The sequence below is a fragment of the Chryseobacterium echinoideorum genome (assembly GCF_007474535.1).
Classification (GTDB): Bacteria; Bacteroidota; Bacteroidia; order Flavobacteriales; family Weeksellaceae; genus Chryseobacterium; species Chryseobacterium echinoideorum.
In genome coordinates this window covers 57,672-115,342 of sequence record NZ_VKNW01000010.1, presented here as the reverse complement: position 1 = coordinate 115,342, position 57,671 = coordinate 57,672, and the positions used below count along the sequence as shown (strand labels likewise).

At 34.0% G+C, this 57,671-nt stretch carries 57 protein-coding genes and 1 tRNA gene (2 of these 58 cut by a window edge); 30 read left to right on the top strand and 28 right to left on the bottom strand.

The annotated features are described in order from the left end of the window. From FOL89_RS13825 to serS, 9 genes are all read left to right on the top strand, one after another. Window positions 1–798, top strand: partial view of an MlaD family protein gene (locus FOL89_RS13825; RefSeq protein WP_144283389.1) — the 3' portion only. Its footprint begins 153 nt before the window's first position; the window shows 798 of its 951 coding nt (coding positions 154–951); the start codon falls outside the window, past its left edge; the stop codon is at window positions 796–798. A gap of 14 nt (window positions 799–812) precedes the next feature. Further along, window positions 813–2,144 carry a (Fe-S)-binding protein gene (locus tag FOL89_RS13820; RefSeq protein WP_144283388.1) on the top strand — a complete coding sequence of 444 codons (1,332 nt, stop codon included), beginning with the start codon at window positions 813–815 and terminating at the stop codon, window positions 2,142–2,144. A 440-nt stretch (window positions 2,145–2,584) separates the two neighbouring features. Further along, the gene (locus FOL89_RS13815) at window positions 2,585–3,370 is read left to right on the top strand and encodes a (Fe-S)-binding protein (RefSeq protein ID WP_144283387.1); all 786 of its coding nucleotides are present in this window, start codon (window positions 2,585–2,587) and stop codon (window positions 3,368–3,370) included. A gap of 91 nt (window positions 3,371–3,461) precedes the next feature. Further along, window positions 3,462–4,286 (top strand): FkbM family methyltransferase, encoded by an 825-nt coding sequence (locus FOL89_RS13810; protein ID WP_144283386.1) that lies wholly within the window; start codon window positions 3,462–3,464, stop codon window positions 4,284–4,286. 119 nt (window positions 4,287–4,405) lie between these two features. Continuing rightward, window positions 4,406–4,894, top strand: coding sequence for a hypothetical protein (locus tag FOL89_RS13805; protein WP_144283385.1), 489 nt, complete (start codon window positions 4,406–4,408; stop codon window positions 4,892–4,894). Window positions 4,895–4,900: 6 nt separating this feature from the next. Beyond that, a complete protein-coding gene (locus FOL89_RS13800) occupies window positions 4,901–6,022 on the top strand; it encodes a glycosyltransferase family 4 protein (RefSeq protein WP_144283384.1) in 1,122 nt (373 codons plus the stop codon). A gap of 21 nt (window positions 6,023–6,043) precedes the next feature. Further along, window positions 6,044–7,291, top strand: a complete 1,248-nt coding sequence (locus FOL89_RS13795) for an oligosaccharide flippase family protein (protein WP_144283383.1) — start codon at window positions 6,044–6,046, stop codon at window positions 7,289–7,291. Between the two features lie 14 nt (window positions 7,292–7,305). Beyond that, window positions 7,306–7,812 carry a hypothetical protein gene (locus tag FOL89_RS13790; protein WP_144283382.1) on the top strand — a complete coding sequence of 169 codons (507 nt, stop codon included), beginning with the start codon at window positions 7,306–7,308 and terminating at the stop codon, window positions 7,810–7,812. 89 nt (window positions 7,813–7,901) lie between these two features. Continuing rightward, window positions 7,902–9,170: a serine--tRNA ligase gene (gene serS, locus FOL89_RS13785; protein ID WP_144283381.1), complete on the top strand. Its 1,269-nt coding sequence runs from the start codon at window positions 7,902–7,904 to the stop codon at window positions 9,168–9,170. A 93-nt stretch (window positions 9,171–9,263) separates the two neighbouring features. Here serS and FOL89_RS13780 read toward each other — a convergent pair whose 3' ends face one another. Continuing rightward, window positions 9,264–9,641: a helix-turn-helix domain-containing protein gene (locus tag FOL89_RS13780; protein WP_144283380.1), complete on the bottom strand. Its 378-nt coding sequence runs from the start codon at window positions 9,639–9,641 to the stop codon at window positions 9,264–9,266. A 194-nt stretch (window positions 9,642–9,835) separates the two neighbouring features. On the opposite strand from FOL89_RS13780, the gene FOL89_RS13775 reads away from it, so the two are divergent. The 4 genes from FOL89_RS13775 (at window position 9,836) to FOL89_RS13760 (ending at window position 12,574) form a co-directional block, all read left to right on the top strand. Further along, entirely contained in the window at window positions 9,836–10,285 is a 450-nt protein-coding gene (locus FOL89_RS13775; RefSeq protein ID WP_144283379.1) for a hypothetical protein, read from the top strand. A gap of 1 nt (window position 10,286) precedes the next feature. Beyond that, entirely contained in the window at window positions 10,287–11,114 is an 828-nt protein-coding gene (locus FOL89_RS13770) for a GLPGLI family protein (protein WP_144283378.1), read from the top strand. A gap of 14 nt (window positions 11,115–11,128) precedes the next feature. Further along, window positions 11,129–11,608, top strand: a complete 480-nt coding sequence (locus tag FOL89_RS13765; protein ID WP_144283377.1) for a hypothetical protein — start codon at window positions 11,129–11,131, stop codon at window positions 11,606–11,608. A gap of 93 nt (window positions 11,609–11,701) precedes the next feature. Further along, window positions 11,702–12,574, top strand: a complete 873-nt coding sequence (locus FOL89_RS13760; RefSeq protein ID WP_228444923.1) for a hypothetical protein — start codon at window positions 11,702–11,704, stop codon at window positions 12,572–12,574. A gap of 305 nt (window positions 12,575–12,879) precedes the next feature. Here FOL89_RS13760 and FOL89_RS13750 read toward each other — a convergent pair whose 3' ends face one another. The 5 genes from FOL89_RS13750 to FOL89_RS13730 all read right to left on the bottom strand — a co-directional run bounded on the left by FOL89_RS13750 (window position 12,880) and on the right by FOL89_RS13730 (window position 16,466). Continuing rightward, complete coding sequence (locus FOL89_RS13750) at window positions 12,880–13,350, bottom strand: DUF6702 family protein (RefSeq protein WP_144283375.1); 471 nt, start codon at window positions 13,348–13,350, stop codon at window positions 12,880–12,882. Window positions 13,351–13,409: 59 nt separating this feature from the next. After that, on the bottom strand, window positions 13,410–14,162 hold the full coding sequence (locus FOL89_RS13745; RefSeq protein ID WP_144283374.1) for an LOG family protein: 753 nt from the start codon (window positions 14,160–14,162) through the stop codon (window positions 13,410–13,412). Window positions 14,163–14,169: 7 nt separating this feature from the next. Then, window positions 14,170–14,883, bottom strand: a complete 714-nt coding sequence (locus FOL89_RS13740) for a nucleotidyltransferase family protein (RefSeq protein ID WP_144283373.1) — start codon at window positions 14,881–14,883, stop codon at window positions 14,170–14,172. Window positions 14,884–14,953: 70 nt separating this feature from the next. Further along, window positions 14,954–15,364: a RapZ C-terminal domain-containing protein gene (locus tag FOL89_RS13735; RefSeq protein ID WP_144283372.1), complete on the bottom strand. Its 411-nt coding sequence runs from the start codon at window positions 15,362–15,364 to the stop codon at window positions 14,954–14,956. A gap of 82 nt (window positions 15,365–15,446) precedes the next feature. After that, complete coding sequence (locus FOL89_RS13730) at window positions 15,447–16,466, bottom strand: aminoglycoside phosphotransferase family protein (RefSeq protein WP_144283371.1); 1,020 nt, start codon at window positions 16,464–16,466, stop codon at window positions 15,447–15,449. A gap of 50 nt (window positions 16,467–16,516) precedes the next feature. Here FOL89_RS13730 and xrtF point away from each other — a divergent pair, with 50 nt between their 5' ends. After that, window positions 16,517–17,047: an exosortase family protein XrtF gene (xrtF, locus tag FOL89_RS13725; RefSeq protein WP_144283370.1), complete on the top strand. Its 531-nt coding sequence runs from the start codon at window positions 16,517–16,519 to the stop codon at window positions 17,045–17,047. Further along, window positions 17,034–17,480, top strand: a complete 447-nt coding sequence (locus tag FOL89_RS13720; protein WP_144283369.1) for an exosortase F system-associated membrane protein — start codon at window positions 17,034–17,036, stop codon at window positions 17,478–17,480. Before xrtF ends, FOL89_RS13720 begins: the two co-directional genes overlap by 14 nt. An 18-nt stretch (window positions 17,481–17,498) precedes the next feature. Here FOL89_RS13720 and FOL89_RS17595 read toward each other — a convergent pair whose 3' ends face one another. The 4 genes from FOL89_RS17595 to FOL89_RS13705 form a co-directional block, all read right to left on the bottom strand. Next, entirely contained in the window at window positions 17,499–17,642 is a 144-nt protein-coding gene (locus tag FOL89_RS17595; protein ID WP_185146983.1) for a hypothetical protein, read from the bottom strand. A gap of 145 nt (window positions 17,643–17,787) precedes the next feature. Then, window positions 17,788–18,135, bottom strand: a complete 348-nt coding sequence (locus FOL89_RS13715) for a DUF1801 domain-containing protein (protein ID WP_144283368.1) — start codon at window positions 18,133–18,135, stop codon at window positions 17,788–17,790. Window positions 18,136–18,150: 15 nt separating this feature from the next. Then, on the bottom strand, window positions 18,151–19,989 hold the full coding sequence (locus FOL89_RS13710; RefSeq protein ID WP_144283367.1) for an ABC transporter ATP-binding protein: 1,839 nt from the start codon (window positions 19,987–19,989) through the stop codon (window positions 18,151–18,153). Between the two features lie 270 nt (window positions 19,990–20,259). Continuing rightward, window positions 20,260–20,649, bottom strand: a complete 390-nt coding sequence (locus tag FOL89_RS13705; protein ID WP_144283366.1) for a DUF4293 domain-containing protein — start codon at window positions 20,647–20,649, stop codon at window positions 20,260–20,262. 145 nt (window positions 20,650–20,794) lie between these two features. Here FOL89_RS13705 and rho point away from each other — a divergent pair, with 145 nt between their 5' ends. Further along, complete coding sequence (gene rho / locus FOL89_RS13700; RefSeq protein ID WP_144283365.1) at window positions 20,795–22,624, top strand: transcription termination factor Rho; 1,830 nt, start codon at window positions 20,795–20,797, stop codon at window positions 22,622–22,624. Window positions 22,625–22,775: 151 nt separating this feature from the next. Further along, window positions 22,776–23,372: a superoxide dismutase gene (locus tag FOL89_RS13695; protein ID WP_144283364.1), complete on the top strand. Its 597-nt coding sequence runs from the start codon at window positions 22,776–22,778 to the stop codon at window positions 23,370–23,372. Window positions 23,373–23,425: 53 nt separating this feature from the next. Here FOL89_RS13695 and FOL89_RS13690 read toward each other — a convergent pair whose 3' ends face one another. Together FOL89_RS13690 and FOL89_RS17725 are read right to left on the bottom strand one after the other, a co-directional pair. Continuing rightward, a complete protein-coding gene (locus FOL89_RS13690) occupies window positions 23,426–25,081 on the bottom strand; it encodes a 3-coathanger stack domain-containing protein (RefSeq protein ID WP_185146982.1) in 1,656 nt (551 codons plus the stop codon). Window positions 25,082–25,133: 52 nt separating this feature from the next. Continuing rightward, the gene (locus FOL89_RS17725) at window positions 25,134–26,105 is read right to left on the bottom strand and encodes a hypothetical protein (protein WP_228444922.1); all 972 of its coding nucleotides are present in this window, start codon (window positions 26,103–26,105) and stop codon (window positions 25,134–25,136) included. A 540-nt stretch (window positions 26,106–26,645) separates the two neighbouring features. On the opposite strand from FOL89_RS17725, the gene FOL89_RS13680 reads away from it, so the two are divergent. The 3 genes from FOL89_RS13680 to FOL89_RS13670 all read left to right on the top strand — a co-directional run bounded on the left by FOL89_RS13680 (window position 26,646) and on the right by FOL89_RS13670 (window position 29,023). After that, window positions 26,646–26,719: transfer RNA gene (locus tag FOL89_RS13680), tRNA-Asn, on the top strand. A gap of 308 nt (window positions 26,720–27,027) precedes the next feature. Next, window positions 27,028–27,906 carry an IS982 family transposase gene (locus tag FOL89_RS13675; protein WP_144283362.1) on the top strand — a complete coding sequence of 293 codons (879 nt, stop codon included), beginning with the start codon at window positions 27,028–27,030 and terminating at the stop codon, window positions 27,904–27,906. A 214-nt stretch (window positions 27,907–28,120) separates the two neighbouring features. Then, window positions 28,121–29,023, top strand: a complete 903-nt coding sequence (locus tag FOL89_RS13670) for a tetratricopeptide repeat protein (protein WP_144283361.1) — start codon at window positions 28,121–28,123, stop codon at window positions 29,021–29,023. Window positions 29,024–29,687: 664 nt separating this feature from the next. Here the strand turns inward: FOL89_RS13670 and FOL89_RS13665 are convergent. Further along, a complete protein-coding gene (locus FOL89_RS13665; RefSeq protein WP_144283360.1) occupies window positions 29,688–30,449 on the bottom strand; it encodes a DDE-type integrase/transposase/recombinase in 762 nt (253 codons plus the stop codon). 209 nt (window positions 30,450–30,658) lie between these two features. Continuing rightward, the gene (locus tag FOL89_RS13660) at window positions 30,659–31,609 is read right to left on the bottom strand and encodes an isopenicillin N synthase family dioxygenase (protein WP_144283359.1); all 951 of its coding nucleotides are present in this window, start codon (window positions 31,607–31,609) and stop codon (window positions 30,659–30,661) included. Window positions 31,610–31,696: 87 nt separating this feature from the next. Between FOL89_RS13660 and menD the strand changes: the two genes are divergently transcribed. Further along, window positions 31,697–33,373 (top strand): 2-succinyl-5-enolpyruvyl-6-hydroxy-3-cyclohexene-1-carboxylic-acid synthase, encoded by a 1,677-nt coding sequence (gene menD / locus FOL89_RS13655; RefSeq protein WP_144283358.1) that lies wholly within the window; start codon window positions 31,697–31,699, stop codon window positions 33,371–33,373. On the opposite strand, the gene FOL89_RS13650 is transcribed toward menD, so the two are convergent. From FOL89_RS13650 to ileS, 9 genes are all read right to left on the bottom strand, one after another. Then, window positions 33,374–34,894 carry a GH3 auxin-responsive promoter family protein gene (locus tag FOL89_RS13650; protein WP_144283357.1) on the bottom strand — a complete coding sequence of 507 codons (1,521 nt, stop codon included), beginning with the start codon at window positions 34,892–34,894 and terminating at the stop codon, window positions 33,374–33,376. Between the two features lie 98 nt (window positions 34,895–34,992). Then, window positions 34,993–35,403, bottom strand: a complete 411-nt coding sequence (locus FOL89_RS13645; RefSeq protein WP_144283356.1) for a BrxA/BrxB family bacilliredoxin — start codon at window positions 35,401–35,403, stop codon at window positions 34,993–34,995. 381 nt (window positions 35,404–35,784) lie between these two features. Beyond that, entirely contained in the window at window positions 35,785–36,669 is an 885-nt protein-coding gene (locus FOL89_RS13640; protein WP_144283355.1) for a cupin-like domain-containing protein, read from the bottom strand. Window positions 36,670–36,872: 203 nt separating this feature from the next. Next, a complete protein-coding gene (locus FOL89_RS13635) occupies window positions 36,873–37,517 on the bottom strand; it encodes a SanA/YdcF family protein (RefSeq protein WP_144283354.1) in 645 nt (214 codons plus the stop codon). Between the two features lie 14 nt (window positions 37,518–37,531). After that, window positions 37,532–38,173: a lipoprotein signal peptidase gene (locus tag FOL89_RS13630; RefSeq protein ID WP_144283353.1), complete on the bottom strand. Its 642-nt coding sequence runs from the start codon at window positions 38,171–38,173 to the stop codon at window positions 37,532–37,534. Further along, window positions 38,173–38,364 carry a hypothetical protein gene (locus FOL89_RS13625; protein ID WP_144283352.1) on the bottom strand — a complete coding sequence of 64 codons (192 nt, stop codon included), beginning with the start codon at window positions 38,362–38,364 and terminating at the stop codon, window positions 38,173–38,175. Before FOL89_RS13625 ends, FOL89_RS13630 begins: the two co-directional genes overlap by 1 nt. 15 nt (window positions 38,365–38,379) lie before the next feature. Then, complete coding sequence (locus tag FOL89_RS13620) at window positions 38,380–38,625, bottom strand: DUF6576 domain-containing protein (protein WP_144283351.1); 246 nt, start codon at window positions 38,623–38,625, stop codon at window positions 38,380–38,382. Between the two features lie 86 nt (window positions 38,626–38,711). Further along, complete coding sequence (locus FOL89_RS13615) at window positions 38,712–39,092, bottom strand: TraR/DksA family transcriptional regulator (RefSeq protein WP_089741706.1); 381 nt, start codon at window positions 39,090–39,092, stop codon at window positions 38,712–38,714. A gap of 59 nt (window positions 39,093–39,151) precedes the next feature. Next, a complete protein-coding gene (gene ileS / locus FOL89_RS13610; protein ID WP_144283350.1) occupies window positions 39,152–42,541 on the bottom strand; it encodes an isoleucine--tRNA ligase in 3,390 nt (1,129 codons plus the stop codon). Window positions 42,542–42,805: 264 nt separating this feature from the next. Between ileS and FOL89_RS13605 the strand changes: the two genes are divergently transcribed. Then, window positions 42,806–44,098, top strand: a complete 1,293-nt coding sequence (locus FOL89_RS13605; protein ID WP_144283349.1) for a phenylacetate--CoA ligase family protein — start codon at window positions 42,806–42,808, stop codon at window positions 44,096–44,098. Window positions 44,099–44,123: 25 nt separating this feature from the next. Here the strand turns inward: FOL89_RS13605 and FOL89_RS13600 are convergent, their stop codons facing one another. Next, window positions 44,124–45,368 (bottom strand): NAD(P)/FAD-dependent oxidoreductase, encoded by a 1,245-nt coding sequence (locus tag FOL89_RS13600; RefSeq protein WP_144283348.1) that lies wholly within the window; start codon window positions 45,366–45,368, stop codon window positions 44,124–44,126. A gap of 97 nt (window positions 45,369–45,465) precedes the next feature. On the opposite strand from FOL89_RS13600, the gene FOL89_RS13595 reads away from it, so the two are divergent. The 8 genes from FOL89_RS13595 to trpS all read left to right on the top strand — a co-directional run bounded on the left by FOL89_RS13595 (window position 45,466) and on the right by trpS (window position 54,940). Further along, window positions 45,466–46,986: an HAL/PAL/TAL family ammonia-lyase gene (locus tag FOL89_RS13595; protein ID WP_144283347.1), complete on the top strand. Its 1,521-nt coding sequence runs from the start codon at window positions 45,466–45,468 to the stop codon at window positions 46,984–46,986. 42 nt (window positions 46,987–47,028) lie between these two features. Beyond that, complete coding sequence (gene fabG / locus FOL89_RS13590) at window positions 47,029–47,760, top strand: 3-oxoacyl-ACP reductase FabG (protein WP_144283346.1); 732 nt, start codon at window positions 47,029–47,031, stop codon at window positions 47,758–47,760. An 80-nt stretch (window positions 47,761–47,840) separates the two neighbouring features. Next, the gene (locus FOL89_RS13585) at window positions 47,841–49,061 is read left to right on the top strand and encodes a beta-ketoacyl-[acyl-carrier-protein] synthase family protein (RefSeq protein ID WP_144283345.1); all 1,221 of its coding nucleotides are present in this window, start codon (window positions 47,841–47,843) and stop codon (window positions 49,059–49,061) included. Between the two features lie 4 nt (window positions 49,062–49,065). Next, window positions 49,066–49,317, top strand: coding sequence for an acyl carrier protein (locus FOL89_RS13580; RefSeq protein WP_144283344.1), 252 nt, complete (start codon window positions 49,066–49,068; stop codon window positions 49,315–49,317). Between the two features lie 70 nt (window positions 49,318–49,387). Next, on the top strand, window positions 49,388–50,272 hold the full coding sequence (locus FOL89_RS13575; protein WP_144283343.1) for an LpxL/LpxP family acyltransferase: 885 nt from the start codon (window positions 49,388–49,390) through the stop codon (window positions 50,270–50,272). 381 nt (window positions 50,273–50,653) lie between these two features. Beyond that, window positions 50,654–52,183, top strand: coding sequence for a phytoene desaturase family protein (locus FOL89_RS13570; protein WP_144283342.1), 1,530 nt, complete (start codon window positions 50,654–50,656; stop codon window positions 52,181–52,183). Further along, a complete protein-coding gene (locus FOL89_RS13565; protein ID WP_144283341.1) occupies window positions 52,183–53,844 on the top strand; it encodes a C45 family autoproteolytic acyltransferase/hydolase in 1,662 nt (553 codons plus the stop codon). The genes FOL89_RS13570 and FOL89_RS13565 overlap by 1 nt, the downstream gene beginning before the upstream one ends. 127 nt (window positions 53,845–53,971) lie before the next feature. Further along, the gene (gene trpS / locus FOL89_RS13560; protein WP_144283340.1) at window positions 53,972–54,940 is read left to right on the top strand and encodes a tryptophan--tRNA ligase; all 969 of its coding nucleotides are present in this window, start codon (window positions 53,972–53,974) and stop codon (window positions 54,938–54,940) included. A 69-nt stretch (window positions 54,941–55,009) separates the two neighbouring features. Here the strand turns inward: trpS and FOL89_RS13555 are convergent, their stop codons facing one another. The 4 genes from FOL89_RS13555 to metK all read right to left on the bottom strand — a co-directional run. Beyond that, window positions 55,010–55,705 carry a YjjG family noncanonical pyrimidine nucleotidase gene (locus tag FOL89_RS13555; protein ID WP_144283339.1) on the bottom strand — a complete coding sequence of 232 codons (696 nt, stop codon included), beginning with the start codon at window positions 55,703–55,705 and terminating at the stop codon, window positions 55,010–55,012. A gap of 202 nt (window positions 55,706–55,907) precedes the next feature. Next, complete coding sequence (locus tag FOL89_RS13550) at window positions 55,908–56,495, bottom strand: RNA polymerase sigma factor (RefSeq protein WP_144283338.1); 588 nt, start codon at window positions 56,493–56,495, stop codon at window positions 55,908–55,910. Window positions 56,496–56,685: 190 nt separating this feature from the next. Beyond that, a complete protein-coding gene (locus FOL89_RS13545) occupies window positions 56,686–57,174 on the bottom strand; it encodes a hypothetical protein (RefSeq protein ID WP_144283337.1) in 489 nt (162 codons plus the stop codon). Between the two features lie 162 nt (window positions 57,175–57,336). After that, on the bottom strand, window positions 57,337–57,671 hold the end of the coding sequence (gene metK, locus FOL89_RS13540; RefSeq protein WP_144283336.1) for a methionine adenosyltransferase. It continues 946 nt past the right edge of the window; 335 of the gene's 1,281 nt are visible here — the last part of the coding sequence; the start codon falls outside the window, past its right edge; its stop codon occupies window positions 57,337–57,339.

The following is a 57,671-nucleotide window of genomic DNA, read 5'->3' as shown; positions in this document are numbered from 1 at the left end:
TCTTCACCAGTGTCAATCAACGGTCTTAAAGTAGGGCAGGTTGATAAAATTATTCCACAGACAGGTGCAGATGGCAGATTATATTTCATTGTTAAAATAACGGTAGATGATAATTTCGAGTTTTCAAAAAATTCAAATCTTGAAATATTTGAACCTGGACTCATGTCTGGAAAAGAAATGAGGGTGAATCTCGTCTATGGAGGTCCTATTGCAAAAGATGGGGATACTCTGAAAGGTGCTTTCAAATTAGGAATGATGAATAGCCTTTCTTCGCAGGTAGGTCCTGTAAAAGATCAGTTGCAAACAGTACTTCACAGGGTAGATTCTTTGATGGCAAATGCCAATCAAATCATGAACGCACAAAACAGGGAAGAAATAAAGATTTTGCTTCATAATCTTAACCGAACAGTTGGAGCTTTAGAAAATACTGCAGGAAGTGTAAACAGATTGGTAGGAAATAATGATCCTAAACTTCAAAGAGTATTGGATGAAGCAAGCATGACCATGAAGAGCGGAAAGGTAACCTTGGATAAGTATGGGAATCTTGCAGAAAGTATTGACACTAAACAACTGAATCAAACCATTGCCAATTTGGATCAAACGGTTGGTCAATTGAATAAAGTGGTTGCAGGAATTGATAGAGGAGAAGGGAGCTTAGGTAAAATTATGAAAGACGATCAATTGTATAACAATCTGAATTCTGCCTCCACCAATCTGAATTCTTTGATCGAAGATATGAAGGCAAATCCGAAAAGATACATCAATTTCTCAGTTTTCGGAAAAAACAATAAGGACTAATAGCTATTATATTTATGCAGTATCTTGATAATATTTTATTTCTGATATTACTTATTGCAGGTTTCGGTCTTTTTGCCAAAAGTCTGCAAAAAATTTACAGAAACATCAGATTAGGAAGAGAGATCGACCGGAGTGACAGAAAATCTGAACGATGGGCGACTATGACAAGAGTGGCTTTGGGACAAAGCAGAATGGTGAAAAGACCTGTTGCAGGTATTCTTCACCTTTTCGTTTATGTAGGTTTTGTAATCATCAATATCGAATTGATTGAAATTATTGTAGACGGTATTTTCGGAACTCACCGTTTTCTGGCTCAGGTTTTCGGACATGGATTTTACAGCTTTTTCACCGCCACATTAGAAGTGTTAGCACTTTTGGTAATTATCGGGGTTGTTATATTTTTTATCCGGAGAAACTTCTATGGAGTGAAAAGATTAACAATGAAAGAACTTTTCGGATGGCCAAAAGATGATGCCAACTGGATTTTAATTATTGAATTTGCTTTAATGGTTGCATTCTTCACTATGAATTCTTCCGATCTTATTCTACAGCAGAGAGGAGCTTTAGCAGAACATGGCAGCTTTCCGGTGAGCGAGATGACTTTTGTTCCGTTGTTAGAAGTTTTCAGTTTTGATAATGGTTTCCTAATGGTTGTAGAAAGAGCAGCTTGGTGGTTTCATTTTGTGGGGATTCTTTTCTTTATGAATTACCTTTACTATTCTAAACATTTACATATTATTTTAGCGTTTCCGAGTACTTGGTATGCAAATCTTGATTTGTACGGCAAATTCAACAATTTAGATTCTGTTACGAAAGAAATTAAACTGATGATGGATCCCAATGCAGATCCTTATGCTGCTCCGGCTGAAGGATCAGAAGAAGCTCCGTCAAAGTTTGGAGCTGAAGATGTATTTGATTTGAATCAGGTGCAGCTGTTGAATGCTTATTCCTGTACAGAATGCGGGAGATGCACGTCAGTTTGCCCCGCAAATATTACGGGCAAGAAACTTTCTCCAAGGTTAATTTTAATGAAAACCAGAGACCGTCTGGAAGAAGTTGGAAGAAACATTGATAAAAACGGAAAGTTTGAAGATGATGGTAAAAAATTGCTCAACGATTATATTACGAAAGAAGAACTTTGGGCTTGTACAACCTGTAATGCCTGTACAGAAGCTTGTCCTGTTTTATTAGATCCGCTTTCTATTATTTTTGAAATGAGAAGATTTTTGGTAATGGAACAATCTGCAGCGCCACAGGAATTGAATCTGATGATGACCAATGTTGAAAATAATGCTGCACCTTGGCAATACAATCAGGCAGACCGTCTGAATTGGTCAAAAGATTAATTTAAATGCTGAAAATAATTAATTTTTTAAAGAAGAATAAAATTGAATTAATTTTGTGTTTTTGGTTAATTGCTATAAACTCGTTATGGTATTTGGTTATTAGTATTTTTTTTGTTAAAACGTATTATTCAGAAAGCACATTTAATTATGTAATGCTATTGCCGACTTTTATTGCGATAATATATTTAATTTTAAAGAAAGTTAATTCTTCAGAATTTTTACTTTTTCTGCCATTGAGATTTTTGATAATTAATTTTGCTTTACATATCTTAATTCTGAATTTAACTACAAATACTTTTGTTTCAATTTTAAACAGACAAAAATATATTGATTTAGAAGGGTTTTTAATCGAAACATATCAAGATCAGTTTTTAGAAAGTAAAGTTACTTTTATAGAAAAGATTTATAATAAATTATTTAATAAAAATTCGTAGCCAATTATGGATTTCACTATAAAAACAATGGCAGATTATGCTGCCGAAGGTAAATCTCCCGAAGTTCTGTTTTGGGTAGGATGTGCGGGAAGTTTTGACGACCGTGCTAAAAAAATCACAAAAGCTTTTTGCAAAATATTAAACAAAATCGGGGTAGAATTTGCTGTCCTCGGTCAGGAAGAAGGCTGTACAGGTGACCCTGCAAAACGAGCAGGAAACGAATTTGTTTTTCAGATGATGGCAATGACGAATATTGAAATTCTGAATGCCTACGAAGTAAAAAAAATAGTTACCGCTTGTCCGCACTGCTTCAATACACTTAAAAATGAATATCCAAGTTTGGGCGGAAACTATGAAGTTATTCATCACACCCAGTTTCTGAGACAACTGATGGAGGAGGGAAGATTGAAGATTGAAGGTGGAGCTTTTAAAGGAAAAAGAATTACTTTTCATGATCCTTGTTATTTGGGAAGAGCCAATAACGAGTACGAAGCACCAAGAGAATTGCTGGAAAAACTTGATGCCGAACTGGTAGAAATGAAGCGCTGTAAAACCAATGGACTTTGCTGTGGAGCAGGTGGAGCGCAAATGTTTAAAGAACCTGAAAAAGGTAAAAAAGATATCAATATTGAAAGAACAGAAGAGGCTTTGTCGTTTGAGCCTAAAGTGATTGCAACAGGGTGTCCTTTCTGCAATACGATGCTTACCGATGGAGTGAAACATTTTAATAAAAATACAGAAGTCGAGGTGAAAGATATTGTAGAACTTCTGGCTGAAGCTGAAGACTTATAATCTATTAACTTTACAAAATAGAGCAACTCAGGATCATTCTTGAGTTGTTTTGTTTTAATAATTTGTACTAACTTTCCCATTTATTAAAAAGATGAGAAGTATTTTAGCTTTAATTTTCAGATCTATTTTCAAAATTGATTTCTTCAGGAAAAAATACTTCACCTTTCATAAGTATTTGTTTAGCCGTTACCCTCTTTTTAAAGGAGTAAAAAAGGATGTGGTTTATCGAAATCAATTTAAAATGAATCTGAATCTTGATGACTGGATCCAGCAGCAGATTTATTTTCTGGGAGATTACGAAAAGTCTGAGATTGATTATTTATACAAGACATTAAAGGAAGGAGACTGTTTTATTGATGTCGGTGGAAATATAGGCGTGTTCTCTCTTAATGCATCAAAATTGGTAGGTAAAACCGGTAATGTATACGCATTTGAGGCTTTTAAACCTAATTATCAAATTTTTAATACCCATCTGAAAGCAAACAATATTCATAATGTTAGACTTGAACATCTTGCTGTTTCTTCAGAATCCGGATTTTTAGAAATCTTTTATAATGAGGCTTATGATAATGTAGGAATGGCTTCTTCTTATCTGTCAAATTATACAGCAAGAGAACTCGTTCAAAGTATGGATCTTGATACTTATGTAAAAAACAAAAACATTTCTAAAATTGATTTAATCAAAATAGACATTGAAGGAGGAGAGTATTCTGAGTTATTAGGAATGAGCGAAGTTTTAAATAATTTTAAACCGAAAATTATCATCGAAATCAATAAGATAGCTTTAAAAAACTCGGGTTACAGCGAAGATCAAATCAAAAGATTATTTTCCGAAAAAGAATATCAAGTGATAAAAATTCTCAGCGAAAATGATAACTCTTATAACGCGGTCTTTGAATTTATGGGATCGAAATAACTTTAATGTATCAATAAAAAACCGTAATTTTATCTAAATTTTACGGCAACGAAATCGCTACACTTATGAAAAACAAAACGTATGAAATAAGCGATTTCATTTAACAAATAAAATCTGATATGAAAATAGAAGAATCAAACATTGTAGAAACCAACGACTACAGAGTCATCATATATCCGGCTTCAAGACCTTTCACCACAAAAGAAGCAAAAACAATCACTGAAAAGCTGTATGATTTTCTCGCAGGTTGGGCAGCTCACGGAAAGCCACTTTCTTCATCTTTTAAAATTGAAAAAAATCAGTTTATTGTAGTTTGTGTGGACGAAGAAAAAGAAGCAGCTTCAGGCTGCAGTATTGATGCTTTAGGAAAAGTAATGCGGGAAATTGATGAAGAATATCAGCTTGGGCTGTTTGACAGAATGAAAGCCAGCTTTGTAGAAAATGGCGAAGTAAAAACACTGAAACTTCAGGATTTTAAAGCCAAACTGAGAAATAACGAGCTTTCACCAGATATTCAGGTTTTTGACTTTTCAAAAAATACTTATCTTGATTTCATCAGCCATTTTCTTCTGCCTCTGGAAAGAAGTTGGGCGGCTTCGATCAAGTAACGGTAAATGAAAATACTTTTTATCTCATCATGGTTTCCTAATAAGTTGGAATCTACCAACGGAAATTTTGTACAAAGACATGCAGAATCTGTTGCGCTGTTGCATGAGGTAGAAATTCTTCATGCAATTGGTGATCCTTCACAAAATGAGAAACTAATATTTGACGATCAATTCATCAACGGAATCAGAACGCTTGTGGTGTATTACAGAAATTCGTCAAATCCTGCGCTTAATTTTATACGAAGGATGGAAGCGTATCTTAAAGGATTCAGAATGATGCAGAAGCCGGATTTGGTTCACGCCAATATTCTGCAAAAAACTATGCTGTTTGCAGTGTTTCTAAAGAAAAAGTATCAGATTCCGTTTGTTATCTCGGAGCATTGGTCGGGTTTCCTTCCGGTTAATCGTTCCCAATTATCATTTGGCGAAAAGTTTTTAGCAAAAACAATTGCAAAACATGCAGATTTTGTATTGCCTGTAAGCGATATTCTAAAAAATAGTCTAAAGCAGATGGACATTGGAAGTCAATTTGCGGTAGTTGGAAATGTCATCAATACTCAGATCTTCTATCCGGAAAAAAAAGAAAAATCAACATTTAGATTTTTTCATCTTTCCAATTTAATTCCGTTAAAAAATCCTGATTCGATCATTAATGCAGCTTTAAGGTTGAGAAAAGATTCCGATAATTTTGAGCTTCATATTGGCGGTGACGGAGATTATCAAAGATTGAATGATATAGTTAAAAAAAACAATGCCGAAAATTTCATTAAAGTCTTTGGAGAAATTTCTCACACTGAAGCTGCACAAAAAATGAGAGAAAGTGATTGTTTTGTCTTATTCAGCGATTATGAGAGTTTTTCCTGTGTTTTGCTGGAGTCTCTTTCTTCGGGTGTTCCGGTGATTGCGACAAAAGTGGGAGCTATTCCTGAGATCATTAAAGAAAATCAGGGTATTCTGATTAATCAGTCTGATGATGATTTGTACGGAGCAATGCTTACCATTTTAAAAGGGAATTACAGGCTTGATTCTGCAGAAGAACTTCACCAGTATGTGGAGAAAAATTTTTCAGCAAAAAAAATAGCTGAACTCTTTGATGATGTTTATCAGAAATCTGTGATTGACTCATAAAAATCTTTTGACCGTTTTAAAATGAAAAGTTTGTTAGATTTTATAAAAGCATTTCTCAGGAACAACGGTCAGTTTGTGTTTTTGTCTTTGCTGATTGCTAAAATTTGCGCTTTTGCAGGTTCCGTTTTGATGGTCAGGATTTTACCTGAAAACGAATTTGGGGTTCTTACTATTGCGGCAACGGTTTTTGCTGTTTTCTCTCCATTCAGTGGTTTTGGAAGTACGCAAAGCCTCATGAGATTCGGATCTTTATGTGATGATGAAAAAGCCAAAAGCGAACTGTCTGATTACCTTTTCAAAAAAGGATTTATTAATCAACTGTTATTGAGTATTGTATTCTTTCTTTTTGCTTTCGTGTACATTAATCAGTATTCTCAAATATTTTTGATTTTTTCATTTTTTACGATCCGTTTGGTAGGAGTTTACTTTTTCTATCATATTCAGTCCGAAAGACGTATTCATTTTAAAAACAGAGATTTTGCAAGAATGAATAATGTCGTTAATATTTCCGGATTACTGATGATGCTGTTGTTTACTTATTATTGGGGACTTTTGGGTTATCTGATTGCCAATGCATTGGCACCCTTTATTTCGCTTTTTTGGTTTCAGGGATCAATTAAAAATGCTGCTCCAGATTTACATCAGTTCGGTAAAAAAGAAATTTGGTCTTTTGCGCTACATGCATCTTCTACAGCTTTGCTTTCCGATGCCTTTTTTTCTGCGGATATTCTCCTGTTGAGCTTTTTTAAAGATGAAAATGCAGTTGCCAATTATAAAATTGCTATTCTTATTCCTTCCAACATTACTTTTCTGGCACTTTCTTTTCTGCAGAGTGATTATCCTGTTTTGGCAAAAAACTTCAGAAATAAAGTTTTTCTAAAAAATTATATATTTAATTATTACAAAATTTTTATTCCGGTTTCAGCAGCAATATTTATTTCCGGATATTTCTTGAGCGGATTTATCATGAAGATATTTTTTGGAGCTGAATATATGGATAATTCTTTCGTTTTCTCTTTGTTTCTTCTGGCATTTTGCGGAAGCATGCTGCTGAGAAATTTATACGGAAATCTTTTGGCGGCGGTCGGTATGATGAAAAAAAACACCCTGTATTCTGCTCTTTCTATCATTATTTTAAGTTTTTTTGCATTTTTACTGGTACCCAAAGGCGGACTTGAAGGAATGGCAGTAGCAATGAGTATATCACTTACTTTGATGGGATTTTTTCTGATGTTTTCTTTTTTGAATTATCTCCGAAAACTAAAATAAAGTAACTTTGTATCATGAAGAAACATTTTCTTGCTTATATATTCATTGGTTTTGCATTGGTAAGTTGCGGAAGTGACGAAGATTCTCTGCAGAAAATAGATCAGAAACTGCAGATTTTTATGAAAGATGCTTCGGGAAAAGATTTGGTAAATCCCACCAAAGTCGGATCTTATTCCGGGATTACGTGGAATGATGAGCTTGCTCCTACTGATGTAGCCAATGTCAATTTTTCAAGACAGATGCTTTCTGATTCTACGTATTATATGGAATATCTTGCGGGAGCTACAAGACAATTGGTTTCAGAATCAGCAGACGGAAACAAAATCTACCGTTCTGAAATACAGTTTTCTTTGACAAAGAAAATATCGAATACAGAATTTGCTCCTGTAGAAAGAGATACTCTGCAGATTTTCTACAGAATGACGCCGGCGGTTTTTGAGGTTTCGGAGGTATATTATAACAAAGTTTTGAAATTTTCAAAAACGGCGGATCAGCCAAATATAGTTACAATTGTAAAATAATCTTAAATTTGCAAAATTCTGTTGGATGATGGAAGCATGATGGTAGAATTATGCAACACCCAACAACAAACATCTAACACCCACAACAAATGTTACAGGTTCAGTTTTTGCGCGACAATAAAGAACGCGTTTTAGAAGGTCTTAAGAAAAGACAGTTCAGGCATCTTGATCTGGTAGATGAAGCTATTGCTACCGATGAACAAAGAAAAAAAATTCAGTTTGAATTAGATTCCCAATTGTCAGAAATCAATAAAATCTCTAAAGAGATTGGTATGCTGATGAAAGAAGGAAAAAAAGAAGAAGCCGAAGCATCCAAATCTAAAACAGCGCAGTATAAAGAGTCGAGCAAAGAATTGCAGTCTCAGTTAGAAATTAAAGAAAAAGCTTTACTTGACATTCTTTATCAAATTCCCAATATTCCCAACGAACTGGTAAAAAACGGAGTTTCTGCTGACGATAACGAAATTATTTATCAGTCTCATGATGTTGAAGGTTTAGGTGAAGGAGCTATTCCTCACTGGGAGCTGGCAAAAAAATATAATCTGATTGATTTTGAACTGGGAGTAAAGATTGCCGGAGCAGGGTTTCCGGTTTATCTCGGAAAGGGAGCGAGATTGCAGAGAGCTTTGGTGCAATATTTCCTAGATAAAAATGTAGATGCAGGTTATGAGGAAGTTAATCCTCCTCATGTGGTAAACGAAGCTTCCGGATACGGAACGGGACAATTGCCGGATAAAGAAGGGCAGATGTATCACATTGGTCTTGATGATTTATACCTAATTCCTACTGCCGAAGTTCCGGTAACCAATCTTTACCGCGATGTTTTACTGGATGAAAAAGACCTTCCTATTAAAAATACGGCGTTCTCTCAATGCTATAGAAGAGAAGCAGGAAGTTACGGAGCTCATGTAAGAGGTCTGAATCGTCTTCATCAGTTTGAAAAAGTAGAAATAGTAAGGCTTGAAAAACCTGAAAATTCTTACGCTGTTCTGGAAGAGATGGTAGACCATATTAAAGATATTCTGGAAGATCTGGAGCTTCCATACAGAGTTCTAAGACTGTGTGGCGGAGATACAGGTTTTGCTTCAGCTATGACATACGATTTTGAAGTATGGAGTGCGGCACAGGAGAAATGGCTTGAAGTAAGCTCTGTTTCCAATTTTGAAACTTTTCAGGCGAACAGATTGAAATGCCGTTATAAAGCAGACGGAAAATCTCAGTTGGTTCACACATTGAATGGTTCTGCAATGGCACTGCCAAGAATTATGGCGGCTTTACTGGAGAACAACCAGACAGAAAGAGGAATAAAACTTCCAAAGAAAATTGCTGAATATGCAAAATTTGATTTGATTAACTAAAACCTTTTTGCTTACCAATAAGAAGTCCGTTTCACCAATAATGAAACGGACTTTTTTATGTTTTTAAACTAGGATGAATAATTTTCTATTCTATTACTTGTTATTTCCCTTGGCAATTTCAAGATCATTTTTAAGTGTTGAATTTTCTTCCTTTAGCAATTGGTTTTGTTCTTTAAGCAGGGTTATATAATCGTCTAAATGATTAGGATATGAATAATATTGATTATAATTCCCTGAATTATCATTAAAAGTAGAATTATCGTTTTTAATTAAATTTTTTGGGCTTTCCTTCAGTTCCTCTACAGGAACTTCAAGTGCTTGTGCAATCTTCTCCCATTCATCATCGTATATCTTGGTTTCTCCACGTTCTTTTCGTGAATAATTAGAGGTATCTGTTGATAATATTTTTGCCATTTTTTCCTGGGATATGCCTTTTTGCTTTCTGATAGTTCTTAATTTTTCATGTATCATTGTGATTTTTGTACAAATATCTAAAATTTTGCTCAAATTAAACCAAAAAATTACAAAAAAAACGCAAATATTTCACGCCTGAAAATTAAAAATATTTTTCATCTTTGACCTATCAGTACTGATGAAAAAAGTTGATGAAGTACGTAATTCATTAGCAATATTTAAACTTAAATTTAACTATAATATTAATTATTATGAAAAAACAATTTTTTTTATTTTTAGCTCTATTGGTTTTTAGTTTTCACTATTGCGGTGATAATTTGCTTATTTATAAAAACGAACTCAAAGAGATTAAAATCAATACCGTAATTATACAGAAAAAGTATAATGATAAAGTGTATGATTTAAAAGTGTCTGTCGGAGAAGGTTTTTTAGGTAAAGTGACATCTTTTTCTGTGGAAGTTTTAGGGGGTGACAAAAGTTTAGAAAAATTATTTTCTGCTAATAAAGAAAATATAAGAACAAATCTTTTACAAATTATTTCATCTGCGAATTCTTTACGAGGTGGGGCATCGGGACCTGTGTTGACTATTGGTAATTGTGTTTCAAAATGTACAGCTAAATGGGATTGCTATAACAAACCTACTGAAGTGGGTACAGCATTATGTGCATTGGATTGTACTTTAGAATGTAGCGGAGCTTAACATGAAAAATACTTCCCTATTACTTTTGCTTTTTTTTAATTCTATTTTTTGTGCAAAAGGGCAATCATTTGTTGTTCAATATGCTTATTTCAAGCATGCAGAAAAAGACAGCACAAAAATAATTTCTCAGAATACGTTTTTGAATATTGAGGAAGATTATTCTACTTTTTTCAGTGAGGCACCTTATTTATGCGATTCTATTATGGCAGCAGATGAAAAACAAGGTAAGAAAATTAATTTTAAAGCCTTACCTGCTGATCTGCTTGGCTGCTTTATTAAAAAGAATGTATTAAATAAAGAAATTACTTATTATTCTGATGAATTTGATGAACATGAATTTAAGTATAACGAAAACCCCGAACTTAAGTGGAATATTAGTAAAGAAAATAAAGAGATTATGGGATTTCAGGTGCTTTCGGCAACTGTAATATATGCAGGCAGAAGCTATAAAGCTTATTTCACAGCAGAAATTCCAATTCAGGACGGACCATATAAATTTTTTGGATTACCCGGCTTAATTCTTGAAATTTTTGATGAAAAAATGGATCATCATTTTTTAGCAGTCGGTATTTCTAAAGAGAAAAAAATCTCTATTAACGACCGCATTACCAAAGGGAAGTATATTGAAACGACAAAAGAGAAATTTGTCGAAATGAGGAAGAGTCATGCTCAGGCACCCTTGAAAAGAATGTTTGAATTGATGAATACTCATCAAATTTATGAAAAAAAGGATGCAAATGGTAATATCGTTGATATGAAAAAAATGCTTGGCGAAACTCAAAAGAAAATGATCGAACAGTATAAAAGAGAAAACAAAATTGAACTTTAAAACAATCTAACATTATGAAAAAAAATATTTTAATGACACTGGCTTTTTTATTATTGGCATTTATAACAGTCAAAGCAAACAATAATGAAAAAGTAGGAAATGATAAGGAATATTTTAGCTCGTTCAAAAAAAATGAAGAGCCAAAGAATAAGAAATTCAATATCCTTAGTAAAAGCTCTGATCAGAAAGGAGATGCTTTTTATGTAATTTATAAAAAAAACTCAAAAGGAGAAGGCTTTTATTTTAAAGTTGTTTTAGATAAAAATGAAAAACCAATAGCAACATATTATGCAATTGAAGATAAAGAGATTTCTGAGAATACAGTTGCTAATCTAAAGAAACTTTTAACAGGTCCGGAAAATAGCATAGAAAGTTTGGCAGAAACACCTACACAATGTGTAACAAAATGTCATCGTACAAAAGGTTGTTATGATAAACCAACAACATCAGGCGTCTTACTTTGTTCTCTTGAATGCGGAGTTGAATGTGCATAGATGCAAGTGTGGAATCCTCTTTCTTTAAAGAGGATTTTTTTGTTATATAAAAAGTAGATGTTGAGTTTGATGATTCTTAAAATAATAACTTATATGAATAAAATCATTTTCTTTCTATGTTTTTTGTTATTATTTTCTTGTAAAACGAGAAAATATAATTATGTCAATTATTACAATAAAGTCAATAAGATTGATAGTATCTATCGTTTCAAGAATGATACGGTTGCTGCTTTAAACATGTATCATAAGCTATTTAAAAAGTATCGTCCCCACAATTCTTACCTTATTGATGAATACCAGACATATATTGTGCTGTCAGATAAATACCAAAAGGATTTCGGGGGTAAAGAAAGTCTGTATAAATTAATTCCTCTTGTTGCACCCAATTGGAAATATAACAGAATGGATAAAAATTTCTTTGCTTTGTATAAAAAGCATGGAATAGACAGTATCGAAATAGAAAACAAAATTGCCGACTGGAAAAAAGATTTGGATAAGAAGCTTGTAGATTCTTTCTCTGTAGCTTTTTACAGAAATCAAGAGTTCAGGACTCCGGTTTATAATAGTAAACTACAGGCAACAAATGATGAGAAAAACGCTGAACTGCTAATCAGAACATTTAACGAAGTAGGATTTCCGTCTCTACAAAAAATAGGACTTTGGGGCAATAACGGTATCTTTATGCCTATGGGGAATATGCTCAATCACATGGCAACAAGAGATACCCCAACTTATCTTTATTTTAAAGAGCAACTATTCAAATACTTGAAAAACGGAGAATGTACTCCGGAAGATTATGCAGCAATGATTGATAAGTACAATTTGATGACCAACGAAGACTCATACGGAACTTTTTCTAATGTACCAATTAAAGATTCAGCATTAGTAAATAGAAACCGAAAAAAAATAGGTATGCCAAGTCTAAGGCATAGTAGAAAAATTCATAAGGATTATTTCAAACGTTAAATATGATACTCATAATCTCTGAAAATAATGAAAGAACAACATACGGAATGAAAAAGGTTAGATGTTTCTAGACCGTTAAAGTGCGGTTATAATCCATATAATAATGAATGGGAAGAATGGAGTAAAAATCCTTTGAAGCAGAAGGCATTAAATTATTATGGACTATAATAAGCTAAAAATTTATCCTTATAAACATTTTTAAAACAAGATCCTCTTTCAAGAAAGGGGATTTTTATTAAGGCTTAGAACAAAAAAGTCAGCAATATTGAAATTGCTGACTTCTCTTTTATTTTAAAGTATTTCTTTTAAAAAATAACTTCATTCACCTCCTTTCCACGTTGGAAATTCATTGTTTTTAAATTTCCTTTGTAGGCAATATTCACTAAGTTAATCTGCTTAGGAAATGCGCTCAAAAGTATCGTGTTTTTGATTTTCAAACTGTTTATTTCAGAAACTCCGGATGTTTCAAAATAAACCCAAACTGTTTCTCCGCTCACCTGACTTCCCGTAAAAGTCAGATTTTTTGGAGCATCATTCACAAAAACGTCAAAATTGTTATTAACGTATTTTTTTACTTCCGCCTCAAATCCTGCTGTATTTCTATTGATTTTTATAGCATCGGAAATATGGCTTGTATTCATCTTTGTTGTAAACTTCAAAGTCTTGCTTCCGTCAATATAATCAACTTTAGTCATAGAAGAATAGAAGTCTGCAGCATTAAAACTCATCATTATGGTTAATGTAAGTACACTCAAAATATAGAATAATCTTTTCATCTCAATTGTTGGATTTTCAGCATATTGCTTAGTTATAGTAGGCTCAAATAATATGCCAATTAAAAATTCACGTTTACAGAATATTTATCATAGAATGCTTTGATGTGTGCTACTGCTTCATCAGCAGTATCTACCACGCGGTAAAGATCAAGATCGCCTTCAGAAATCATTCCTTCTTTAAGTAATGTTGCTTTGAACCAGTCTAGTAAACCGCTCCAAAATTCTGTGCCGACCAAAACAATCGGAAATCTTCCTATTTTGAGAGTCTGAATTAAAGTTATGGCTTCGGTAAGTTCGTCCAGAGTTCCAAATCCGCCCGGCATAACGATAAAGCCCTGCGAGTATTTCACAAACATTACTTTTCTTACAAAGAAGTAATCAAAATTCAGCGAATACATTTTGTTGATGTAAGGATTAAAATGCTGCTCAAAAGGCAGATCAATATTCAAGCCTATAGATTTTCCTTCTGCATTGTACGCCCCTTTATTACCTGCTTCCATAATCCCCGGTCCGCCTCCGGTGATCACGCCAAAACCGATTTTTGTAATTTTCTCTGCGATTTCTACCGCCATTTGATAGTATTTGCTCTCCGGCTTCAGCCTTGCAGAACCGAAAATTGAAACACACGGACCAATTTTCGCCATTTTTTCGTAGCCTTCAACAAATTCCGCCATTACTTTAAAAACCATCCAGCTGTCTTTGGTAATGGTTTCGTCCCAGGTTTTTTGTCTTAAACTGTTGTGCAGTTTAGTCTCATCAATCCGTAATTCTGTATTTTCTAAGCTTTCGTCTCTTGTATTTTTATTTTCCATCGTTCAGTTATTTAAAATATTTTTCAGCTTCCACAACAGATTCAGGTCTTCCGACATCTATCAAAATATTGCTGTGCACATATCCGTGAATTTTCTCGGTATTCATCAGATCCAGATATTCTTCCATTACAGAAAATTTTCCGGTTCTTTTAATCTTGTCAAAAATAATAGGATTAATGCAATGTACTCCGCTGAAAGCGAGGGGTTTGAATCCTTTGTTAAATTCTGCAAGACGCTGTTCGCCAGTTTGAACATTCAGCCAACCGCGTAAAACCAAATCCTCATTGAACAGTAATTTTCGTGAACTTTCTCTGTCTGAAACCGCTAAGGTAGCAAAATCTTTAATTTTTTTATGGTATTTAACAAATTCGTTGATATTGATATCCGTTAAAATATCAGCATTCATAATGAGAAAATCTTCACCATGATTCAGGAATTTTTTGGCAAAAACAAGACCGCCGCCCGTTTCAAGAAGTTCACCGGTTTCATCTGAAATTTCAATATTGCAGTTAAAATTATTATTTTCTTTCAGAAACTGAAAAATCTGATCTCCGAAATGATGAATATTAATCACAAAATCAGTAATCCCAAAGCTTTTGAGATAATTAATATTTCTTTCCAGAAGAGCCACGCCGTTTACCTTTGCTAAAGCTTTGGGGTGATAATCTGTAAATGGCTTGAGACGTGTTCCTTTTCCTGCTGCAAAAATTAATGCTTTCATTATTGATTGTTGATAAGTGATGAACGATGATTGACCATTAGATTTCTAAAATCATTTAATTTATCAATCATTATTGATGATTAAGTTGGTGCTGCTCGTCATGATGCAGGCTGATCTCAATTTTATCACCATACTTTTCTTCAATGAAATGAGTGATTTTTATGGCTGAATATACTGATCTGTGCTGTCCGCCTGTACATCCGAAATTGATCTGCAGGTTTTCGAAACCTCTTTCCAGATAATTATCAATCGTAATGGAAACCAGACTTTTAATAAGTTCTAAAAATTGGGGCATTTCTGTTTTGGTTTCCAGATATTCCTGTACTCCGATGTCATTTCCGGTCTGGATTTTATATTCTTCAACTCTTCCGGGATTCAAGATTCCCCGGCAATCGAAAGTAAATCCGCCTCCGTTTCCTGTTTCATCTTTTGGAATTCCTCCTTTTTTATAGGAAAAACTATGGATGTCTATGTGCAGCATATTTGTTGTTTAATAATTTTAATTTTTGACCATTAAGGTTTCTTCGTCATAAAGCTTCATTTTTTTATTCCTTAAATGTAACTTAATGGTTTAATATTTCTTTTATTTTAGATTTAGTTTTCTCTAAATTTAGTTGTTCAATTACTTTTTTAAGTTCAGGGAAATCGTTCATCATTTCCCAGCTTTGAGCAAGTTCTGTAATATTGTCTATCCCTTTTTCAATGCTTGAAATGAAATGCTGTTTCTTTTGAACTAATCCCCGAAAACCATAAGCTCCCAATACCTGAAGATATCTCATCATTTGAATTGGTTTTATCGAGTTTTTTAGTTGAGTTTGAATGCCCTTATTTTTAAACAATTGAATATAATATTCGAGCATTTTATTTTTAAAGTTTTCAGGTAAATTAGCTTTAGCCTGAAACAGGAACGAAATCACATCATACATCAGTGGACCTTTCATTGCCGACTGATAATCAATAAACGAAACTTCATTCTGGTTATTTACCATAATGTTTCTCGACTGAAAGTCACGAAGCATTAAACCTTTCGGTTCCAGACTTTCAATAAGGATAACAATTTTTTTAAATTCTTTCAGAAGTGATGATTTGTGATATTCAAGTTCCAAAATATCTGCAACAAAATTTTTGAAATAGTATAAATCATGCAGCACCGGTAATTCATCATAACGTTCGTATTCAAAAGTTTTGGCGAAGTCTATTTTGCCATCCGTTTTTGTCTGAAGTATAAAAAGTTTTTCCAGAGATTGCATTATAAGAGACTGTACATTTTCAGACATTCCTTGTTCCGCAATTATTTCAGATAATGTGTTTTTTCCCATAAATTCCTGAATATACATCGTCCGGTCTTCCGAAACTGCGTAAATTTTTGGAGTGTTGAGTTCTGATTGTGTAAAAACTTCCGAAAAATAGATAAAACTCTCATTCTCCCGGATGTTCTCATTATAAGTGATGATGGATGTGCCTGTTGAGTTTTCTGCTATAAAATTGACTCTCGCTGAACCGCTTTGCGCCAAAGAGACAAAGCGGGAAGATTTTTCATCATCATAATTTTCGAAGAATAATTTTGCGCGTTCTAATATCATAATACTGAAACAAATATACTAATTTGAATCCTAATTTTTATATTTGCATCATGCTAAAGGATTTTAAACCTGTTTTGGGAATTCTGTTACGCTTCATCATTATTTATCTGGTGTTGCTTTTTGCCTATCAGTTTTATCTGAACAGTTTTAAAGATTCGGGCTTAGATCCTTATTCTCGTATGATTGCGGATCACGTTCGGATTGTTCAGGAAGCTTTGGGTTTCAAAACATCATTTTATGATGATATTCCCAAACAGCAGATATGGTTTTATATCAGAACAACCGCCGTAAGCAGAATGGTAGAAGGCTGCAATGCAATATCTATTCTTATTTTGTTTTTAGCGTTTATTTTTGCTTTTTATAAAGGAACTAAAACTTTCGTTTTTGCAGGAATAAGTCTGATTTTACTTTATGTGATGAATGTACTTCGTATTGTAGGACTCAACGTCATTAATAGTGATTACAGCAGTTATGGAAAAATGGCTCACGATTATTTTTTTCCGGCGGTTATTTACGGAAGTGTGGTTATTTTGTGGCTGGTCTGGATTAAATTTTACGCTTTAAAAAATGAAAATTCTTAGCTGGTTTTTCGTTATTGTAGGATTTTGTGGTCTTGTAGGTGTGAGAATGCTTGAAGACAAGATCTTCTATGATCCTTTTCTGGAATATTTTCATAAGGCTGACCAGACTGTGGTATTTCCCGAATTTGTCTGGGGTAGGCTGATCACTCATTATATCTTCAGGTTTATTCTGAATCTGTTTTTTTCCTGTGTTATTGTTCAGTTTTTATTTAAAAATAAAGCATGGACTATGCAGGGAGCTGTATTGATTACGATAATTTTTCTGATTACCTTCCCGATATACTTATTCTGTATCCACAACCGTTTTGAAATAGGCTATCTTTTCTCTTTTTACATGAGACGGTTCGTCATTCAGCCGTTGATTCTTTTGCTGATTGTGCCGTTGTTTTATTATAGGAAGCAAATGTTGAAAAACAAAACTATCAACAGCTGAAATTTTTTTGAACGGAATTTACTTACTGCTTTCGCTTTTGTTCTTCCAGTATTCTACCTGCTCTTTCAGCTCTTTGATGCGTTCTTCATACTGCTCAATAAGCTTGTCCGGGAGGTTGTTGTTAATATAACCGTCGTTTCCGCCACTGATTTCGTTGTTCACAAAATTTATACATTCATCAGGTAATAAATCTGTAAAGCCTTTATCTAAAAATTTTGTAATCTTATCAATTGTATCTCTGACAGTATTGAGAAAATAGAACTATTAAAAAAAACAAATCCTCCGAATAATTTAGAGAGGATTTTTCTTACCGTATATATTTCTTCACTTCTTCAATAATATTCAAAATCAACTCCAAAGGCAAATCGGCACTTTCTTCAATTAAAAGGATTTTAAACTTTTTTCTTCCTTCACTAATGAGTTCAGGATAGTCCAGCCTATCGCCATGATAAAAGCTGATGTAATGTTTTTTATGCTTTTTGCTGAAATAAAAATAGCAGAGCATCTTCTTTTTATACTTGAAAAAAGGAAGACCAAAGCTGAATGTTTCGGTAATGTTTTCCGTATCAGATTCCAGAATTTTCTTTCTTAAAAACAAAAGAATACTTCTTTCAGGCTCACTGATTTTGTAGAAGTATTCTTGTATAGGATTCATTTTAATAAATAATCTTTAGTCAAAATTCTGAAGTTCCACCAATTTATGGTAAACACCTTTTTGAGCCATTAGCTCTTGATGACTTCCCTGTTCCACGATATCACCTTTTTCCATTACGACAATCCAGTCAGCTTTCTGAATGGTTGAAAGTCGGTGAGCAATAACCAGTGATGTACGGTTTTCCATCATTTTTTCCAAGGCATCCTGCACAAATTTTTCAGATTCTGTATCCAAAGCAGAAGTTGCTTCGTCTAAAATCATAATCGGCGGATTTTTAAGAACAGCTCTTGCGATAGAAACCCGTTGTTTCTGGCCACCGGAAAGTTTTCCGCCGTCATCTCCGATATTGGTTTCATAACTATTAGGAAGCTGTGAAATAAAAGTATCCGCATTCGCAATTTTAGCAGCGGCAATCACTTCATCTCTTGTCGCTTCGGGTTTCCCCATCAGAATATTATTGTAAACCGTATCGTTGAATAAAACAGATTCCTGAGTAACCATACCCAGAAGTTTTCTGTATTCTTTAAGTTTCAAGTGTTTGATATCCGTGTCATCTATTAAAATCTGACCTTCGGAAACATCATAAAATCTTGCAAGAAGATTGGCAATGGTAGTTTTTCCGCTTCCGCTTTGTCCGACAAGGGCAACTGTTTTTCCTTTAGGAATCGTAAGATTAAAGTTCTTTAAAATTAAATTAGATTTATCATAATAAAAACCGATGTCTTTAAACTCAATATGATTATTCAACGTAGAAATAGAGACAGGTTCTGCAATTTCCTCAATTTTTACATCAGCTTCCAGAATTTCCAGAACTCTTTTAAGTGAAGCTTCGCCTTTCTGTACATTAGAAATAGAAGAGGATAAGGTTTTTACCGGAGGTAATATCTGGAAGAAAATGCCTAGAAATACAAGAAAGTCTGCAGGAGAAATGCTTTTATCTACAATAATTTGCTTTCCGCCGTACCATGCAATAATCAGAAAAGTTACAGAACCCAGAAACTCGCTCATAGGAGAGGCTAATTCTTTCTTTCTTCCTAATCTGATAGAACTGTTGATCCACTTTTGCATAGAACCCATAAATCTGGAATTCATGATTTTCTCTGCACTAAAAATTTTTATCACCTTTGATGATTTCAAAGTCTCATCAACGATAGAAAATATGGTTCCCATTTCGTGTTGAGCTTCATGCGAATCTTTTTTCAGGCTTTTACCAATCAAAGCAATTAAAGTTCCCATTACAGGTAAAACCAAAAGAGAGAAAAGCGTCATTTCAGGACTTAACCAAAATAGGGTTATCAATGTGCTTATTAACATGAAAGGAGCATTGATGAGCTCAACTAAGCTTCCTAAAATATTCCCTTCTACATCACCTACATCATTCGACATCCGAGACATCATATCACCTTTTCGGCTGTCGGTAAAAAAGGAAACAGGCAACGATAATACTTTTCTGTACATTTCGCCTCTAAGATCTTTGGTAACTCCCACACGGTAATTAATCAAAAGAAAAGATCCTAAATATCTGAAGACATTTCTCAGAAAAAACATAAATGCAGTGACGATGCAAAGCCATGCCAGAACTTTAAGAGCTCCGTAATCGGAAACTAAAGTCTGAATATAATAGTTGGAATAGTCTTTGAGGTATGAAAACAAATCCAGAATATCACCTGAATAGACAGGGGCAGATTCATATTTCTCTGGTTTTATTGTACCAAACAGCATACCCAAAACAGGAAGAATTGTACCTAAAGAAGCAATCTGAAATACCGAATACAAGAGATTGAAAAACAAACTTCCGTAAATGTATTTTTGATGAGGTTTGGCGAATTTTAATATTTTTCTATATTCGTTCATTCAATAAAATTGGATAGCAAAATTACTTAAAATATAATGATTAGACGTTTTTAATCAAACTTTACTTTATTATTGTGTTTTGGAGTGAGGTTTTTCTCATGTTAATTTTCCTTAAGATTTATCTAATTCAAATATGTCGCAGCTTTCAGCAAATTGTTGCAGGTTGCTAGAAAATAAAAAGATATTTCAAAATGATCTATATTTTTTTTAAATTAAAAAAAAACAGCTCCTAAAAAAGAAGCTGTTCTCACTCAAAAAATCGTTGTTAGGCTATCGGAGTCTGTCTACAGATTTTACGAGCCTCTCATCTTTTCTGATAAAAATATTTGCTATCAGCAAACAAATTACCGAAACAGATGGAAAAACCGGCTCAATACCCTTCTCAGGAAAATCTATTCCTCCGGATAAATTTTGCAGCCAATACACCAAAATACCAATCAACAAAGCGTTTATAATCATGCTGAATGTATTGAGCATGATTTGTCTTTTTCTGTTTTTATAGCTGAATAAACTGAATGCTCCAACTAAAACAAGAACAATTGAAGCCGCATCAATTACGGGGAAACTTCCGAAAACCTCAACATCCTGTCCTGTTATATAGAGAAATACTGCACCTAAAACTGCGAGTAAAATCCAAACTGTTTGTATTCTTTGTAGCATAGAATTTAAAATTCAGAAGCAAAAATAATATAAATTTTGCACAATTCAAAAATAAGTGTAGATTTGCAATATACAATGTACTTGAAAACAAAAGTCACCGGACTTACTTTTCTTACTCACAATTAATTACATTTTTACATAAAATATGTTTAACATAGAAACGTTAAGGTCAAAATCCGTAACGGAATTGACTAAAATCTTGAAAGATTTGGGCGTGAAGGTTGCAAGAACAAGCAATGAAAACGACAAAATCTTTGCTATTTTAGATTTTCAGGCTTCCAATCCAAAAGTAACGAAAGAGTATTTTAACTCTACGGAAGTTTCTGAAAAGAAAGAAGAAGAACCTGCAGAAAAACCGGTAAAAACTACCTCCAGAAAAGCAACAGCCTCCAAAAGAACGACTAAAAAGACACCTCCGGAAGCTGAAATTGAAAAAAAGGAGACACAGGAAGTTCCGGAAAAGGAAATTAAAAATGAAGAAATCCCATCTCCTGAAGCAACTGAAGAGGATAAAGTAAAAGAGATTTCCGAAGAAAAACCTGCAAACGCACCCAAACCAAAAAGAAAAAGAGTTTCTGCCACACCCAAAACAGAAACCGAAATACAGGAGAAAACAGAAACTCCGGTGAATACAGATTCTCAGCCTGTTCAGCCAAAAGAAGAAAGACCGAAAAGACCACAAGGTCAGCCTCAGAATACAAAAGGTCAAAATCACCAAAATCCGAATAACGGAAATTCTCAGAACAGGAATCACAATAATAATCCGAATCAAAATCAAAATTCCGGTCAAAATCAAAATCCCAACCAGAACAGACATGCTGAAAAGCAGGAGGAAGCTGAACCAAGAAAAGAATTCAGTTTTGACGGAATGGTAAGTATTGAAGGGGTTCTGGAAATTTTACCGGATAATTACGGATTTTTGAGATCATCAGATTTCAGCTACATTTCTTCACCAGACGATGTGTATGTTTCTACTGCTCAGATCAGAAACTTCGGTTTAAAAACCGGAGATACCGTAAAAGGAATCGTACGTCTGCCTAAAGAAGGTGAAAAATATTTTTCTTTATTAAAACCTACTGAAGTTAACGGACGTGATTTAGCTTTCATCAAAGATAGAGTTGCGTTTGAATATCTTACGCCGCTTTTTCCTGAAGAGAAATTTAATTTAGCAGGAAATAATTCCACTATCTCTACAAGAATAGTTGATCTTTTTGCCCCTATTGGTAAAGGTCAGAGAGCAATGATCGTTGCACAGCCCAAAACCGGTAAAACTATGTTGCTGAAAGATATTGCCAATTCTATTGCTGCCAATCATCCTGAGGTTTATATGATGGTTCTTCTGATTGATGAACGTCCTGAAGAAGTAACCGATATGGAAAGAAGCGTAAATGCAGAAGTAATTGCTTCTACCTTTGATGAAGCTGCCGATAAACATGTGAAAGTAGCGAATCTTGTTTTGGCAAAAGCCCAAAGAATGGTAGAGTGCGGACATGATGTGGTAATTCTTCTGGATTCTATTACAAGATTGGCAAGAGCTTACAATACGGTAACTCCTGCTTCCGGAAAAGTGCTTTCCGGTGGGGTTGATGCCAATGCGCTTCATAAACCGAAAAGATTTTTTGGAGCAGCAAGGAAAATTGAAGGTGGTGGATCTTTAACCATCATTGCAACGGCTCTAATTGATACCGGTTCTAAAATGGATGAAGTTATTTTTGAAGAATTCAAAGGTACAGGAAACATGGAACTTCAACTGGACAGAAAAATTGCCAACAGACGGATTTATCCTGCGATTGATCTCGTAGCTTCCAGTACGCGTAGAGATGATCTGTTGATGGATGATGTCACTACCCAGAGAATGTGGATTCTAAGAAAGTATCTTTCTGAAATGAATCCTGTGGAAGCAATGGAATTTGTGAATAAAAATATCAGAGGAACTTTAAATAACGAAGAGTTTTTGATGTCGATGAACAAATAAGACTTTTAATTATAAAAACTAAAGCAGTCAAATTTTTGGCTGCTTTAGTTTTTGTTATTGTCAATGTTAAAGATTTATTAAAATAATCCCGTTTTTTTGAACTTGGCTTGAATATTGGCTAAATTTACATATTAACATTAAAAACAAAATTATGTCATTTGAATTACCAAAATTAGGATACGCTTACGATGCTTTAGAACCAACAATTGATGCAAAAACAATGGAGATACACCATTCTAAGCATCATCAGGCTTATGTAGATAATTTAAACAAAGCCATTGAAGGAACCGATCTCGAAGGTCAGTCTATTGAAGATATTTGTAAGAACGGTTCTGAAAAACCGGCTGTGAGAAACAATGGAGGCGGTCATTTTAATCATACATTATTCTGGGAGATTTTAACTCCGGGTGGTAGTAAAGAGCCTGTAGGAAGTGTAAAAGCTGCTATCGAAAACTACGGTGGTTTTGAAAAATTCAAAAATGATTTTTCTGATGCTGCCAAAACAAGATTCGGTTCAGGATGGGCTTGGCTGGTAAAAAATGAAGACGGATCTGTTTCTGTAACCTCTACTCCAAATCAGGATAACCCACTAATGCCGGTTGCTGATGTAAAAGGAACTCCGGTTTTAGGATTAGACGTTTGGGAGCACGCTTATTATTTAAACTATCAAAACAGAAGACCTGATTATGTAACAGCATTTTTCGATGTAGTGAATTGGGATAAAGTTGAGGAATTATTTAATAAATAATCTTCAGTTTATATAATTAAAAAGGTTCAGAATTTTCTGAACCTTTTTTGTTGTTATTTTTTTATTATTTTTTCTATAAAGTTTTCATTATCAGACATTATCTTTACCATGTAGGCAGCTGATGGTAAAGATTGGATATTTATCAAAAGTTCTTTTTCGTTTTTAAATAATTTTTGATTTACAATTTTCCCATTCATATTAATAATTTGTAATGAACCTGACTTTGTATTATTAAATATAATCTTAAATATGCCATTATTGGGATTAGGGGATATCTGAGATGTTTTTTGTAGTGTAATATTTTCTTTTGATATAGATTTCAAATTATTAGGATCAGCATCTGGATCAAAATAATAATATTCATCGTTACTATTTTTTTCCCTATTAGTAATAATTGTAGAGCATCCTTCAATATAAGCATGAAATTGTGAACCTGCTTTTGCGTGAAAATTAGGTTTCAAGGAAACATAATTGCCAGCATGATAGACCGCAGTAGCTCCATTATGAATAATATTGTTTGCCGTAATACTGTTTGCTGCTGCTTGAATATCTACAGATGAAGGAACGACTTCTGTGGTAATATCTAAATTGTCAGAACAGCAAAACTTAATGTCAAACGGAACTCCTGTAGCAGAATTATTAGCAAAAATGGTCTGAGTTGAACTTCCATTAGAATATGTTAATGATATTAATAAATTATATTCACCCGATTGCGGATTTGTAAGGTCTGTTTGATTAATATTAAATTCAAACTGATTGGCGAAAGGATAGGTTACTGTAGCTGTTGTGGGGTAGTTGATGCCTGTTAATGTATTTACCAAAGATATTTGAAAATTAGTAACAGTTGTACCCGATGGAACAAAATAATTTCCTGAAACATTTAGTGGATATGAAATTTCTTTACACGAATGAGGTTCGTATAAAAACTGAATACTTCCGGTTCCAATAATGCAAATATTATTTGTAAGGTTTAATAGTTCAGTGTTAGTTAATATAAAGTTTGTTTTATTTAAGTATAATCTGGGAAATTGCCCATTATCTGGATCTGCAGGATATAGCTCAATGTTTGACCCCATATATGTTCCTCCCAGACTTGCTATACTTGCTGCGGTAGCTTGAGCAATATTACTACTATTTATATGAACTACTACAAATTGAGCATTTCTATTATTTTTGAAATCTGTAAAATTTGTGAAAGCATTGTTGTTTCCAATAGATGGAGGAGGGTTACCAAATCTAACTAAAAACGATCCACCGGTTATATCTCCGGATGCTCTTTCTGCATCTGTAAAAAGAAATATTATTAAAGGTCTAGTAGATATTGTATTTAAGGTAGTTTGGGGACTAACTATATTAAGATTTGAAATATGGTCAATGGCATTTCCTATTAATCCTATAGCTTCATGAAAATGATCGCCATTAAATAATCTTCTTGTGAAATTTTGTGCTGTTGCTATATTATTTGTAAAATCTGATTCTATGTAAATTCTAGGTACGTATGTTGGAAAGACCGGATTATTTAACTTATTTGTGCCATAATGAACAACTGAAACTCTATTATTTGGGTTGCAATTAAGTACTCCAGCTATAAGGTTATTTGTAGAAGTCGTCATGTCATTAAATTCTGTAAAATCAATAGAAGCACTATTATCAAGACAAATAATAATGTCGCTTCCCAATCCTGTTTGTGAATATGTAATATTCCCCATACAGAATGTTGTGAGAAGACTTAGAATAAAATATATGTTAGTTTTCATATTATTATTTGTTTTTGCTCTCTAGAATTTCAATTCTCTTCTGCTGTTCTTTAATCAACTTATTCTGTTCAATCGTATAAAGAGTCAATTCTTCAATTTTCTGCAAAAGTTTAATTTGAAATTCACCTACATTTACACCTTCTTTTTCCATTTCTTTAGCAGAAGCAATTTCAGGTAAATGCTTTTTTTCTTTAATGTGCTTCTCTATATCTTCTAATTTTGGAAGATTATAAGATTCTTCAAACACAAAATCTGCGGTAGGGGTCAGGGTTACTTTTATTTCTTTGGCTTCAAATTTTCCCTGAAGGTAAGCATTGCCATTTGTGTTAATAAAAAATTTAGGATTGGATTCACCTCCTGTAAATATTCTTACCCCTTTAAATGCAGCCATCCATAGTTCTGCACCGCCAGATACTGATGGAGATAAGATTCCATAATGTGGCATAGATACAGTACCAGTAAGTGCAGGAACATCAGATGCTGTAACATTAAATCTAGTGTCATCTTGAAGGCTTATTGCAGAACCTCCAATTGCATAAATGTCACCATTTACCGTCAGTCTTCTTGCAGGGTTTAGAGTGTTAATGCCGACATTTCCTAAACGATCAATTCTAATTCTTTCCTGGGTACCTGTAGATAAGCTTACACCAAAATATCCGGAAAGATTGATACCTGGACCTTGGTCATTCTGAACTCCTGTAGGATATATTCCTAATAAAGATAAACCGTAATTTGAAATACCATTCGTTTTATCGGTAGTATTAAATCCGATATTCAGAATTGAGTTTTGCGGTAAATTCCAGCCTGTAGAATTTATATCTCCATTAACATGTAGTTTGGAATTTGGTGAAGATATACCTATGCCTACATTTTCTGTTGATGGGTTGGAAGTGATAGGTGCGCCATTTGGAGAAAATAGTTGCGCAGATAATGCAGTTGAAGCTAAAAAGGCTAAGGCTACAATTTGTTTTTTCATAGTTGTTTATTTATTAAGATTAGATTAATACGTGTTCTTATCACTCTTTTTATAATGTTGTTTATAAAAGAGTAAGAAACTTATAAGGTTGACAGCTTTTTAGGCTTGAAGTATTAGTTTAAGTAATTCGAATTGAATATACGAATGTGTGTAAACGAATATGTCATGGTGTAATAAATTTGAGTTTATATTAGTCTTTGAAACAAATATAGCAAAATTTTATTACGAAAATATTTTTTCTGAGATCAGAAGGTTGGAGTTTATATGTATCGGAGCTTGTCTGTATCTTACAGTAGATCTTAATCTTTTCTATTGTTGTTTATATTTACTTAATATTTGTATAGCTTTTAAAATAATTATCCAATTCAATCAAATTTAATATAATTTAGTTTACATTATTTAATCAATCATCGAAATAAAAGATGAAATTTAATTTCCTGAAAGTTAGTATTATAAATGCTTTGCTGCTGTTTTAGAGAAAAAATATTTGCCAGATATTATTTTTCATTTTATATTTGCACCACTTAAAAACAATGACATTCCTCCTTAGCTCAGTTGGTTAGAGCATCTGACTGTTAATCAGAGGGTCGCTGGTTCGAGCCCAGCAGGAGGAGCTAATTAAGATCAGGCACTTACAGAAATGTAGGTGTTTTTTTTATTTTTGGCTGCAACTTTTGTACAACATTTTAGATCAGTTTCAAAACCTCCAAGTGACTAGTGTGTCTTCTGCTCCAAGTTGAGATTATCTTACCAAATTCTGTAAGAAGGATTAAAAATGAACTCCGATTGGTTTTCCATCGGAGTTTTATGTGGTATGTTAAATGAAGATACGTTATACCCGTGGTGCATTTGGGTTAGCTTAAATAAAAGTTGTGCAAGCTGCTAGAAAGCAGTAAATTGTAGTTACCACACAGACAATTCAATGCACAACTTTACGGCAAATTACGAGAAAATTTTAGAAGAATTGAAGAAATTAGAATTAGATAGCGAGAATTTTTTATTTCAGATACGAAAACCCAAGTTAACGGATTTAAGGATAATCGCAATAAATCTGACTTCTGAATATATGAGTATCGATAGTGAGCATCAGCCTTTCAGAATCTTACCTGCTGAAATCAAATCACTTATCGAACGGAGCGTTTACAATAGAAGAAAAAGGAAGCTGTTTGACCATATGGAACGGATTAGAAAATTATTGGCGGAAAGGTTTAATGGGTCTGAAAAGTATTTTGTTGTAGACAGCATGCCATTAGAGGTCTGCAAATTATCAAGAAGTTCACGTAGTAGAATATGTAAAGAAACAGATTATGCGCTGCCAAACAGAGGTTATTGTGCTTCACAGAAAATGCATTACTATGGCTATAAACTTCATGCGGTTTGCTCAACAGAAGGAGTATTTCAGAGTTTGGATATTAGCCCTGCCTCGGTGCATGATATTCATTTTCTGAAAGATATAAAGCAACAAATTGAAAATTGTACAATCTTGGGTGATAAAGGATATTTGTCTGCGGAATACCAATTAGACTTGTTTACATCACATAATATAAAGCTGGAAGTTCCAATGAGAAAGAATCAAAAAAATTATAAAATTCAGCCTCACATAATACGGAAGTCCAGAAAGAGGATAGAAACTTTATTCTCTCAACTTTGTGATCAGTTTATGATCAGAAGAAATTACGCCAAAAGTTTTTTAGGTTTTAAAACGAGGATACTCTCAAAAATAGTAACGCTTACTATGATTCAAACAATAAATAGAAATGCAAATAGGAATATCAATAATTTAAAAATCAATATTACCTAAATGCACTACGGGTATGTTATATAAAAATTTAATTTTATAAATATTATGCAAAAAATCACAATTTTATTTGCTTGAAATAAAAAATGTTTTAATTTTACAATCAAAGGAGAAGTCAAACAATTGAATTTATAACCCATGAGGTACCACGATACAGGCCCAGTAATCCTGTCTTCTCCTTCTTTTTTAATTGAAACTATTATAACGATCACAAAAGATGAATAGAAAAAAATTTCTATCCTTAGCTTCTATGGGGATTTTTACACTACTCTTTCCGAGTATTTTATTTTCTAAAAACAGATCTGAATATCAAAATAACAATGTAAATGTGCTATTAAAACAGGCTGCAAGTCTTAGAAAGCAAAAAAAATATAATCAAGCTAGGCAGATATATCAACAGATTATTTCTCAGTTTCCGAATGAAATACGAGCATATGATGGAATGAGAAAAGTTATATTGTCTCAAAAGAACAAAGAATGGCAAGTTATTCTTCTTTTTAAGGGTGCTCTTTTGCAGAATCCGAATAATGTAGAACTTAAACAAAGGTTATATAATGAATATTTTAGAGCTTGTTTGGGTAATAAAAAGGTCAAGAATCTTGTAAACTTTAATGGTCGTTTACTTTCTGAAGTAAAACAAAAATATGAAACATTTGTAAATAACCATCCTAACAACATAAATGTTCAAAAGCAGTATGCGAAAATTATCCGGCTTTTAGATGCAAATGCGGACACGCAAAATCCTAAGCAAAATACCGCATTAAAAAATTATAGAAAATTAGAACAAAAAAAGTTTAAGAAAAGATTCTCCGAAGATACTGTTAGTCAATTAGAGGTAAGATTAAATAAATTAATTACCAAGCCTTATTCAAAGGATCGGAAACCTCATATCCGGGAACTTTATAAACTTTCATTTCAGAAACTAAGAAAACAGAAAAATAATACTGAGGCTCTCAATAAAGCTGTAAATTATTTTAATACAGTAGAAAAAAATGATCCCTTATTCTTAAAGTATATTCGGGATATGGCAAAACTTCAGAAAAATTATGATGTTCTTATTACCATTGAAACCCAAAATCATACAATTAAAAATAATTTTGGTCCGCTTTGTCTCTTTTAGATGTGTATATAAGATGCTTATATTCATGATATAGAGTTTTATGATGTAGAAAATAATTATTTTAATTCATTATCTTATATGTCCTCAGATTTCAATTGTAATAAAAACTGTTTTGGGAAGCTAAAAAAAATAAAAAGAGGTGAAATTGTTGATTATTACATTGATATTAGAGAGCATTTTCCTTTTTCAAACAAAGGTAAATATAGATTTAAAATATCATTCAATACATATTTATTTAGTAGTTGCGCAGATTATAGCCCTGAATATTGGTTTTATTATGATGTAGAATAATATACTATAGCTTATATAGAATGTTGCGTTTTCTTCATCAATAGCTGGAGGTAAATTTTGGGATGGCTGGCTCCCTATTAACCCAATAAAAAAACAGAGGGTTTTGAGAAACAACCAAGCTTCTGAAAAGAAGACAGTTACAAAAGTTAAAACAATGTAAGAGATTCTATATCAAAGCATTCGAAAATTCGAATGCTTTGGTGCAGAATTCAAATGATTCTTTTTAGAAAGAATTTATAAGAAAAAAGGATATTTGAACATCTGATTTTTCAGAATGTTTTAAAAGAGAAAATGATCTTTGATATTTTAGAGAAAAAAAAGGTGAATTCTGGAAAGATTAAAAGATAAACATTCTATAGTATCATTCTTTGGATTACGCAGAAATTTTACAGCAGAAATTGCGGTTTTCTTCCAACCTCTGTTGATTAGAATTTTCTAAAACCAGTTTGAAGTTTGCCAGTTCAGGATTATTATGAACTTCATTTGGAGTGTAAATCTTGTGTTTGTAACAAGGTCGGTTAAAATTGTAATCCTCAATAAAGAATTTTAGCTCCTGATAAATGGTTGTAGACAATATTTCTTTGAAGCGGAAGTAATAGGATTTCATAATCTTGTAAGGTCCCTCCACAATGGAATTAGAAAAAGTAACATCTTTCAAAGCGATCTTTTTACTGATGTTGACGTGGCAATTTTTAATAAATTCAGCAATCGTTTTGTTATTGTTTTCACTTCCGCCATCTACAATAAGTTCAAGATTTTGATCTTTGAGATCTACATCAAATTCATTTTTGATGGCTTGCTTTACGGTTTCCATTCTGATCTTCGAGCATTTCTTGGTAGAAATATCCCAAGACAGAATCTTTCGAGAAAAGTTGTCGACCACGGTGTAAATGTAGAAGGTAATATTATCCAAAGTTTTATATTGGGAAATATCCATATGCCAAGTCTCATTCGGTCGTTTTGCATTATAAGATCCTTTCTTTCTTGGTTTCTTCTTAGGTTTTCTGACTTCGGAATATCCGAGCTTTCTAGTGTATTTGTACCAAGTTGACTCCGCCATAGATACTACTCCATCCCGAATTGCCTTTCCCCAAATGGAACGAATGCACCATGTTTTGTGTTTGCTCAGATTCATATATTTTTTGAGGATGGAAATTTCTCTGTTAGAAATCTGCTTGGGTCATCTTTTGAAGCATTGTCCGACCAGTGAAGTGTTACAAGCGAATTTCCTATCACTTAACCAAAATGAATATTGCCTTTTTGAAATCATCAAGATATCTTATAGTTTAATAAGTTACTTAGATAAGTAAATAAAAAACCGGACTGAAAAGCCCGGTTTTGAAATTATTTTTTAATCAATCCCAACTCAATTAATCGTTCATGTAAAAATTCACCGGCTGTTGTATCTTCATACAGTTTGGGATGGTTTTCATCAATACAGTTTTCAAGAGCATTCAGTGACATTTCACTTACAGGATGCATGAAAAAAGGTATAGAGTATCTTGAAGTTCCCCACAGTTCTCTTGGCGGATTTACCACTCTGTGAATGGTAGATTTTAGTTTATTGTTGGTGTGTCTGGATAGCATATCTCCAACATTAATCATCAGTTCATCTGGTTCTGCAATCGCATCAATCCATTCTCCTTTATGATTTTGAACCTGAAGCCCTTTTCCCTGAGAACCCATCAAAAGAGTGATGAGGTTAATGTCTCCGTGTGCAGCAGCTCTTACAGCATCGTCCGGTTCTTCCGTAATTGGCGGATAATGGATAGGTCTTAAAATAGAATTTCCTTCTGCAATTTTATCATCAAAATAAAACTCATCAAGACCAAGATATAAAGCTAAAGCTCTCAAAACATATTTTCCTGTCTTTTCGAGCATCTGGTAAGTCTCTTTACCTACTTCATTGAATTTTGGAAGCTCTTCAACCGTTACATTGTCAGGATATTGACTCTTATATTTTGAGTCATCCGAAACGTACTGTCCGAAATGCCAAAACTCTTTCAAATCTCCTTTTTTAAATCCTTTTGCGGTTTCTTTTCCAAAACCCACGTAACCTCTTTGTCCTCCAATTCCCGGAATCTCATACTTTTGTTTGGTTTCTACGGGAAGATCAAAAAAGTTTTTCACCTCGCCATACAATTCACTCACAAGCTTATCATCCAGGAAATGTCCTTTTAAGGCAACAAAACCAATTTCTTCGTAAGCTTTTCCGATTTCATTTACAAATTTCTGTTTGCGTTCCGGGTCACCCGAAAGGAAATCACGCAGGTCTACACTAGGTATTTTATCCATTTTATAGAAATTTTACGTGATGCTAATTTACATCATTTTTGAATTAAATCATTTTAGAATTAAGTATTTATAAGTTAAATTTGCTTTATGAAAAAATATTCTTCCAAGCGAAGTATTCAGGTGCTTGCCAATCTTCTTCAGCAATATGGTATTGTAGATGTTGTTATTTCTCCGGGATCCAGAAACGCGCCATTGGCAATTCATTTTTCAGAGATGGATGCATTCAACTGTTACAGTATTGTAGACGAAAGAAGTGCAGCATTTGTAGCTCTTGGAATGGCAATGAGTGAGAAAAAACCGATGGCAATTACCTGTACAAGCGGTTCTGCGGCAGCAAATTATTATCCCGCAGTTACAGAAGCTTTTTACTCTAATATCCCCTTGCTGATTTTAACAGCAGACCGACCTACGGATTACGTAGATCTTTTCGATGGGCAAACCATTCGCCAAAAGAATCTCTTTCAGCAACATTCTTACGGAGACTTTCAGTTGGTGGAAGACTCCCAAGAAAATGCAGAAGACATCAATTCGGAAACGATCAAAAAAGCGATTGAGCTTTGTTTTGAAAAAATGGGTCCGGTTCATATCAATATTCCGCTGGAAGAACCTTTATATGATTTGGTTTCAGAACTTCCTGCTTTTCCGGTAGTGGAGAAAACTATTAAGCAAAAAGACTATGAAATCCCTTCAGATCTTATTGCAGACTGGAACATTTCACAGCGGATCATGATTTTGGTGGGAACAAGAAATTACAGCCCGGAACTTGAAAATCAACTGTCGCAATTGGTGAAAAATCATTCTGTGGTGGTTTTAACGGAAGTGAATTCTAATCTCTATCACGAAAAATTTTTCAGACATATCGACCGTTATATTTTCGGTTTTACAGAACAGGATTTCAAAACTTACGCTCCGGACTTATTAATTACTGTAGGTCAAAATGTAGTTTCCAAAAAGGTAAAGCAATTTCTGAGAGCTGCAAAACCTAAACAGCATTGGCATCTTGACGAAATATGGCAACCTGATACTTATTTTTCTCTGACGCAGAAAATTGAAACAAAACCTGAAGTTTTCTTCTCAAAATTGCTGAATTTTATTAACCTCGAACCAAGACCTTTTTACAACCTTTGGGATGTATTAAGAGATAAAAAAGATAAGAAACATCGTGATTTTTTAAATTTAATTGAATTTTCAGATTTTTATTTTTTCAACCGTCTTTCAGAAAGTGTTCCGGAGAACTATAATTTACATTTCAGCAACAGCTCGGCAATTCGGTATGCACAATTATTTGACTTCGGAAAAAGAAAAGTCTATTGCAACAGAGGCACCAGCGGAATTGACGGGTCAACGTCAACAGCAATGGGTTTTGCCATAAAAAATCCAAATCCGACCTTGTTAGTGACAGGAGATTTAAGTTTTTTTTATGATATTAATGGTCTTTGGAACCAATATATTCCGCCATTCACCAGAATTATTATTTTTAATAACGGAGAAGGAAATATTTTTAAAATAATCCCCGGTCCGGGAAATGCCAATTCAAATACTGTGGACGAATTTATCTCAACCAAACACCAAAAAAATGCTGAGTTTTTAGCAAAACATTTTGGATTCTCTTATGTAAAGGTGGATGATGACGGAACACTCGACCGTGTTTTAACAAACTTTTTCAAGCCGGATGTTCAGCCTAAAATTCTTGAAGTCAATACTCAAGGGAAAACCAATGCAGATACACAAAAAGCTTACTTTAATTTTCTGAAAGAGATATAATTATTGTTGATGATTAAGCTCAAGAAGAGGATCAATATATTCCCTGTCGTTGCTTAATCTCGGAACTTTGTTTTGTCCGCCAAGTTTTCCTTTTGATTCCAGCCAGCAATAGAAAAGATTGGGTTTTGCAATGTGTACAACAGGTTTATTTAGGGTAATATTGTTATATCTTTTGGCTTCATAATCAGAATTAACTGATTTTAAATGACGGTCAAAAATATCAGTAAAAAGGTCAAGATTTTCCGGTGGTTTACTAAACTCAAAAATCCATTCGTGGGCACCGCTTTTGTTTTCTTTCATAAAAATAGGAGCACCGGTAAAATCGGTCACAGAAGAATTGGTCTCTTCACAGGCTTTGGTAAGGGCAGATTCTACATTGGTAATCATAAGTTCCTCACCGAAAGCGTTGATGTAATGCTTTGTTCTTCCCGTAATTTTTATTCTGAAAGGATCAAGAGAAGTAAAAATAACAGTATCTCCAATTAAATATCTCCAAAGTCCGCCATTGGTGGTAATCACCATAGCATAATTTTTCCCGATTTCCACGTCTTCCAGAGAGACAACTTTCGGATTGGAACGATGAAACTGATCCATCGGAATAAATTCATAAAAAATTCCGTAATCCAGCATCAGAAGCATTTCGTCACTATTTGATCTGTCCTGAATCCCGAAAAATCCTTCGGAAGCATTATAAATTTCATAATAATTAATGTTTTTTCCGATGATTGGTTTGTATTGGTCTTTATAAGGTTTAAAACTGATTCCACCATGAAAAAATACTTCCAGATTAGGCCATAGCTCAGAGACGCTGTTGACGTTCGTTTCTTTTAAAACTCTTTGCAAAAGCACCATCATCCAGCTGGGAACGCCCAGAATACTTCCCACATCTTCATTTTTCACTTCAGCAACAATAGCATTCAGCTTACTTTCCCATTCGCCCATCAGCGAAACTTTTTTGCTCGGAGTGGTGGTGATTTCTACCCAGAAAGGAAGATTGTCAATCAAAATTGCTGAGAGATCACCGAATTTTGTGTTGAAATCTGCATACAACTCGGAACTTCCGCCTAAACGCAGGTTTTTGTTGGTGAAAAGCTGGTTTTCGGGATGATTGTTGGCGTAAATGGAAACCATATCTTTGCCCGCTTTCAAATGGCAGTATTCTAAACTTTCGGAAGAAATAGGAATAAATTTGCTTTTTGCGTTGGTAGTTCCCGAAGATTTTGCAAAATGTTTGATATATCCGGACCAGCTTATATCTTTTTGTCCTTGTCTGGCTTTTTCGATGTAAGGTTCAAAATCCTCATAAGTGACTACCGGAACTTTATTTTTAAAATCCTGATAGCTCGAAATAGAATTAAAACCATATTTTTTGCCATATTCCGTATCTTCTGCATGAAACAATTGAGAGAAAAGTATTCCTTTCTGAGTTTCTACAGGATACTTCATGAAATTCTGAATCTGATCAATTCTTTGACGAATAAACCAGTTGACGACGGTGTTGAAAAGTGCTTTGGTTGCCATTACGACAAATATAATAATATTTGAATTTCCTGCGCATGCTTTCCTCAAAAAAACCGCTACAAAATTGTAACGGTTTGATTTATTTTAAGTGCTGAAATTTAGCAGTATTCATTATAAGCTGCCTGAAGGTTAGCTGCAATAGCACCTGCAGGATTTCCTTCGATATGATGTCTTTCCAGCATGTGAACCAATTCTCCATCTTTGAAAAGAGCTACACATGGCGAACTTGGAGGAAACGGTGCCAAGTGTTTTCTTGCTTCTGCAACTGCTTCAGTGTCATACCCTGCAAAAACGGTTGTTAAGTGATCGGGTTTTTTGTCTCCTGTTAAAGAATATACAACTCCTGGTCTTGCCGCTCCTGCTGCACAACCGCATACAGAGTTGATTACCAAAAGGGTAGTTCCTGATTTTTTTAAAGCATCTTCTACCTGTGACGGTGTTGCCAAATCTTCAAAACCTTTATCTGTAAGTTCAGCCTTCATCGGCATTACTAAATCTGTTGGATACATTTTTTATAAGTTTTATTATTGCAAATTTACAAATTTTCATTTGCTTTGGATAATTAATATTAACTATTAGAATGGTATAAAGAAAGAATAAAGTACTGAACTGTTATGAATTATATATAAAATTTTCATTAAATATTTATCATAATACCACATATATTGAAATTATTTTATTAAATTTGAAATGATTCTGAAAACGATTTCCATGAAAAGAACTTTATTAATTAAATTGTAGGAACATTTGAGTTCTGATAACATTGTAATTTCCCTCCGCTTTACCAATGGTTTTTATTTACAGTTTTTAGAATTACATGGAGAACATTGGCAAAGATATTTACAAAAAAACCCGAACAGATGTTTCGGGTTTAGTTATATTTCAGATGTTTATTTTCTAGGTAAACCTTTTTTTAAGGCATAGTTGGCTCTTTCGACAGCTTTTTTCTCTTTCCAGTCCATATATTTTTTCTTGAATCTTGCTTTCATAAAATTATCCAGATTTCTCTGAATAGTCAGATTGTAAAGAGATTTGGTCTTCACTGCCCATGATTTATCCCAGGCACGAAGAGAAATAGAAAAGCTTCCATCTAAGTATTTCATCCAGTGCCACCATCCTGTAGGCATAAACAAGGTGTCCCCATGCTCCAAAAAGCATTCAATCCCTTCAACACCGTCCAATGCCGGAAATTTTTCAAAATCAGGATTTGAAATATCAAAATCTTCAAGGGCATAGGTTGCATATGGTAATTTGTATAACCTGTCTTTCCATTTATAGTCAAAAAGCAGAATGTGTTTTCTGCCATTAAAATGAGTGTGAAAGATATGTGCTAAATCTATATCATAATGCAAAAATGTCACAGACCCTTTTCCTCCAAAGAACATAGAAGGAAATTTATCCAGAAAACCTCCCATCAATTCTTTAGGTGAGATATAGTCTTCCAGAAGCTTGTTTGCCTTTTTAATAGGATCAAAAAAGAAAATTCGTAAATCGGTAGGCTCTCTTTGAATGAGATCTATGTAATCTGCAAATTTCATTTCTGAAGTAGGAGCATTAATCGGAGCGGCAGGATCTGCTTTGGAGCTGTCATATAAAGGAACAGTGACATCACCTACGACCTCTTTCATGTATTCCATCGTCCATTTTTGATAAGCTGGCCACTTTCTTGCCATGTTTCTGATAACCAGTGGTTTTCTCGGCTTGAGATATTTTTCAAAGAAATCTTCTTTCGAAATATCATCTACTATATCAATAGGTTTTAAAATAACCCCCATTTCGTATAAATTTTATGTTACAAAAATATTAAATAAATAAATATCCGAGCTTGTTTAAGATGTTTTTAATCTATGAAGATTATCACTTTTTATTTACTTTAAAATGATGATCATTATGAAAAACTATTTTTGATGGCTCTAATTTTCGGTCTTAAAATAGAATCTGTACCCGGAAATTGAAAACATAAGTTTTTATAAGAAAACTACGGAATTAAAACTTTATCACCACCAAATTTAGGATCCACGCCAAACACAAGATCCCAGTAAACTTTAGATTTTGCAAGATATTCTCTGAGATTTGTTTTTAAACCAGCATATTTATTGACATTTTCAGCATTATAGCCGTACGCTTCAATACCGTTTTTTCTGGCAAGAAAGACTGCTCTTTCGTTATGAAATTTTTGCGAAATGATAATCAGTTGCTTCTGACCGAAAATTTCTTTGGCTCTTACTACCGAATCTAAAGTTCTGAATCCTGCAAAATCAAGAAATATTTTATCCTGTGGAATTCCATACTGCATCAGAGCCTGCTGCATATCTTCAGGTTCGTTGTAATCTTTCCTGCTGTTGTCACCGCTTACGATGATGTATTGAATTTTCCCGCTTTTATATAAGTCTGCCGCCGCTTTTATACGGTTGGTGAAATACGCATTCGGATAACCGTTACTCAGTGTTTTGCTTGTTCCTAAAAGTATTGCAGTTTTAGTTTGCGGAATCGGTGAAATGGTATCATATAGAAAAGGTTCGGTACTTTTTTTAATGCTGTAATTAGCAAATACAACAAAAATAAATCCTGCCACAAAAAGAAGCAGGAAAAATTTTAAAAAGTTTTTCAGTATTTTTTTCATCTTGTGAGGATATTTTAGAATTCCAATCCGTTTGGAAATGCTTTTTTCCTGAAAATTAACAATAGTGCAGCTCCTACAGTGATTGCAGAATCGGCAATATTAAAAATATATTTAAAAAACTCAATGTGCTTTCCGCCAATCAGAGGCCAGCTTTCAGGTACATTCCAGTCTACAATAGGAAAATGCAGCATATCTACCACACAGCCTTTCATAAACGCAGAATATCCTTCGCCGAAAGGAACCAATTTGGAAACTCCGCCATAGCCGATCCATCTTCCGGTATTTTCATCAAAGACGGTTCCGCTGTCGAATATTAAACCATAGAACATTCCGTCGATTAAATTTCCGATGGCTCCTGCGAAAATCATAGCCATTGGAATCAGGAGATAATTAGATTCTCCTCTTTTCAGCCATTTTTTAAAGAGATAGATCATTCCGCCAATCAGAAACAAACGAACAATCACAAGAAAGTATTTGCCAATAATTCCTCCGAAGTGAAAGCCATACGCCATTCCGGGATTTTCAACAAAAGTTTTATTAAAAAAGCCATTAATTACGGGAATGCTTTCATTAAGCTGGAAATTTGTTTTCACATAAATTTTAGAAGCCTGATCTATCAATAAGATAAGAAAGGTTACCAAAGCAATCTTCTTCATTACAGTCCTTTTGGTTTTGAAGGTTTATTTATTTTTTCGTTTTTCTTATCAATTACTTTTTTAATCGTTTTCTGATTGTGAAAAGTATTTTTGGTGTGAAATTTTTCATATTTAATTCCCATTTCCTTCAATACGCTTTTGAGCGCATTCATTTCCATAGAATTTTTGGTGTGTACGATGATAGATTCCATTGTTCAATTTTAAAATTATTTACGGGAAAGTTCATCAAGTCTTTTTCTCTCTTTTGCAGAGAGGTCATTGATTCCGTTTTTACCCATTTTACTAAGAAGTCTGTCTATTTCCTTCTCTCTTTCGCGCTTGTCAGAATTAAATTTATCGTCAATCGTGTAATTTTTCTCCTTTTCAGGAAAAAACCTCTGCTTTAGTTTTTCTCTGTTAAAAAACACCAAAACTGCAGCAACGATCACGACTAAAATCAAAAACTCATTCATAGTTATAATTAAAAAATAGGTTTATAAAATGCTGTAAAAACATTATATAAACCCAATTAATTATTTACAAAAATAAGATAAAATAATTATCTCTGCATATTTTTAGCTTCAATACTTAGTGTAGCGTGCGGAACGGCAAGAAGCCTTTCTTTCGGAATCAGCTTTCCGGTCACTCTGCAGATGCCGTATGTTTTGTTTTCAATCCTGATCAGCGCATTTTTCAGATCACGTACAAACTTCTCCTGTCTTCCGGCAAGAATAGAATTCTGTTCTTTACTCAATGTTTCAGCACCTTCTTCAAAAGCTTTGAATGTAGGTGAGGTATCATCTGTGCCATTATTCTGGTCATTAATGAAACTCTCTCTGATCAGCTGAAGATCTCTCTCAGCTTTATCTATTTTTTCTTTAATTACTTTTTTAAATTCCTGTAAATCAGCGTCGCTGTATCGCACTCTTTCGTCTTGCATGGCTCTTTTTCTTTTTAATAAAATTATAAATTGGAATTTGAAAAAACAACAATTAAATATTAATTTTTTTCAACATTCACTTTAAAATTTTGGTCATCAATGTCGATTTCGTTAAAATTTGAAAGTGAAGATACAACTTCTATTTTGTTTGACAACACCTCAGATGAAATATATTCTTCATTTTGTCTGATTTGTTCAAGATAAGGATTGTTTTCTTCCAAAATGATGCTGATTTTATCTGTTAATTCAAAATCTTTTTCTTTTCTGATATTCTGAATTCTGTTGATAAACTCTCTTGCGATCCCTTCAGATTTTAATTCATCTGTCAGCTTCAAATCTAATGCCACAGTTGTTTTTCCGTCAGAAGTTACCGTCCAGCCCGGAATGTCTTTTGTAGAAATTTCAACATCGGCTGTTGTAATTTCATATCCCTGAATATGGATGCTTCCATTTTTTTCTAAAGAAGCAATCTGCTCTGCTGAAAGGTTATTGATTTCATTACCAACAACTTTCATGTCTTTTCCAAGTCTCGAACCTAATGTTTTGAAGTTCGGTTTAATCTGTTTTACAATTAAATGAGATGCTTCTTCTGCATTGATTAATTGCAATTCTTTAACATTAACTTCCTGTTTAATTAATTCTGCTACTGCTAAAATCTGTTCTTCAGTTTTAGAATCCAAGACAGGAATCAATACTTTTTGTAACGGCTGACGAACTTTTACGTTTTCCTTTTTTCTCAATGAGAAAACCATACTTGTGATGTTTTGCGCCAAATGTGTTTTTTCCACCAAATCCTGGTCAATTAAACTTTCATTCACAACAGGGAAATCTGTTAGATGTACAGATTCATTGCTGTCTTTTCCTGTTACTTTATTCAAATCCTGATACAATTGATCCATAAAGAACGGAGCAATTGGTGCAGATAATTTAGCAACCGTTTCCAGACAGGTATATAAAGTCTGGTAAGCTGAGATTTTGTCATCAGAATAATCTCCTTTCCAGAAACGTCTTCTGCACAATCTTACGTACCAGTTACTTAAATTATCATTCACAAAAGTGCTGATTGCTCTTGCCACTTTTGTCGGTTCATAATCTTCGTAGAATGCTTTTACTTCTTTAATTAAAAGATTTAATTCAGATAAGATCCAACGGTCGATTTCCGGTCTGTTTTCAATTTCTTTTTCAGAATAATTAAATCCGTCAACATTCGCATATAAAGCGAAGAATGAATAAGTATTGTATAAAGTTCCGAAGAATTTTCTTCTTACCTCATCAATTCCTTCGATGTCAAATTTCAGGTTTTCCCAAGGATTTGCGTTTGAAATCATATACCAACGCGTTGCATCCGGTCCGTAAACTGCAAGAGTTTCAAACGGATCAACTGCATTTCCGAGGCGTTTGGACATTTTCTGACCGTTTTTATCCAAAACAAGTCCGTTACTCATCACATTTTTATAAGCAACTGAATCAAACACTGCTGTTCCGATCGCGTGAAGTGTATAGAACCATCCACGAGTTTGGTCAACGCCTTCAGCAATAAAATCTGCTGGGAATGCTTTATTGTTATCAATTAATTCTTTGTTTTCAAAAGGATAATGTAATTGTGCATAAGGCATCGCTCCGGAATCAAACCAAACATCGATCAAATCGCTTTCACGGTTCATTGCTTTTCCTGAGTCTGAAACTAAAACGATTTTATCAACGATGTTTTTGTGTAAATCAACCAAAGAATAATTTTCTTCAGACATATTTCCGATTTCAAAACCTTTGAACGGATTTTCTGTCATCAATCCTGCAGCGATAGATTTCTCAATTTCATTATATAATTCTTCTACAGAACCGATGATTTTTTCTTCTTTCAGATCTTCTGTTCTCCAGATTGGCAATGGGATTCCCCAATATCTTGATCGGGAAAGATTCCAGTCGTTTACATTTTCAAGCCAGTTTGCGAAGCGACCTTCTCCTGTAGATTTCGGTTTCCAGTTGATGGTTTCGTTGAGTTCTACCAAACGGTTTTTCACCTGAGACATTTTCACAAACCATGAATCAAGCGGATAGTACAATACAGGTTTATCGGTTCTCCAGCAATGTGGGTAGCTGTGAACATATTTCTCTACTTTGAAAGCTTTGTTTTCTGTTTTCAGCAAAATGGCAAGTTCTACATCCCAAGACTTTTCAGGAGCAGTTCCTTCATCGTAATATTCGTTTTTAATATATTTTCCTGAAAATAATTCAGGAATATTTTTTCCTTTAATAAATTTACCCTGCAAATCAACAAGGGGAACCAGATTGTCATTTTCATCTTTCACCAACATTGGCGGAACTCCGTTTTCTTTAGCAACTCTTGCATCATCTGCACCAAAGGTAGGAGCGATGTGTACGATACCTGTACCGTCTTCCGTTGTTACGAAATCTCCGATAATCACTCTGAATGCCTTCTCAGGATTTTCATTTGGGGTAAACCAAGGAATTAATTGCTCGTATTGAGTTTCGGCTAACTTTTCTCCGGTAAATTCTTTTAGAATCTTATAGGGTATAGTTTTGCTGTCTGAAGTATAATTTGACAAATCTTCATCAGTTCCTTCTACGAATTTTTTACCGAAATTTTTCTCCAATAAAACTCTTGCTAAAACAACGGTTATAGGCTCAAAAGTATATTGGTTGAAAGTTTTCACTACAACATATTCAATATCTCTTCCTACCGCCAAAGCTGTGTTTGAAGGTAAAGTCCACGGAGTTGTCGTCCAAGCTAAAATGTTTACATCTCCGTCAACATCGTTGAATAATTCTGAAGAATCTTTTTTAACTTTAAATTGGGCAACAATTGTAGTGTCGGTAACATCACGGTAAGTTCCCGGCTGATTTAGCTCGTGAGAAGAAAGTCCGGTTCCTGCTTTTGGAGAATACGGTTGTATTGTGTAACCTTTATACAACAATTCTTTGCTGTACAATTGCTTTAGCAACCACCAAACGGTTTCCATGTATTTTGATTTGTACGTGATATATGGATCTTCCAAATCTACCCAATATCCGATTTTCTCGGTAAGGTTGTTCCAAACATCCGTGTAGCGCATTACTGCTTCACGACAAGCTTTGTTGTAATCTTCAATCGAAATTTTTTTGCCAATATCTTCTTTTGTGATTCCAAGTTCTTTTTCAACTCCTAATTCTACGGGAAGTCCGTGCGTGTCCCAACCTGCTTTACGGAAAACCTGCTTTCCGTTCTGCGTTTGGTAACGACAGAAAATATCTTTCAATGCTCTTGCCATAACGTGGTGAATTCCGGGCATTCCGTTGGCTGAAGGCGGTCCTTCGTAAAACACAAACTCAGGATTTCCCTGACGTGTTTCCACACTTTTTGCAAAAGTGTCATTTGCTTTCCAGAACTCCGAAACATTTTCGGCTACGTCTATAAGATTGAGGTTTTTATATTCTTTAAATTGGCTCATTGTAATTTCTCAATTTCGTTGATTAATTAAGTTGGCAAATTTAGTGAATTTTAACGGTTTATAATATATGTTTATTTTGATTGCTTTTTTTAAAAAAACACAAAAATTCAAACATTTTTTGAAGTGAATCATAACTGCTTAAAACAGCTCCTGTTTTAGTTTTAATTTTTAATGAATGAAATGATATTTTTGTGGGATAAAATTTTTCTGTCATTTGGCTTCTAACTTTTAATTTGAATAAATTTGTTATCTAAATTTAAACTATTGGAACTCTTCCCACTCATTGAGAAATCTACCATTCAGGAAATAAAAGTTTTTCAGGAAGAAAAACTTCAGGAGCTTTTACAGTATCTTGAAAAACATTCGCCTTTTTATCAAAGATTGTTCATAGAAAATGACATTCAGATTTCTGAAATTCAGAAACTGGAAGATTTACAGAAAATTCCAACTACCACAAAGAATGACCTTCAGCAATACAATGATGATTTTTTTTGTATTCCGCAGGATAAAATCGTCGATTACAGCACAACTTCCGGAACTTTGGGTGATCCGGTGACTTTTGGTCTTTCTGATCAGGATCTTGAGCGGTTGGCTTACAATGAAGCGATTTCTTTTGCCTGTGCAGGAATCAAAAAAGGTGACGTTGTACAGATGATTACCACGATTGATAAAAGATTCATGGCCGGTCTTGCGTATTTTTTAGGTTTAAGAAAAATGGGAGCAAGTGTTGTCAGAATGGGACCTGGAATTCCCGAGCTTCAATGGGATTCTATTTTTAGATATAGACCAAAATATTTGATAACCGTTCCGTCGTTTTTATTAAAAATGATTGACTACGCAGAAAAACACGGGATCAATTATCAAAACTCAAGTGTAACAGCTGCGGTTTGCATAGGTGAAAGTCTCAAAAATCAGGATTTTACAGATAATATTCTTTCTCAGAAAATCAAAGAAAAATGGGATATTCAGCTGTTTTCTACCTATGCGTCAACAGAGATGAGTACCGCTTTTACGGAGTGTATATTTCAAAATGGCGGACATCAACATCCGGAATTAATTATTACCGAAATTCTTGACGAGAATGAAAAACCTGTAAAAGACGGTGAGAGCGGAGAATTAACGATTACGACCTTAGGTGTGGAAGCTTTACCTTTATTGAGATTTAAAACCGGAGATCTTGTAAAAGCTCATTATGAGCCATGCCAATGCGGCAGAAATACAATGAGATTGGGTCCGGTTATCGGCAGGAAACAGCAGATGATCAAATATAAAGGAACGACTTTATACCCGCCTGCCATGAGTGATATTCTGAATGATTTTGATGGGATTTTATGTTACCAAATTGTTATTCAGTCCAATGAAATTGGGTTAGATGAAATCATGATCAAATTAAGCACGGAAATCAGCAAGGATAATTTTGTAAGCGAAATAAGGGATCATTTCAGGGCAAAATTAAGAGTAAGCCCAAAAATTGAAGTAGTTGATTTTGATGTTTTGTCTAAAACTGTTTTTAACCCAAACAGCAGAAAACCTATTAATTTCATAGATTTAAGATAAATATAAGGTCTGGAACTTCAGTCTTTTATATTTTTTGTTTTTCAGCTTTAATAAATTCTGCAAGATTTTTGACTGCAGAATCGTGTATCCTCACGAAAGTATTTTTCTTGTCCCAGACGTAACCGGCTAAAACTGCGCAGATTTTTCTTTTCACATCCGGATTTTCCGGCTGATGGAAAAACAACTCCTGAAGATTTCCGGTGTACCATTCTTTCACATATGTAGTGAAAACATTCACACCATATAAAATGTAATCCGAATATTCTTTCTGCCAATCAATTTTTTCACCGTTTAGCTGTCTTAAAGCTAATTTTGCAGCCAGCATTCCGGATTCTGTTGCGAATGCCATCCCTGATGAGAAAACAGGATCAAGAAATTCTGACGCATTTCCCGTCAAAGCAAATCCGTCTCCGTATAATTTTTTAACCGAACAGGAATAATCTTTCAAATGTTTTGGTTCAAATAAAAACTCCACATCTCCAAAACGTTTCACATAATATTCGGAAAGAGAAATTGCTTTTCTCAAAGCTTCTTCGGTATCACCATTTTCAGATAATTTATCAATATACTCAGTTGGTCCTACAATTCCGACACTTGTATTGCCATTAGAAAAAGGGATTACCCAAAGCCAGACTTCAGTTTCAATAATATCAAAAGAAATTAAAGTTCCTTCTGTGCCTTGTTCTCTGTGAATATCTTGTAAATGGGAAAAAATTGCAGAGTGCGGAGAAAGTTTCGAAGGTTTTTCCAAATCCAGAAGCCTTGGTAAAACTCTTCCGTAACCACTGGAATCTATCACAAACTTAGCGTGAATTTCTTTGGTTTCTCCGTTTTTATTCTTTACAGTGGTGACAGAATCGCTTCCGTTAAACTCAATTCCGATTACTTCTGTTTCAAATTCGAGATCAATTCCTTTATTAAGGACTTCCTGAGCTAAAACCTGATCAAAATCAGCTCTGGGAACCTGCCATGTCCAGTCCCAGCCTTCACCAAATTTATTGCTGAAATCAAAAATACAAACTTCATTTCCTCTCAGAAATCTTGCGCCGAGTTTTTTCTCAAAACCAATTTTATCCAAAGCCTGAAATAAGCCTGCTTCTTCAAAATGATCCATCACTCTTGGGATTAAGCTTTCGCCAACAACCAATCTGGGGAATTTGGCTTTTTCAACCACTTTCACATTGATGTTGTTGTTCTTCAAGTACGAAGAAGAGACACATCCTGAAGGACCTGCTCCTATGACAAGAACATCAAAAAATTCTTTGCTCATCTCCAATTTTTTATTTTATAAATAACTTCTATCTTTGCCGCAAAATTAATTACAATTAATTTTAGATTCACAAAATTATACATTATTACTTTACTGAATGAAAATAAATAACTTTTTAAAGCTCAGGGATTTTCAAAGAATCATTGTGGAAAATGAAAAAATTGAATTGGATGATGAGCTTTTGTATCGGGTAAAAGAAAGTTTTGAGTTTCTGAAAGAATTTTCAAAAAATAAAGTAATCTATGGAGTCAATACAGGTTTTGGACCGATGGCTCAATTTAAGATCAGTGATGAAGATACGCATCAACTTCAATATAATTTAATCAGAAGCCACTCTTCGGGTATTGGAAATCCTTTGCCTGCAGATGAAGTGAAAGCCTGTATGTTGGCAAGAATGAATACGCTTTCAAGAGGGAATTCAGGAATTCATGTTTCGGTTGTTAATTTACTTAAAGAATTAATTAACAGAGATATTACCCCGTTGATTTTTGAACACGGCGGAGTAGGAGCGAGCGGAGATTTGGTTCAGTTGGCACATTTAGCATTGGTTTTAATTGGTGAAGGCGAAGTTTTTTATCAAGGTGAAAGAAGATCTACGAAAGAAGTTTTTGCAACCGAGGGTTTAACGCCAGTTAAAGTTGAGATTCGTGAAGGTTTAGGTTTAATGAACGGAACTTCTGTGATGTCGGGAATAGGTGTGGTTAATGCCTATAAAGCCAATCAGTTAGTTGATATTTCCCTAAAGCTTTCCTGTGCGATCAACGAGATTGTTCTGGCGTATGACGATCATTTGTCGGAAGTATTGAACCAGACAAAATTACATTCGGGACAGCAAAAAATTGCTGAAAAAATGAGAACGCACTTATCCGACAGTCAACTGGTAAGAAAAAGAGCCGATCATTTATACACCCACTTTGAAGAGCAGGAAAAAGTTTTTAAAGAAAAAGTACAGGAATATTATTCAATTCGTTGTGTGCCGCAGATTTTAGGACCTGTTTTAGATACTTTGGAATATACAGAAAAAGTATTGGAAAACGAGATCAATTCAGCAAATGACAATCCGATTATAGATGTTGAAAACCAGCATGTTTACCACGGCGGAAACTTTCACGGAGATTATGTTTCTTTAGAAATGGACAAGCTGAAAATTGTGGTGACAAAACTGACGATGTTAGCGGAAAGACAATTAAATTATCTTCTGAATTCTAAAATCAATGAAATTTTGCCTCCTTTTGTTAATCTAGGTAAATTAGGATTCAATTTCGGGATGCAGGGAGTGCAGTTTACGGCAACTTCTACAACGGCAGAAAGCCAGATGTTGTCAAACCCGATGTATGTTCACAGTATACCTAATAATAATGATAATCAGGATATTGTAAGCATGGGAACCAATGCTGCGGTTATTTGCAGAAAAGTCATTGAGAATGCTTTTGAGGTGTTGGCAATTGAAGCTATTACCGTTGTTCAGGCGATTGAGTTTCTTGAGTATCAGGATAAAATTTCATCTTCTACAAAGGAACTTTATGATCATATTCGAGAAATCATTCCTGTATTTTCAGATGATATGGTGATGTATCCGTATTTGGAAAAGGTGAAAAAATATTTAAAGACAACGTAACAATTAAGACTTCAAAAATGTCTTATCATAAAAAAAGTAACGATGAAATGTGCAATTGTAACAGGAGGTTCCAGAGGAATTGGAAGAGCAATCTGTATAAAACTGGCTGAAGAAAAGAACTATCATATTTTAATCAATTACACTTTAAACGAAGCTGCGGCTAAAGAAACTTTGGCTAAAGTGGAGGGATTGGGATCTACCGGAGAAATTTTGAAATTTGATGTAGGAAATGCCGAAGAAACTCAGAAAGTTTTAACAGAATGGCAGGAAAATAATCCGAAATCTGTTGTTGAGGTGATTGTCAACAATGCAGGAATTACAAGAGATGGCTTGTTCATGTGGATGCCTAGTGAAGACTGGAATTCGGTCATTAACATCAGCTTAAACGGTTTTTATAATGTGACGAATTTCTTCATTCAGAAAATGCTACGCAATAAATATGGCAGAATCATCAATATGGTTTCTGTTTCCGGAGTAAAAGGTACAGCTGGTCAAACCAATTATTCTGCAGCAAAAGGAGCTTTAGTAGGAGTGACAAAAGCTTTAGCTCAGGAAGTTGCCAAAAGAAATATTACGGTAAATGCAGTTGCACCCGGATTTATTAAAACAGATATGACACAGGAATTTAATGAGGACGAATTAAAAGCAATGATTCCTGTCAATCGATTTGGTGAAGCAGAAGAAGTGGCAGATTTGGTCGCATTTTTAGCTTCTAAAAAGTCTTCTTACATCACAGGCGAAGTCATCAATATTAACGGAGGAATTTATTCTTAATTAATGTAACAATATACCAATGTATCAGTTTACCAATGATTTTTACATTGTTAGATTGATACATTGTTAAATTTTTAAAGATGGAAAATAGAGTTGTCATTACCGGAATGGGAATTTATTCCTGCATCGGAACTTCTTTAGAAGAGGTGAAAGAATCTCTCTATCAAGGAAAATCCGGTATTGTTTTAGATAAAGACAGAAAAGAATTTGGTTTCAGATCTGGTCTTACAGGGATCGTTCCGAAACCCGATTTAAAAAATCTTTTAGGAAGAAGACAGCGCATAAGCATGGGTGAAGAAAGCGAATATGCTTATATTGCGACTCTTGATGCGCTACAGCAGGCAAATATTGATCAAGACTTTTTAGATAATAACGAAGTCGGAATTTTATACGGAAATGACAGTGTTTCTCAGGCAGTTGTAGAATCTATAGACATCGCAAGAGAGAAAAAAGATACTACACTTATAGGTTCGGGAGCGATTTTCAAATCAATGAATTCTACCGTAACCATGAATCTCTCCACAATTTTCAAATTACGAGGAATTAATTTAACCATCAGTGCAGCCTGTGCAAGCGGTTCTCATTCTTTAGGACTGGCTTTTATGATGATTAAAAATGGTTTTCAGGATATGATTATTTGTGGCGGAGCGCAGGAAACCAATAAATATTCGATGGCAAGTTTTGACGGATTGGGCGTTTTTTCTGTAAGAGAAGATGAGCCGGCAAAAGCATCCAGACCTTTTGATTCTGAAAGAGATGGTTTGATTCCGAGTGGCGGAGCAGCAACTTTAGTCGTTGAAAGTCTGGAATCTGCAAAAAAGAGAGGAGCCAATATCATCGCTGAGATTGTAGGATACGGCTTTTCATCAAACGGAGGACATATTTCTACTCCCAATGTTGACGGACCTGCTTTGGCAATGAACAGAGCTTTGAGACAATCTGGTTTAGAAGCAAAAGATATCCATTATATCAATGCTCATGCTACTTCAACACCAATTGGCGATGCCAACGAAGCAAAGGCTATTTACGAAATTTTTGGAAACAAGGTTCCTGTAAGTTCTACAAAATCAATGACGGGTCACGAATGCTGGATGGCAGGAGCAAGTGAAGTGATTTATTCGGTTCTGATGATGCAAAACGATTTTATTGCACCCAATATCAATTTGAAAAATCCTGATAATGATGCTCAAAAGATAAATCTTATCGCTGAGACAAAAAGTCAAAAAATTGACGTATTTTTGTCAAATTCTTTTGGATTCGGAGGCACAAACTCCGCATTAATTGTTAAAAAATTTGAGTAAAGAAATGGAAAGAGAAAAAATTGTTGATATTGCTAATGATTTTTTAATTAATGAATTTGAAGTCGAGGGCGATGAAATCAGCGATGATGCTCATTTTAAAAAAACTTTGGGTTTAGACAGTTTAGATTATATAGATTTGGTTGTTGTTATCGAATCTAAATTTGGGGTGAAATTAGGTGAAACAGATTTCAAAAACATTGTCACTTTCGATGATTTCTATTCAACAATAGAAAACAAAATCAATTCTAAAATGTAACAATTTGCCTGTTGGGCAATGTGTCAATGAATTTAATTGTTACACTGTTACATTAGTAAATTAAACTTTTATGAACAAGTGGAAAGGTAAGTCTAAAGGTACAATTTTAGGATACCAAATTTTCGTCTGGTGCATTAAAAATGTCGGGATCAGAAGTTCATATTTTGTTCTTTATTTCGTTGCTTTCTATTATTTTTTATTTGAAAAAAAAAGCAACAGATATTATACCTATTACTTTCGCAAAAGACTTCATTACAGCTATTGGAAAACAAAACTTTCGCTATTCAAAAGCTATTTTACTTTCGGACAGACACTTATTGATAAAACTGCAATTTCTGCAGGACTGCGCCAAAAATACACTTATGAATTTGACGGAATTGATACGCTGCGCCAGCTTTTAGCGGAAAAAAAAGGAGGCGTTCTTATCAGTGCACATATCGGAAATTTTGAAGTAGCAGAACATTTTTTTGCAGATATTGACTTTGACTGTCAGATCAATTTAGTTACAACAGATCAGGAAATTACGGTGATTAAGGAATATCTTGAAAGCGTTTCTGTACATAAAAGCAGCATCAAATTCATTTACATCAAAGAAGATATGTCGCATATTTTTGAGATCAATGAAGCGTTGTCCAAAAACGAACTCATCTGTTTTACCGGAGACCGTTATTTCGAAGGTTCTAAGTATTTAGAAGCAGATCTTTTAGGTAAAAATGCAAAATTTCCTGCAGGACCATTCCTTATAGCCTCCAGATTGAGTGTTCCGGTTGTCTACGTATATGTGATGAAAGAAAAGAAACTTCATTATCATTTATATGCAAGAAAAGCACAAAACATCAGAAAACGTGATACACAGGGGCTCTTGAGTTCTTATACACAAAATCTTGAATTGATGATTCAGAAATATCCACTTCAATGGTTCAATTATTTTGATTTTTGGGATGAGGTAAGGTAATTTATTTGGGGCAGCTTAATCCGCCTTCCGTTCCCGCTTTTTTGCTCGTCGTTCCTCCTCACAAAAAGAGCTCCACTCAAGCCGGGCTGCATTATTCAGCTATTTATCAACTTTACCCAAAATAGAAAAACAGGTCATCGTTAAAATCCTTGTCAAGGTTCAAAACCTTGGCGAGGATGATGTGAATTTACAATATCTATTATCATTTAAAATAAGTTTTGTGACCTTTAATAAGTTGACGGCTTAAAATACGCACCTCTGAAAAATCTTTGTATTTTAACCTCAAAAACAACATTACACCACGAGGTTTTTCTAAATATTTTATTCTGAATATTTTACTAAACTTTTGTACCTTTTGCAATTAAAAACGATCATCAAAACTTGAAAAAACACTACGACATATTGGTAATCGGAAGCGGAATTGGCGGTCTTGTTTCAGCTCTTATTTTAGCAAAAGAAGGCCTGAAAGTCTGTGTTCTGGAGAAAAATAACCAATATGGCGGAAATCTACAGACATTTTCAAGAGATAAACTCATTTTTGATACCGGAGTTCATTACCTGGGCGGACTTTCGCAAGGGCAGAACCTTCACGATTTTTTCTCTTATCTGGAAATTATGCAGGATCTTCAGCTTCAGAAAATGAATGTTGATGGGTATGATAAAATCACTTTTGGGAATGATGCAACAGAATTTCCTCACGCTCAGGGTTATGAAAATTTTGTCAAACAGTTATCAAAATATTTTCCGGAAGAAAAAGAGAGTTTAGAAAATTATTGCGAGGAACTTCAGAGGGTCTGCAGCAATTTCCCAAGGTATAATGTAGTCGGAAAAGAGAATTATAACGAAGAAATTTTACATCTCAATACCCGAAGGTTTATAGAATCCATTACACCAAACAAAAAATTACAGTCTGTTTTATTGGGATCTAATTTTTTGTACGCAGGAGATTCCGAAAATATTCCGTTTTACGTTCATGCATTAACGGTTAACTCTTACATTCAAAGTGCTTATAAATGTACAAAAGGCGGAAGTCAGATTTCAAAACTGCTCGTCAGAAAACTGCGTGAATACGGAGCAGAAGTTTATAAACGGACAGAAGTTTCAGAATTTATTTTTAATTCGGATGAAGCTCTGATCGCAGCTAAAACCAAAGAAGGGAAAGAGTTTTATGCCAATAAATTTATATCAAACATTGAAATCCGCTCCACAATCAAAATGATTGGTGTAAAACAGCTGAAAAAGTCATTTATTAATCGTGTTTTGAGTTGGGAACCTGTTTCCTCATGCTTCAGTGTCTATCTTGTTCTGAAACCGGAAAAAATCCTGAATTTTAACTACAATATATATCATTACGCTTCAGAAAATATGGTTTGGAATGCCTTTAAATATACCAAAGACAATTGGCCACAAACCTATATGTTGTCGTCAACTCCATCAAACAACAACTTGGAATTTGCCGAAAGTTTAACGGCAATTTCTTATATGGATTTTGAAGAAGTGCGTAAATGGGAAGATACATTCAATACCATTGCAGATAAACATGAAAGAGGAGAATTATATGAAAAGTTTAAGCTTGAAAAAGCCGAAAAAATGATTGATGCTCTGGAAAAAAAGTTTCCGAATCTACGGGCTTTCATTAAGAATATTTATACGTCTTCTCCGCTTTCTTACCGCGATTACATTGGTAGTTTTGAGGGGAATATGTATGGTTATGCAAAAGCCTCTGAAAATCCTTTGAAAACAATGGTTTCTCCCCGAACAAAAATTGATAATTTGTTCCTTACCGGACAATCAGTTAATATGCATGGGATATTGGGATGCACTATCGGAGCATTCAATACTTGTGCAGAAATTTTAGGAAAAGAAATAATTGATGAACGGCTCAATGAAGTTTTAAATAAAACAAATTAATGAAAAATAAATTTCTGCTCTATTTATTTCTGGCTTTAAACCTTATATCCTGCGGTGTTCGGAAATCTATAAAACATCTTCCAGATATACAGTCATATTCTCTTGAAATTCCGAAAGTTGATAAGTTAAATGATTCTACCTTTAGTTTTAATCAAAATTATTTAACAAAAAATAAGCAGCAGCTTTGGGAATTGTATATCAAAGGAAACCCTTTGCAGTTAGGGTATAGTAACGGAGCTTTAACTAAAGATTTAATGCAGACACAAGAGAAGATTTTTTTTTCAAAAGTAGAAGATATTGTTCCGTCTAAATTGAAGCAAAATCTCTTACGTGGCTTTCTGAAATGGTACAACCGTAAAATGTATTTGAATATCAGAGAAGATTTTCAGGCGGAATTGTATGGTTTATCACAATATTCATCAGATCAATACGATTTTATTGCTCCAAAGTTTCAACGAGCTTTGTATTTGCACGGAGCTCACGATATTGGTCATGCAATGCAGGATTTGATGATGGTAGGATGCAGTTCTCTCGCAGTCTGGGATAATAATACAGAAGACGGAGATCTGCTCATTGGGAGAAATTTTGACTTTTATGCAGGTGATGATTTTGCCAAAAATAAATTGATACAATTTGTTGAGCCCGAAAACGGAATTCCTTATCTTTCTGTAAGTTGGCCCGGAATGATCGGAGTGGTTTCGGGAATGAATAAAGAAGGTGTTACAGTAACCATTAATGCGGGGAAATCTACGATTCCGCTAACTGCAAAAACACCTATTTCTTTGGTGGCAAGAGAAATTTTACAATATGCTAAAACAATTGATGAAGCGATCAAAATTGCCCGGAAAAGAAAAGTTTTTGTTTCGGAATCTATTTTGGTAGGAAGTGCAGCAGACAAAAAAGCAGTCATTATTGAAGTTTCACCTAAAAAATTCGGTGTTTATGATGTTGCAAATTCTGATGCGGTTATCTGTACCAATCATTTTCAGTCAGAAGCTTATCAGAACGATAAAAGAAATCAAAAACATCAAAAAGAAAGTCATTCGGAATACCGTTACAAAAAGCTTCGGGAACTTTTAGAGCAAAACAAAAAGCTAAATCCTGAAAAAATGGCTTCAATTTTAAGGGATAAATCGGGTTTGAAACATCAATCTATTGGCCTTGGAAACGAGAAAGCAATCAATCAGCTTTTAGCTCATCATGCGGTGATTTTTTCGCCTGAGAAGAAGCTTGTTTGGGTTTCTTCCAATCCGTATCAGCTCGGAGAATTTGTATGTTATGACCTGAATGAAATATTTTCCGATAAAAGATTAAAGAACGGGAAATTTGCAAAATCTGAAATGAATATTCCCGAAGATCCCTTTGTGAATTCTCAGGAATTTGAAAATTATGAGGTTTATAAACTAATGCAGTCCGAAATTCTTGATGCTATTAAAAAAGATAATATAATTTTGGGTGATAATTTCACAGCAAAATTTCAGGCTCTAAATCCGGATCTTTGGTCTGGCTATTTTTTAGCAGGAAAATACTATTACAAATTTAAAAATTACCAAAGGGCAAAAATTGAATTTGAAAAGGCACTAACAAAAGAAATTACAACTTTACCTGAAAAGGAAAAAATTCTGAAATTTTTAAAGAAATCCGAAAGAAAATCAAAATAGGTTTTTATTTATAAACATTCATAAAATTTAAATAAGCTTTTAGTTCAGACTAAAATCTTCCTATCAATGCTGCTAATCTGCCGGAGAAATAATTAAATTTGCACTTTGTTAATTTAAAAATTAAAAAATGTCAAGAATTCTTACCGGCATTCAAGCCACCGGAACACCGCATTTGGGAAACCTTTTAGGTGCAATTATTCCTGCGATTGAGCTTTCAAAACAATCAGGAAACGAATCTTTTTTATTCATTGCCAATCTGCATTCTTTAACGCAGATCAAAAACGCTGATGAACTGAAACAAAACACCTACGAGATTGCTGCGGCTTGGCTTGCTTGTGGATTAGATACCGAAAAAACTTATTTTTACAGACAAAGCGATATTCCTGAAACCTGTGAACTTTCTTGGCATTTATCATGTTTTTTTCCGTATCAGAGACTCACATTGGCACATTCGTTCAAAGATAAGGCAGACCGTTTGCAGGACGTTAATGCAGGACTATTTACCTATCCGATTTTGATGGCTGCAGATATATTGCTGTACGACGCAGAAATTGTTCCGGTAGGAAAAGATCAGCTGCAACATTTGGAGATCGCGCGTGATGTGGCTTCAAGGTTTAATAACCAGATGGGAGAAGTTTTTGTACTTCCACAATCTGAACTGCAGGAAAACACCAAATATGTTCCCGGAACTGATGGAAATAAAATGTCTAAATCCAGAGGGAATATCATCAATATTTTCTTACCTGAAAAAGAATTAAAAAAACAGGTAATGGGTATTGAAAGTGATTCTAAATCTTTAGAAGAACCAAAAGATCCATCAACGGATAAAACTTTTGCAATTTACGAACTGATTGCAGCTCCAGAACAAACTGAAGAATTAAGAGCAAAATATTTAGCTGGAAATTTTGGTTATGGTCATGCTAAAAAAGAGCTTTTAGATTTGATTCTAACAAGATTTGAAAAAGAGAGAGAATTGTTTTCTTATTATATGAACAATCTTAATGAACTGGAAGCAAAACTTCAGGAAGGTGCATCCAAAACGAGAGTGATTGCTACAGAAACGATGAAAAGAGTAAGGGAGAGTTTGGGATTGTAATTATTCTGAATCTTCATCAAAACAATAAATTTCGGCGGCACCTTTGGTGCCGCCGAAATGTTTAAATGCTTATAAATATTCCTTTATCTGTAAAAGATGTTTTATTACTTTAAGATTTTCCGCTTGTGGATTGTCATTTAATGCATCATAGAAAATTACGTCTATTCCGAATTGCTTGGCTCCGATAATATCTGCAATCCAGTCATCACCAATCAGTATGCTTTCTTCCTTTTCTGCCTCTGCAAGTCCTAAAGAATATTCAAAAATAGCAGGATGAGGCTTTCTTACGCCTACAGAATCTGCGCTAGTAATTGATTTGAAATAATGATCAATTCCGGAAAGGATGCATTTTCTTTCGGTAACTTCCTGAAAACCATTGGAGATCACATGAAGCGTGTAATTTTTATCTTTTAAATAATCTAAAATATATGCTGCACCTTCTACAAGATAGTTATGATTTAAGATTTTATCTAAAAAATGCTCCTCAAAATACATTGATAATTCCGGGTCATCAACTTCAAAACGATAGAATGTGTCATAGAAACGGTGTTTTCTTAAATATTCTTTATCTATTTCTCCGTCTCTGATCTGCTCCCAAAGTCTTTCGTTAATCTCATGATAAGCAGAATGAAATTCTTCAAAATCTATATTGTATTTTAAAGTGATTTCTTCTTTGTCAAAAAGGTCTTTGATGGTAAGATATGCATTTCTGCGGTGATCCCAGAGTGTATTGTCGAGGTCAAAAAAAATGTGCTGAATTTTCATACAGCACAAATTTATATATTTTTAATTTTTTGTCAGGTGAAAATTTTTATTTTTTACCTTCACGACTTGTAGATTTTTTGAGAAACTCAGAAGAAAATCAATAGTTTGTTTTTTTGGTTTCAAGCTTTTCAATTTTAAAGAATCGTTATTTTTCATAGGCGAAAATTGTAGTTTCTTTAAAAACGAAAATTGTACCAAAATATTATCTTGTTAGGATAATATTATTTTCATCCATTATTTTTCTCAGATTAATAAGAGCGTAGCGTACTCTTCCCAATGTAGTATTAATGCTCATATCAGTGTGTTCTGCAATTTCTTTAAAGCTCAAACCGTCAAAAAACCTGAGTTTTATCACCTCTTGCTGATTTTCTGGCAGATAATGAAGCATCTTTAGCAAATCTTCATGGATTTGTCTGGTTACCAAATGGTCCTCAATATTCTCAGATGGCTCTTTGATCAGATCAAATATAGAAAACTCATCATTCTCAAAAGTCGTTTCAGATATTTTTGTGTTTTTTGCTTTGGCGCGGAAATAATCAATGATCAGGTTTTGAGCGATCCTTTTGGCCCAAAGAATAAATTTTCCTTCCTCGTTGTAACGCCCTTCCTTCAGCATCACAATAATTTTCATAAATGTATCCTGAAAAATATCATTTGCCAGGTCCTGATGGTTTATTTTGTATAAAATAAACGTAAAAAGTTCTCTTTGATGTCTGTGTATAAGGGTTGATAATGCTTCTTCATTTCCTTTTTGATACAAGGATATTAGTTGACTGTCTGTAGATTTCATAACTCTTCTCAAAAATTTATTATAGTACAAACCTTTTCCTGATTCAAATATCAAGCTAATTTGGGTTTGCCGTAAAACGGATTTTAGAGTAGAGTGTATTCTATAAGCATTAAATTATGCTGTAAATATAATAAAATTTTAATAAGTATTAAATAAATATTAAATATTTACTAATTTTTTTCAAAAAAAATTACTTTAGCATATCATGTAAGAATGTGGTAGGGATATTTAATGTGAAATTGATATTCAGACCTTTTAATTCTTTTCCATTCAAACCTTTATCGCCAATCGGAAAAGCGTATCCTCCCGTAAGATCTAAAAGCCCAAAAAGGGTAACTCCGATTTTTGGAGCGACATATTTATTCGTGCCTTCTACGCCAGCTACGAAGTAATAAGAATGATAAAAGTCTACATTTCTTTCAAAATTAAGCATTACATCTGCCTGTACTTTAGGCATGATCGCAAAATCTGAGTTTGCAGAACCCATTAGTGCAGATGCGCCTAATCTGTAGATGACATCATCGTTTTTTAGAAATAAAAGCTTACCGCCTAATTCTCCAAAACTTTGATTTTGGTATACATAGCCAACATTTACCATTTTGTGAACAGTATATTGTGCTTGTATTGCAACGCTTGCCAAAGAGAAAAATAAGATAAAAATGGCAGACTGTATTTTCATGTGTAGATATTTATTTGTTTTATATGCAGTATGTTTTCGCTGATCTCCGTCTGTCTTTAAATGCGATGATTGCGATTTTATACCGAACTATTCAGATGTAAAAATAAAAAAAACTGCTTTAGCATTTCCATGTTAAAGCAGTTTCTATACCGAAAACCTGAATTAAATTCCGAAAGCAGATTTTATTTCCTCTACTTTGTCTAGTTTCTCCCATGTGAAGAATTCAAGACCTTCAAGAGTTAATTCGTTTTTTTGTCCCTTATTGAAAGTTTTATCAGCGATATAATGTTCTCTTCCCATGTGTCCGTAAGAAGCAGTTTCCTGATAAATAGGGTTTCTTAATTTTAAGTTTTGCTCAATAGCATACGGTCTCAAATCAAAAATGGTTGAAACTTTTTTTGCAATTTCACCATCATTTAAACCAACTTTAGATGTCCCGTAAGTATTGATATACAAACCGCAAGGTTCAGCAACACCAATTGCGTAAGAAACCTGTA

Excerpts from the sequence above, each read along its gene's own strand:
- FOL89_RS13820 (WP_144283388.1), top strand. The coding sequence starts at position 813 with ATGCAGTATCTTGATAATATTTTATTTCTGATATTACTTATTGCAGGT.
- FOL89_RS13815 (WP_144283387.1), top strand. The coding sequence starts at position 2,585 with ATGGATTTCACTATAAAAACAATGGCAGATTATGCTGCCGAAGGTAAA.
- FOL89_RS13810 (WP_144283386.1), top strand. The coding sequence starts at position 3,462 with ATGAGAAGTATTTTAGCTTTAATTTTCAGATCTATTTTCAAAATTGAT.
- FOL89_RS13805 (WP_144283385.1), top strand. The coding sequence starts at position 4,406 with ATGAAAATAGAAGAATCAAACATTGTAGAAACCAACGACTACAGAGTC.
- FOL89_RS13800 (WP_144283384.1), top strand. The coding sequence starts at position 4,901 with ATGAAAATACTTTTTATCTCATCATGGTTTCCTAATAAGTTGGAATCT.
- FOL89_RS13795 (WP_144283383.1), top strand. The coding sequence starts at position 6,044 with ATGAAAAGTTTGTTAGATTTTATAAAAGCATTTCTCAGGAACAACGGT.
- FOL89_RS13790 (WP_144283382.1), top strand. The coding sequence starts at position 7,306 with ATGAAGAAACATTTTCTTGCTTATATATTCATTGGTTTTGCATTGGTA.
- serS (WP_144283381.1), top strand. The coding sequence starts at position 7,902 with ATGTTACAGGTTCAGTTTTTGCGCGACAATAAAGAACGCGTTTTAGAA.
- FOL89_RS13780 (WP_144283380.1), bottom strand. The coding sequence starts at position 9,641 with ATGATACATGAAAAATTAAGAACTATCAGAAAGCAAAAAGGCATATCC.
- FOL89_RS13775 (WP_144283379.1), top strand. The coding sequence starts at position 9,836 with ATGAAAAAACAATTTTTTTTATTTTTAGCTCTATTGGTTTTTAGTTTT.
- FOL89_RS13770 (WP_144283378.1), top strand. The coding sequence starts at position 10,287 with ATGAAAAATACTTCCCTATTACTTTTGCTTTTTTTTAATTCTATTTTT.
- FOL89_RS13765 (WP_144283377.1), top strand. The coding sequence starts at position 11,129 with ATGAAAAAAAATATTTTAATGACACTGGCTTTTTTATTATTGGCATTT.
- FOL89_RS13760 (WP_228444923.1), top strand. The coding sequence starts at position 11,702 with ATGAATAAAATCATTTTCTTTCTATGTTTTTTGTTATTATTTTCTTGT.
- FOL89_RS13750 (WP_144283375.1), bottom strand. The coding sequence starts at position 13,350 with ATGAAAAGATTATTCTATATTTTGAGTGTACTTACATTAACCATAATG.
- FOL89_RS13745 (WP_144283374.1), bottom strand. The coding sequence starts at position 14,162 with ATGGAAAATAAAAATACAAGAGACGAAAGCTTAGAAAATACAGAATTA.
- FOL89_RS13740 (WP_144283373.1), bottom strand. The coding sequence starts at position 14,883 with ATGAAAGCATTAATTTTTGCAGCAGGAAAAGGAACACGTCTCAAGCCA.
- FOL89_RS13735 (WP_144283372.1), bottom strand. The coding sequence starts at position 15,364 with ATGCTGCACATAGACATCCATAGTTTTTCCTATAAAAAAGGAGGAATT.
- FOL89_RS13730 (WP_144283371.1), bottom strand. The coding sequence starts at position 16,466 with ATGATATTAGAACGCGCAAAATTATTCTTCGAAAATTATGATGATGAA.
- xrtF (WP_144283370.1), top strand. The coding sequence starts at position 16,517 with ATGCTAAAGGATTTTAAACCTGTTTTGGGAATTCTGTTACGCTTCATC.
- FOL89_RS13720 (WP_144283369.1), top strand. The coding sequence starts at position 17,034 with ATGAAAATTCTTAGCTGGTTTTTCGTTATTGTAGGATTTTGTGGTCTT.
- FOL89_RS13715 (WP_144283368.1), bottom strand. The coding sequence starts at position 18,135 with ATGAATCCTATACAAGAATACTTCTACAAAATCAGTGAGCCTGAAAGA.
- FOL89_RS13710 (WP_144283367.1), bottom strand. The coding sequence starts at position 19,989 with ATGAACGAATATAGAAAAATATTAAAATTCGCCAAACCTCATCAAAAA.
- FOL89_RS13705 (WP_144283366.1), bottom strand. The coding sequence starts at position 20,649 with ATGCTACAAAGAATACAAACAGTTTGGATTTTACTCGCAGTTTTAGGT.
- rho (WP_144283365.1), top strand. The coding sequence starts at position 20,795 with ATGTTTAACATAGAAACGTTAAGGTCAAAATCCGTAACGGAATTGACT.
- FOL89_RS13695 (WP_144283364.1), top strand. The coding sequence starts at position 22,776 with ATGTCATTTGAATTACCAAAATTAGGATACGCTTACGATGCTTTAGAA.
- FOL89_RS13690 (WP_185146982.1), bottom strand. The coding sequence starts at position 25,081 with ATGGGGAATATTACATATTCACAAACAGGATTGGGAAGCGACATTATT.
- FOL89_RS17725 (WP_228444922.1), bottom strand. The coding sequence starts at position 26,105 with ATGAAAAAACAAATTGTAGCCTTAGCCTTTTTAGCTTCAACTGCATTA.
- FOL89_RS13675 (WP_144283362.1), top strand. The coding sequence starts at position 27,028 with ATGCACAACTTTACGGCAAATTACGAGAAAATTTTAGAAGAATTGAAG.
- FOL89_RS13670 (WP_144283361.1), top strand. The coding sequence starts at position 28,121 with ATGAATAGAAAAAAATTTCTATCCTTAGCTTCTATGGGGATTTTTACA.
- FOL89_RS13665 (WP_144283360.1), bottom strand. The coding sequence starts at position 30,449 with ATGAATCTGAGCAAACACAAAACATGGTGCATTCGTTCCATTTGGGGA.
- FOL89_RS13660 (WP_144283359.1), bottom strand. The coding sequence starts at position 31,609 with ATGGATAAAATACCTAGTGTAGACCTGCGTGATTTCCTTTCGGGTGAC.
- menD (WP_144283358.1), top strand. The coding sequence starts at position 31,697 with ATGAAAAAATATTCTTCCAAGCGAAGTATTCAGGTGCTTGCCAATCTT.
- FOL89_RS13650 (WP_144283357.1), bottom strand. The coding sequence starts at position 34,894 with ATGGCAACCAAAGCACTTTTCAACACCGTCGTCAACTGGTTTATTCGT.
- FOL89_RS13645 (WP_144283356.1), bottom strand. The coding sequence starts at position 35,403 with ATGTATCCAACAGATTTAGTAATGCCGATGAAGGCTGAACTTACAGAT.
- FOL89_RS13640 (WP_144283355.1), bottom strand. The coding sequence starts at position 36,669 with ATGGGGGTTATTTTAAAACCTATTGATATAGTAGATGATATTTCGAAA.
- FOL89_RS13635 (WP_144283354.1), bottom strand. The coding sequence starts at position 37,517 with ATGAAAAAAATACTGAAAAACTTTTTAAAATTTTTCCTGCTTCTTTTT.
- FOL89_RS13630 (WP_144283353.1), bottom strand. The coding sequence starts at position 38,173 with ATGAAGAAGATTGCTTTGGTAACCTTTCTTATCTTATTGATAGATCAG.
- FOL89_RS13625 (WP_144283352.1), bottom strand. The coding sequence starts at position 38,364 with ATGGAATCTATCATCGTACACACCAAAAATTCTATGGAAATGAATGCG.
- FOL89_RS13620 (WP_144283351.1), bottom strand. The coding sequence starts at position 38,625 with ATGAATGAGTTTTTGATTTTAGTCGTGATCGTTGCTGCAGTTTTGGTG.
- FOL89_RS13615 (WP_089741706.1), bottom strand. The coding sequence starts at position 39,092 with ATGCAAGACGAAAGAGTGCGATACAGCGACGCTGATTTACAGGAATTT.
- ileS (WP_144283350.1), bottom strand. The coding sequence starts at position 42,541 with ATGAGCCAATTTAAAGAATATAAAAACCTCAATCTTATAGACGTAGCC.
- FOL89_RS13600 (WP_144283348.1), bottom strand. The coding sequence starts at position 45,368 with ATGAGCAAAGAATTTTTTGATGTTCTTGTCATAGGAGCAGGTCCTTCA.
- FOL89_RS13595 (WP_144283347.1), top strand. The coding sequence starts at position 45,466 with ATGAAAATAAATAACTTTTTAAAGCTCAGGGATTTTCAAAGAATCATT.
- fabG (WP_144283346.1), top strand. The coding sequence starts at position 47,029 with ATGAAATGTGCAATTGTAACAGGAGGTTCCAGAGGAATTGGAAGAGCA.
- FOL89_RS13585 (WP_144283345.1), top strand. The coding sequence starts at position 47,841 with ATGGAAAATAGAGTTGTCATTACCGGAATGGGAATTTATTCCTGCATC.
- FOL89_RS13580 (WP_144283344.1), top strand. The coding sequence starts at position 49,066 with ATGGAAAGAGAAAAAATTGTTGATATTGCTAATGATTTTTTAATTAAT.
- FOL89_RS13575 (WP_144283343.1), top strand. The coding sequence starts at position 49,388 with ATGAACAAGTGGAAAGGTAAGTCTAAAGGTACAATTTTAGGATACCAA.
- FOL89_RS13565 (WP_144283341.1), top strand. The coding sequence starts at position 52,183 with ATGAAAAATAAATTTCTGCTCTATTTATTTCTGGCTTTAAACCTTATA.
- trpS (WP_144283340.1), top strand. The coding sequence starts at position 53,972 with ATGTCAAGAATTCTTACCGGCATTCAAGCCACCGGAACACCGCATTTG.
- FOL89_RS13555 (WP_144283339.1), bottom strand. The coding sequence starts at position 55,705 with ATGAAAATTCAGCACATTTTTTTTGACCTCGACAATACACTCTGGGAT.
- FOL89_RS13550 (WP_144283338.1), bottom strand. The coding sequence starts at position 56,495 with ATGAAATCTACAGACAGTCAACTAATATCCTTGTATCAAAAAGGAAAT.
- FOL89_RS13545 (WP_144283337.1), bottom strand. The coding sequence starts at position 57,174 with ATGAAAATACAGTCTGCCATTTTTATCTTATTTTTCTCTTTGGCAAGC.